40 protein-coding genes and 1 rRNA gene (1 of these 41 cut by a window edge) are annotated in these 57,671 nt (G+C 53.0%); 31 read left to right on the top strand and 10 right to left on the bottom strand.

Going from position 1 to position 57,671, the window contains the following annotated elements; genetic code table 11:
• The 3 genes from PSTEL_RS23600 to PSTEL_RS23590 all read right to left on the bottom strand — a co-directional run.
• Nucleotides 1–635: the start of an IS4 family transposase gene (locus PSTEL_RS23600; protein ID WP_038693644.1), read on the bottom strand. The gene continues 718 nt to the left of window position 1, outside the view; 635 of the gene's 1,353 nt are visible here — the first part of the coding sequence; the start codon lies at nucleotides 633–635; the stop codon falls past the left edge of the window.
• Between the two features lie 119 nt (nucleotides 636–754).
• On the bottom strand, nucleotides 755–1,618 hold the full coding sequence (locus PSTEL_RS23595; RefSeq protein WP_052098908.1) for an acyltransferase family protein: 864 nt from the start codon (nucleotides 1,616–1,618) through the stop codon (nucleotides 755–757).
• A 52-nt stretch (nucleotides 1,619–1,670) separates the two neighbouring features.
• Nucleotides 1,671–3,401: a hypothetical protein gene (locus tag PSTEL_RS23590; RefSeq protein WP_169744623.1), complete on the bottom strand. Its 1,731-nt coding sequence runs from the start codon at nucleotides 3,399–3,401 to the stop codon at nucleotides 1,671–1,673.
• 928 nt (nucleotides 3,402–4,329) lie between these two features.
• Between PSTEL_RS23590 and PSTEL_RS23585 the strand changes: the two genes are divergently transcribed.
• From PSTEL_RS23585 to rfbD, 4 genes are all read left to right on the top strand, one after another.
• Entirely contained in the window at nucleotides 4,330–5,247 is a 918-nt protein-coding gene (locus tag PSTEL_RS23585; protein ID WP_084065289.1) for an NAD-dependent epimerase/dehydratase family protein, read from the top strand.
• A 7-nt stretch (nucleotides 5,248–5,254) separates the two neighbouring features.
• Nucleotides 5,255–6,178 carry a glycosyltransferase family 2 protein gene (locus PSTEL_RS23580; RefSeq protein WP_038699130.1) on the top strand — a complete coding sequence of 308 codons (924 nt, stop codon included), beginning with the start codon at nucleotides 5,255–5,257 and terminating at the stop codon, nucleotides 6,176–6,178.
• A gap of 283 nt (nucleotides 6,179–6,461) precedes the next feature.
• Nucleotides 6,462–7,484, top strand: a complete 1,023-nt coding sequence (gene rfbB, locus PSTEL_RS23575) for a dTDP-glucose 4,6-dehydratase (RefSeq protein WP_038699128.1) — start codon at nucleotides 6,462–6,464, stop codon at nucleotides 7,482–7,484.
• A gap of 5 nt (nucleotides 7,485–7,489) precedes the next feature.
• Nucleotides 7,490–8,356: a dTDP-4-dehydrorhamnose reductase gene (gene rfbD / locus PSTEL_RS23570; protein WP_038701573.1), complete on the top strand. Its 867-nt coding sequence runs from the start codon at nucleotides 7,490–7,492 to the stop codon at nucleotides 8,354–8,356.
• A 45-nt stretch (nucleotides 8,357–8,401) separates the two neighbouring features.
• On the opposite strand, the gene PSTEL_RS23565 is transcribed toward rfbD, so the two are convergent.
• On the bottom strand, nucleotides 8,402–9,415 hold the full coding sequence (locus PSTEL_RS23565) for a glycosyltransferase family 2 protein (RefSeq protein WP_245625017.1): 1,014 nt from the start codon (nucleotides 9,413–9,415) through the stop codon (nucleotides 8,402–8,404).
• A gap of 106 nt (nucleotides 9,416–9,521) precedes the next feature.
• Here PSTEL_RS23565 and PSTEL_RS23560 point away from each other — a divergent pair, with 106 nt between their 5' ends.
• Nucleotides 9,522–10,457, top strand: a complete 936-nt coding sequence (locus PSTEL_RS23560; protein ID WP_038699126.1) for a glycosyltransferase family 2 protein — start codon at nucleotides 9,522–9,524, stop codon at nucleotides 10,455–10,457.
• A 463-nt stretch (nucleotides 10,458–10,920) separates the two neighbouring features.
• Nucleotides 10,921–11,991, top strand: a complete 1,071-nt coding sequence (locus PSTEL_RS23555) for a FecCD family ABC transporter permease (RefSeq protein WP_218917567.1) — start codon at nucleotides 10,921–10,923, stop codon at nucleotides 11,989–11,991.
• Between the two features lie 251 nt (nucleotides 11,992–12,242).
• Here PSTEL_RS23555 and PSTEL_RS23550 read toward each other — a convergent pair whose 3' ends face one another.
• Nucleotides 12,243–13,223, bottom strand: coding sequence for a hypothetical protein (locus PSTEL_RS23550; RefSeq protein WP_038699124.1), 981 nt, complete (start codon nucleotides 13,221–13,223; stop codon nucleotides 12,243–12,245).
• A 327-nt stretch (nucleotides 13,224–13,550) separates the two neighbouring features.
• On the opposite strand from PSTEL_RS23550, the gene PSTEL_RS23545 reads away from it, so the two are divergent.
• From PSTEL_RS23545 to PSTEL_RS23450, 20 genes are all read left to right on the top strand, one after another.
• Nucleotides 13,551–17,489: an S-layer homology domain-containing protein gene (locus PSTEL_RS23545; RefSeq protein ID WP_038699122.1), complete on the top strand. Its 3,939-nt coding sequence runs from the start codon at nucleotides 13,551–13,553 to the stop codon at nucleotides 17,487–17,489.
• Between the two features lie 45 nt (nucleotides 17,490–17,534).
• A complete protein-coding gene (locus tag PSTEL_RS26510; RefSeq protein ID WP_052098906.1) occupies nucleotides 17,535–22,223 on the top strand; it encodes an InlB B-repeat-containing protein in 4,689 nt (1,562 codons plus the stop codon).
• 85 nt (nucleotides 22,224–22,308) lie between these two features.
• Nucleotides 22,309–24,339, top strand: coding sequence for a hypothetical protein (locus PSTEL_RS23535; RefSeq protein WP_038699119.1), 2,031 nt, complete (start codon nucleotides 22,309–22,311; stop codon nucleotides 24,337–24,339).
• 108 nt (nucleotides 24,340–24,447) lie between these two features.
• Nucleotides 24,448–25,344 (top strand): ABC transporter ATP-binding protein, encoded by an 897-nt coding sequence (locus PSTEL_RS23530; protein ID WP_038699117.1) that lies wholly within the window; start codon nucleotides 24,448–24,450, stop codon nucleotides 25,342–25,344.
• Entirely contained in the window at nucleotides 25,322–27,631 is a 2,310-nt protein-coding gene (locus tag PSTEL_RS23525) for a hypothetical protein (RefSeq protein ID WP_038699115.1), read from the top strand. The genes PSTEL_RS23530 and PSTEL_RS23525 overlap by 23 nt, the downstream gene beginning before the upstream one ends.
• Before the next feature lie 4 nt (nucleotides 27,632–27,635).
• Entirely contained in the window at nucleotides 27,636–28,703 is a 1,068-nt protein-coding gene (locus PSTEL_RS23520) for a FecCD family ABC transporter permease (protein ID WP_084065284.1), read from the top strand.
• A gap of 65 nt (nucleotides 28,704–28,768) precedes the next feature.
• On the top strand, nucleotides 28,769–29,833 hold the full coding sequence (locus PSTEL_RS23515) for an ABC transporter substrate-binding protein (RefSeq protein ID WP_038699113.1): 1,065 nt from the start codon (nucleotides 28,769–28,771) through the stop codon (nucleotides 29,831–29,833).
• A 41-nt stretch (nucleotides 29,834–29,874) separates the two neighbouring features.
• Nucleotides 29,875–30,129: a heavy-metal-associated domain-containing protein gene (locus PSTEL_RS23510; RefSeq protein ID WP_038699111.1), complete on the top strand. Its 255-nt coding sequence runs from the start codon at nucleotides 29,875–29,877 to the stop codon at nucleotides 30,127–30,129.
• A 9-nt stretch (nucleotides 30,130–30,138) separates the two neighbouring features.
• Nucleotides 30,139–30,936 carry a cytochrome c biogenesis CcdA family protein gene (locus PSTEL_RS23505; RefSeq protein WP_052098905.1) on the top strand — a complete coding sequence of 266 codons (798 nt, stop codon included), beginning with the start codon at nucleotides 30,139–30,141 and terminating at the stop codon, nucleotides 30,934–30,936.
• A 21-nt stretch (nucleotides 30,937–30,957) separates the two neighbouring features.
• Nucleotides 30,958–31,530 carry a TlpA family protein disulfide reductase gene (locus PSTEL_RS23500; protein WP_038699109.1) on the top strand — a complete coding sequence of 191 codons (573 nt, stop codon included), beginning with the start codon at nucleotides 30,958–30,960 and terminating at the stop codon, nucleotides 31,528–31,530.
• 263 nt (nucleotides 31,531–31,793) lie between these two features.
• Complete coding sequence (locus PSTEL_RS23495; protein ID WP_038699107.1) at nucleotides 31,794–32,747, top strand: glycosyltransferase family 2 protein; 954 nt, start codon at nucleotides 31,794–31,796, stop codon at nucleotides 32,745–32,747.
• Nucleotides 32,744–34,150, top strand: coding sequence for an undecaprenyl-phosphate glucose phosphotransferase (locus tag PSTEL_RS23490; RefSeq protein WP_038699105.1), 1,407 nt, complete (start codon nucleotides 32,744–32,746; stop codon nucleotides 34,148–34,150). The genes PSTEL_RS23495 and PSTEL_RS23490 overlap by 4 nt, the downstream gene beginning before the upstream one ends.
• A gap of 94 nt (nucleotides 34,151–34,244) precedes the next feature.
• The gene (locus PSTEL_RS23485; RefSeq protein WP_038701561.1) at nucleotides 34,245–35,135 is read left to right on the top strand and encodes a phosphatidylinositol-specific phospholipase C/glycerophosphodiester phosphodiesterase family protein; all 891 of its coding nucleotides are present in this window, start codon (nucleotides 34,245–34,247) and stop codon (nucleotides 35,133–35,135) included.
• A gap of 221 nt (nucleotides 35,136–35,356) precedes the next feature.
• Nucleotides 35,357–36,064: a heptaprenylglyceryl phosphate synthase gene (gene pcrB, locus PSTEL_RS23480; protein ID WP_038699103.1), complete on the top strand. Its 708-nt coding sequence runs from the start codon at nucleotides 35,357–35,359 to the stop codon at nucleotides 36,062–36,064.
• Nucleotides 36,065–36,118: 54 nt separating this feature from the next.
• Nucleotides 36,119–38,467, top strand: coding sequence for a DNA helicase PcrA (gene pcrA, locus PSTEL_RS23475; RefSeq protein ID WP_038699101.1), 2,349 nt, complete (start codon nucleotides 36,119–36,121; stop codon nucleotides 38,465–38,467).
• A 160-nt stretch (nucleotides 38,468–38,627) separates the two neighbouring features.
• Nucleotides 38,628–40,652 carry an NAD-dependent DNA ligase LigA gene (gene ligA / locus PSTEL_RS23470; protein ID WP_038699099.1) on the top strand — a complete coding sequence of 675 codons (2,025 nt, stop codon included), beginning with the start codon at nucleotides 38,628–38,630 and terminating at the stop codon, nucleotides 40,650–40,652.
• A 132-nt stretch (nucleotides 40,653–40,784) separates the two neighbouring features.
• On the top strand, nucleotides 40,785–41,492 hold the full coding sequence (locus tag PSTEL_RS23465; protein WP_038699097.1) for a response regulator transcription factor: 708 nt from the start codon (nucleotides 40,785–40,787) through the stop codon (nucleotides 41,490–41,492).
• A 19-nt stretch (nucleotides 41,493–41,511) separates the two neighbouring features.
• Complete coding sequence (locus PSTEL_RS23460; protein ID WP_245625016.1) at nucleotides 41,512–42,636, top strand: sensor histidine kinase; 1,125 nt, start codon at nucleotides 41,512–41,514, stop codon at nucleotides 42,634–42,636.
• A 119-nt stretch (nucleotides 42,637–42,755) separates the two neighbouring features.
• Complete coding sequence (locus PSTEL_RS23455; RefSeq protein ID WP_038699095.1) at nucleotides 42,756–43,712, top strand: HAMP domain-containing protein; 957 nt, start codon at nucleotides 42,756–42,758, stop codon at nucleotides 43,710–43,712.
• Nucleotides 43,709–45,661, top strand: a complete 1,953-nt coding sequence (locus PSTEL_RS23450) for a transglycosylase domain-containing protein (protein WP_245625015.1) — start codon at nucleotides 43,709–43,711, stop codon at nucleotides 45,659–45,661. Before PSTEL_RS23455 ends, PSTEL_RS23450 begins: the two co-directional genes overlap by 4 nt.
• A 169-nt stretch (nucleotides 45,662–45,830) precedes the next feature.
• On the opposite strand, the gene PSTEL_RS23445 is transcribed toward PSTEL_RS23450, so the two are convergent.
• Nucleotides 45,831–46,586: a helix-turn-helix transcriptional regulator gene (locus tag PSTEL_RS23445; protein WP_038699093.1), complete on the bottom strand. Its 756-nt coding sequence runs from the start codon at nucleotides 46,584–46,586 to the stop codon at nucleotides 45,831–45,833.
• 217 nt (nucleotides 46,587–46,803) lie between these two features.
• Here PSTEL_RS23445 and PSTEL_RS23440 point away from each other — a divergent pair, with 217 nt between their 5' ends.
• From PSTEL_RS23440 to PSTEL_RS23425, 4 genes are all read left to right on the top strand, one after another.
• On the top strand, nucleotides 46,804–48,159 hold the full coding sequence (locus PSTEL_RS23440; protein ID WP_038699091.1) for an ABC transporter substrate-binding protein: 1,356 nt from the start codon (nucleotides 46,804–46,806) through the stop codon (nucleotides 48,157–48,159).
• A gap of 94 nt (nucleotides 48,160–48,253) precedes the next feature.
• A complete protein-coding gene (locus PSTEL_RS23435) occupies nucleotides 48,254–49,135 on the top strand; it encodes a carbohydrate ABC transporter permease (RefSeq protein ID WP_038699089.1) in 882 nt (293 codons plus the stop codon).
• Nucleotides 49,132–49,965 (top strand): carbohydrate ABC transporter permease, encoded by an 834-nt coding sequence (locus PSTEL_RS23430; RefSeq protein ID WP_038699087.1) that lies wholly within the window; start codon nucleotides 49,132–49,134, stop codon nucleotides 49,963–49,965. The genes PSTEL_RS23435 and PSTEL_RS23430 overlap by 4 nt, the downstream gene beginning before the upstream one ends.
• A 36-nt stretch (nucleotides 49,966–50,001) precedes the next feature.
• Complete coding sequence (locus tag PSTEL_RS23425; protein WP_038699085.1) at nucleotides 50,002–50,949, top strand: nucleoside hydrolase; 948 nt, start codon at nucleotides 50,002–50,004, stop codon at nucleotides 50,947–50,949.
• A gap of 62 nt (nucleotides 50,950–51,011) precedes the next feature.
• Here the strand turns inward: PSTEL_RS23425 and PSTEL_RS23420 are convergent, their stop codons facing one another.
• From PSTEL_RS23420 to PSTEL_RS23405, 4 genes are all read right to left on the bottom strand, one after another.
• Complete coding sequence (locus PSTEL_RS23420; RefSeq protein ID WP_038699083.1) at nucleotides 51,012–51,458, bottom strand: hypothetical protein; 447 nt, start codon at nucleotides 51,456–51,458, stop codon at nucleotides 51,012–51,014.
• 175 nt (nucleotides 51,459–51,633) lie between these two features.
• Nucleotides 51,634–52,902: a molybdopterin-dependent oxidoreductase gene (locus tag PSTEL_RS23415; protein ID WP_038701555.1), complete on the bottom strand. Its 1,269-nt coding sequence runs from the start codon at nucleotides 52,900–52,902 to the stop codon at nucleotides 51,634–51,636.
• Nucleotides 52,903–53,196: 294 nt separating this feature from the next.
• Nucleotides 53,197–54,453: an MFS transporter gene (locus PSTEL_RS23410; protein WP_038699081.1), complete on the bottom strand. Its 1,257-nt coding sequence runs from the start codon at nucleotides 54,451–54,453 to the stop codon at nucleotides 53,197–53,199.
• 92 nt (nucleotides 54,454–54,545) lie between these two features.
• Nucleotides 54,546–55,682 (bottom strand): IS4 family transposase, encoded by a 1,137-nt coding sequence (locus tag PSTEL_RS23405; protein WP_052098794.1) that lies wholly within the window; start codon nucleotides 55,680–55,682, stop codon nucleotides 54,546–54,548.
• A 378-nt stretch (nucleotides 55,683–56,060) separates the two neighbouring features.
• Here PSTEL_RS23405 and PSTEL_RS23400 point away from each other — a divergent pair.
• Nucleotides 56,061–57,615 (top strand): 16S ribosomal RNA (locus PSTEL_RS23400).
• The last annotated feature ends 56 nt before the right edge of the window (nucleotides 57,616–57,671 follow it).

The raw sequence follows: 57,671 nt of genomic DNA, 5'->3' as shown, positions 1-57,671 counted from the left end.
CGTAAAGCTCGTTCCAACAAGGCTACGACAGCATCCGGCTTCCGAAATAAGGCCTCCATCCGGCGCTTGTAGCCGTTACTGCGTTTGGAGAGAGTCGAAGCCATTTCGCACAGACGGTTGGCTAATTTGGCTGAAGACAGCATGACAAAGTCAATCGGAGCAAAGCTAAAACCGTCAGACCAACCTAGAGTCAGCATGGTGTAGCCTTTGGTGAATTTGCCCGTAGAGTGGTCAAAAACTCGTGCCAATAACTCTGCTTTTTTGCTCCGGTTTCGACTCAAAACAGAATCGTCGATAATGAACACACGTATTCGATGTGACGAAATAAGCGATTCAAAATGGCGCACGATGCGAAGACTTAAAGCCTGCAAAAAGCGTCGCCACGCAAAAGAAGCTTGATTTAAGAACCGATAAACAACATCTTTGCCAGGAAGATCTGCTCCTCGGTCACTTTCCAAAAGCCGAAACCAGTTCTTCCCTTCGAAAACCAAAGAGAATATGATTTGAAAAATGGCTAGACTGGAAAGACCGAAAGATTTAGAAATGCCCGCTTGCCGTAAGGTTTTTCCAATGTGAAGAGTGGCAAAAAGTTTGGAAAAGCGAGACTGTTCAGACAGGGAATGTTGTTGTAACATAGGGTTACGCACCTTTCTTGTTGGCATGGTAAGCTCGACACTTCCATGATACCAAACAAGCGAGGTGTTTTTTGTCAATACGAGTAAATCTATTGAATTCTCCTTACGCGCTCAAGGGTTTAAGCCATTTTTCCAGGTGCGAAAGTTGAGTTACTAATGATTATAAATGGCTTCTTAATTTTTTCTATTTTAATAAGTTGTCCAATATAGGCTAACAGGAAGAAGAGAGAGATTCCAGTAATGGTGATTATATACATGTACGGAATGTTAATCTCTTTAGTAAACAAAAGTACAACAATCAAAGTACTTATAATGAATTGGTATATATTAACTTTTTTTATATATTGCACGAAGCACATTCCAAAGATGAATTCTGGCAATCTTGTTAAGATATTATAGTCGATTTGAATGTTGAAAAAGTAAAATTGCACAACTACAAAGTAAATGGAAACACTACAGAATATTAGTGTTTTGGGAAACTTCATTAAAAGAATTCTTAGAAAAGGAAAACAGATGTACAAGAGAATTATGCAGCCTAAAAACCATTCACCGATCATATAATAATTCGGTATTAAAGCAACTAAATATCCATCCATTCCAAGGATGCTTAATACAAAAGTCCATTTAGGGACTTGCGGACTGAAAGGATTGAGGGCGTAATACTTATAAAAGTAATACAATAATACAAGGGCATAAGCAGTCCAGAATATTGGATAAATGGAAAGGAATCTCTTTTTAATATACTTTTTAATTGCAAAGTCATTTTTATAGGTGTACATCAATGCCGCACCAGAGATTATGAAAAATAATGATACACCGATTCTCCCCAAGTTTCCATTAGGATAAGTATCAAAGAATATTTTGATAATACCAATAGTGCGCGTTCCTAAAGAAGCATTGAAATGGAAAATGACTATCGACAATACAGAAAGAGCTCTAATAAAATCCAAATAAAATAATCGTTCTTTTTTTTCATTTATCACTGTGTTTTTCGCTCCTATGTAATAATTCAATATTTTTTTGTTTCATAAACTATCAAGATGGGGGTGAAGATAGGATTCTATTTTTAAATAAATCGGGGAAATCAGAGTAGTAATAATCGAATTTGTCGCTTAAATATTGCAATTCATCTTTGGTGAACGGAGTCTTTTTTTGAAAGATTTTAACCTTAATGTTCTGCTCTATTGTGTAATCTTTTACAAAATCGAAGTTATCTCCAATAATCCCATTGTTCAGGAACTCGTTTGCCAAAATACCGACTACCTGTTGATCGGAGGGCGTAAGATGATACTGGATAGGGTCAGCTACAACCACAATATCAGCTGTTAAAAAATCACTTGGAAACCCATCTCTTAGGTCTACGTTCGAAGATGCATCCAATGTCAAAATATAGTTTAAGGTGTCAGGTAGATACAGCTTTCTAAGGATATCATCATTAAGCAGAGAAGAACTAGCTACTACGTAAATGTGAGCACCACTTGAATCGGACATGGCCTTTAGATCATTATCCAGCAGTTGAAGCTGGGCAATATCATTTCTGATTTTTGGTCGATATGATTCATTGGAGTACAATATAGAACCTATTTTAGATATCGGAACAAATCCGAAAGAATACGAAGAGTTAATTAAAAACAATAAAACAATAGCGCCTATATATAGGTTTCTTCTTTTCGGGAAAAAGCGGTTATAAAACCAACCAGTGCAAATTAATACTAAGAGGAGTATTTGTGAAAATAATAAATACCTATGATGGATCCCCATGTTTTGTATTCTGAAAAATAAAATTTGAGTTATTCCAAATGAAGAAAAGAACATTGCTGCATATGGGCGTAATTCTTTTTTTGTAGCACCGATGATAACTCCTAATGCTAGCAACAAACAAATAAATAAGCCCATTGATTTTCCGGTGATTACAAAGTTGTCGGTATAATTACCAATACTATAAGCTGAGTAGGCAATAGAAAAATTACCAAATAAGCTTTGTTTTAAAAAACCTTTGAAGAATACTAATAAAACTCCAAGGGATACTATTGCGGGTAATGAGATGTTGATTATGAAATATTTTAATATTTGGAATCTTCGATCTTTTTCCTGAATCATTTTGAATAGAATGAAAATTATCATTGCTGCTACAAAACCAACTGCGAAAAATGCAAAGTATCTTCTTTGCAAAATCAGCAACATTAACATTACAGCAATAACAAAGTATTTTTTAAAATCAAGCTTATACCAGTTTATTTCAAGTGTTGTTAACCAAAGAATTGCAATAGCTAATAAACAAACACCATCCAAATATCCGAAGAATAAAGGCAAATATAGCATGGGGAGACTAAGAATAATTAACAAAATCACAGAGAAAGGAAGCTTAATTGTTTCGTCAATTTTTGCGAGTTTGCAGAAACAGTAGGAAAGGATGAGTGCCATTGGGAAAACGAACATTATTAGAATTAATAGAACATAGCTGACAAAGCTTTCCCCCATGATTTTCATAGGAAGGGCTAACAAGGTGGGAATAATGTTGTTATATTCTGATTCATTAATACTTATGTACAGAGAATGGAGCATTTGACTTGGAAATAAAAAAAAGTTCCGACTATGCTCAATTGTTACTCCCCAGTATCCTCCAAAATCCCAAAAGTATACGAATCGATCTCTACTGACTTCAGCAAAAACAAAAGCTGTGATTAGTATAAAAACAAAAAAAGAACAAATGATATCTAGTTTGTTAAGTCTTTTTAAGAAAGCGAAAAATCCGTTCACTTCCAATGACCAGCATATTATGCTGAAATAGAAAAATAAGATAGAAGAGCATATCAAGAGACCAGATATTTTAGGGGTATTGTTGAATATAAAAACACCAGACATGAATATAAGAACAAAAAAAATACAAGAAATCAACCATTTACTATCTAAAGACCTAGTTAATGTACGCTTTAGCATCTAAATAACCTCTTTGAAATTTATTGGGTAACGTTTATTAACATTAGTTTTATTACAAATTAACATATTAATTATAGGTAATTGCGATTTCTTTAATCGTGTCACACTGGGACTTGGAATATGAGAAAGTATCTTTTATTAGCCTCTATTAGATTATCAGTATAATAGTAAGGCGCCTGATAGTTTCAGGTAAGACCATTTCTTCATTATAACAAGGTATAACTATCCTCGTATTTGGTGCAGTAATTGGATTGTTCAAACAACTATCTCTCCTCATTAGTTAATTTATCTAATTTTACATTACCTATATCGAAATTAAAATTGTTTCTTTGCCAAACTGCAAATGAATTTGAATATATATTTGTATGGTGTAATTTAATAGCTGGACAATAAAAAAGTTCTAGAACTCTTAGGAGCTTACGAATCCTCGTCAATATTTAGACGTATTCTGCTTGGATTAATTTTTTCGTTATGAATAAATTCGGATTTTGAGCCAGGCGAAAATAGGCTTGAGTAAATAAGCGGCAACCGTAGCCTTGAACACTACGGCATGAGAAGGCGTATCCCACGACGGTAGCTTGAATCTGATAGCCCCACGAGACCTTGCCGAGCAGATGCGAATGATGAAACCCGGTCACTCCATCGGAGCCAAGCGGAGAAGTAATTCTTCATGGTCGCTTTATTGTAATGCCATGTATTCTATTTAATGATACAATGGAATTGCTGACTATGAATTTGAATTACGGGGGATAAGATGAATAGTATACTCATTCTTGGCTGTGGTTATTTAGGATCACATCTAGCCAATTATTTTAATCAGCAAGGCTGGTCGGTGAAGGTTTTGGGCATGCGATCAATGCACACTGATTATTTAAGTGAGAGTATTAAATTTGTGGAACTTGATGTTAATGATATTGAAAGTGTAAAACATTTTATAATTCCAGGGGATTTTGTCTTATGCGCAACAGGATCTATAAATGCAACCAATCCCTTTAATGATATATCTCGGGATATCACAGATTACTATCTGCCATATATAAATCTGTTGAATGAGTGTGCATCCAAAAATATTGGAAAGTTCATATTCCTGTCATCAGCGGGAACTGTCTATGGAAATGCTTCCAATTTCGCGAAAGAAGATGATCGGCTGAATCCCTTGAATATTTATGGTGTTCAGAAGGCTTTTTTTGAGCAATTGATTCAAATTAAACATAATGAATCCAAACAATTGCCGCATGTCATACTCAGAGTTTCTAATCCGTATGGAGGAATCCAAAACCCGCTAAAAAACCAAGGAATAATACCTGTCTTGATAAATAAGGCGCTAAATGGAGAGAAATTTGAATTCTGGGGCGATATAAATGCTACTAGGGACTTTATTTATATCGATGATTTCCTTAAGGCAACTTATCTTGCCTCCAAATGTGCGATTAATGAAGTGATTAATGTTGCGAGTGGAACTTGCAGTACGATTGGAGAAGTTATTGATGTGGTACAGCATCGAGTAGACTGTAAGATTGATATCGTGTACAAAACCTCGGCAAATACTGTTGTAAAAAACAATCTTATCGATAACAGTAAATTGAAATCTATTACAGGTTTTTCACCCTCGATCACGCTTGAAGATGGTATTCAACAAATAGTAGGCAAGATGCTTTACGCTAAGGAGTAAGTGGAAGGTGAGTTTACAAGTTCTTTTATCCACTTATAATGGTGAACGCTACATTTCAGCTCAAATTGAAAGTCTGTTATTGCAATCCTGTTCGATTTCTAGCATATTGATTCGCGATGACGGTTCAAACGATGGGACAGTTCAAAAACTGGAGCTTTATCAAAGGAAGCACCCTCATATAATCCATATTATTCGTGGAACGAACATTGGAGCCAAGGCGAGCTTCTTTGAATTATTACAGAATGCTGATCCAGAGTGTGCTTTCTTTGCTTTTTGTGATCAGGATGACTGGTGGCTGGAGGATAAGGTGAAGAACTCAATCCATGCTCTGAAAGGTGTGAGTGATGGGGATAGGCCACTTCTGTACTTCACCCCGACCATTCTGGCCGATTCGGATTTGGCTCCCCTAAAAAAGTGGCCACATCTTTCAAATGTGAAACCTTCTTTCAATAATGCACTTGTTGAAAACATTGTTGTTGGAGCTACCGCGACATTTAATAAAAGGGCTAAAGATCTTCTGCTTCTACATACTCCTGATTTGCGAAATATAATTATGCATGATTGGTGGGCATATTTATGCATTTCGGCTTTTGGTAATGTAGTTTTTGGTGATAATGCCCAAATTTTATATCGACAGCATAATGATAATCTGATTGGAGGGGACAAAACTCGTGTTGAATTGATACAAAAAAAAATTGCAAGTTATAAAATAAATCGAGTGAAGAAAGTGCTCTATAATCAGGCCCTAGAGTTTAATAAATGCTATGGAGGAGATTTAGAGGTAGAGCATAAGGAAGAACTTGAGCTTTTCCTTGCTTCGAGAACTAGCTTGCGTTCACGATTTTTGTATTTGACTAAATGCAAGGTGTTTAGACAGTCATTTCTAAATGATTGTTTCATGAGATTTTTAGTTTTAATAGGTTATATTTAATGTAATCGATGTAAGCTTAAGCAAGATCGCTCTTGTTCAAACCTTCTTACTTTTGAGTTCGCTTTTTATATAATTTTGAATAACTGAGTTTTTTGTTCCATTATTAGCTGCGGATGAATAATATTATCATATTGAATACTTTATTTATTTTTGTCCTAAAATTTATGAGTCAATGCGTTGTTTGATTGTCTTTAGTTGGATTGCATTGCATAGAAAGCATTCATTATAAGCGTTCTAAAGTTTATTTTTGGTAATAGGCTAAAAAAGATAAAGGTGGTCTCTCATGAAACTCCTCATAACCGGCGGAGCCGGATTCATCGGCAGCAACTTTGTAATCTATATGCTGGAGCAGCATCCGAACTACAAGATCGTTAACGTAGATGCCCTGACGTATGCAGGGAACCTGGAAAACCTGAAATTGGTGGAAAACCATCCGAACTACAGTTTTGTTAAAGCGGATATTACGGATGTTCAGGCGATGGATGCTTTGATTGGCGATGGTGTGGATGTGGTTGTCAACTTTGCGGCGGAGTCGCATGTGGACCGGAGTATTTTGGAGCCGGATGTGTTTGTGAAGACGAATGTGCTTGGCACTCAAGTGCTGCTGGATGCGGCCAAGAAGCATAAGGTCACGAAATTCGTGCAAGTATCAACTGATGAGGTATATGGAACGCTGGGAGCAACCGGGCTTTTCACGGAAGAAACTCCGCTTACGCCAAACAGCCCGTACTCCGCAAGTAAAGCAGGCGGTGACTTGTTGGTGCGTGCGTACCACGAGACCTTCGGCCTGCCGGTCAATATTACCCGTTGCTCGAATAACTACGGTCCGTATCAATTCCCGGAGAAGCTGATCCCGCTGATGATCTCCCGCGCACTTGCGGATGGAGCGCTTCCAGTGTACGGTGACGGGATGAATATTCGTGACTGGCTCTATGTCGAAGACCACTGCAGCGCGATTGATCTGGTCATTCACGAGGGCGTGTTGGGAGAAGTGTACAACATCGGCGGCAACAATGAGCGGACGAATGTGCATATCGTCAAAACGATTCTGCAGGAGCTGGGCAAGCCGGAATCGCTGATTACGTATGTCCAGGACCGTCCCGGTCATGACAGACGCTACGGTATCGATCCGACCAAAATCATGACGGAGCTCGGCTGGAAGCCGAAGCATACGTTTGAGACGGGTATCAAGGAAACGATTCAATGGTATCTGAACAACAAGGAATGGTGGACCCGCATCCAGTCCGGAGAGTACCAGAAATATGCCGAGCTGCAATATGGCTCCCGTCTGGGAGATGCTCTCTAATGGCGATGAAAGTGTTGGTTACCGGTGCAGCGGGACAGCTGGGCCAGGATGTGGTAAAGCTTCTTCACAAGGGTGGATATGAGGTGCTGGCGAGCGATCGTCAGGAGATGGATATTACCAACCCGGATCAATGCGTCGAGGTAATCGGAAAATTCGCTCCCGATGCGGTTATCCATTGCGCCGCCCATACAGCTGTTGATGCTGCGGAGACGGATGTCGATGCTGCGTACCTCCTCAATGCGGTAGGAACGCGGAATGTAGCGCTTGCGGCAGAGAAGGCTGGAGCGAAGATTGTCTACATTAGCACGGATTATGTTTTTAATGGACGGGGCGAACAGCCTTATCATGAATATGATAATACAGATCCTCAGAGCATTTACGGCAAGTCCAAGCGGGCAGGTGAGGTTCTTGTCCAGACGCTGTCGTCCAAGTATTTCATTGTGCGAACGTCCTGGGTCTATGGCAAGTACGGCAATAACTTCGTCAAGACGATGCTGAAGCTGGGTCAAGAGAAGCCGCTGATTCAGGTGGTGGACGATCAGAAGGGATGCCCGACCTACACCGTAGATTTGGCCCGTTTTCTCCTGGAATTGATCCAGACCGAGAAATACGGCATCTACCATGCCTCCAACACGGAGTCCTGCACATGGTATGAGTTCACTCAAGCTATTTTTGAAGAAGCTGAACAGCTACTGGGTCTTAAATTTACAGCCAAGCTGGAGCCCTGCACGACAGAGCAGTTTGTCCGTCCGGCTCCGCGTCCGCACAACTCGGTACTGGAGCATCTGTCCATCCGCACCAATGGATTTCAGGATATCCGGTCTTGGCGGGAAGGGTTAAGAGAATTTTTAAAGCAAATTCCGTTTGAATAAAAAAATCTCCCGATCTAATCAAATTAGAAAGGGAGATTTTAATTTTTAGTATGTGCCCACAAGTTCTCTATGCTGAGTTTCTTTATTTTCACCTAGCTTAACAGTACTTTTTTCAATAATATATTTTGGCCGAGCTTTTACTTCTTTATAAATTTTTCCGATATATTCACCGATTAGTCCTAGCGCAACCAATTGAATTCCGCCGATAAACCAAATAGAGATCATAAGGGAGGACCAGCCGGAAGTAGTATTACCCATAAATTTGTTAATAACAATATAAACAGCAATCAACAAGCTGAAGGCAAACATTAAAAACCCAACTGCTGATATTAAGCGGATTGGTGTAACACTAAAAGAGGTTATTCCGTCAAAAGCAAAAGCCAGCATTTTCTTCAAAGGATATTTAGATTCCCCGGCAAATCGTTCGTTTCGGTCATAATAAACTTCCGTTGATTTGTAGCCGATTAACGGGACAAGACCACGAAGGAACAAATTAACCTCTTTAAACTCGCTTAAATGATCAAGCACACGTTTGCTCATCAGACGATAATCCGCATGATTATAGATCACCTTAACACCCATTGTATTCATAAGCCGATAAAAACCCTGTGCCGTTGAGCGCTTGAAGAAGGTATCTGTTGCCCTGCTTTTTCTAACACCGTAAACGACATCGTAGCCTTCATTAAATTTGGATATAAATTCCTCGAGAACGTTTAGATCATCCTGGAGGTCTGCATCCACTGAAATTACACAATCGGAGTATTCTTTTGCATGATTTAACCCTGCCAAGAGAGCATTTTGATGTCCAGCATTTTTAGCCAACTTCAAGCCATGCACATACTTGTTTGTTTCATTGTGGCTTTCGATAATCTCCCAAGTACGGTCACGGCTGCCATCATCAACAAGAAGCATTTTACTGTGGGCGGATATCTTATGTTCATCTATTAAATCATTGATTATAATAGTAAGGCGCTTGATCGTTTCTGGTAAAACTGCTTCTTCATTATAACAGGGGATTACAAGTGACAAGACAGGATTGTTTACTATGTTGCTGGTCAAAACCTAATCGACTCCCTCTAACTTAACATAATGATTATATTCTAACATTGTTTTGTTTTCAGTAAAACAATAATTATACTGTAAAATCACATATAAAGGACTAAATATGAAAACACACAAAACTGTTAGTATACATATTGTCACCTTTAATAGCGAAACTGACATATTAGACTGCCTGGATGCTGTACATGCCCAGACCTATGAAGTGAATGGTATTGTGGTCGTCGATAACGCCTCTTCAGATGAAACTGTTTCGAGAATAATGAGCAAATATAAGAATTCTGTAACCCTGATCTCTAACCCCCTCAACACCGGCTTCGCCCCCGCCCATAATCAGGCCATTGCCGCCAGCGATGCCGATTATATGCTCGTGCTGAATCCGGATGTCGTCCTTGCGCCTGATTATGTGTCCCGGCTGGTGGCACGGATGGAGGCCGATCCGCAGATCGGGAGCGCTACGGGGAAGCTGCTGTTCAAGGGCGATCCGACGATTGTGGACAGTACGGGCCTGCGGATGAACCGCATACGCCGGGCATTCGACAGGGGGATGGGGGAGCCGGCGGAGAACTGGAAGAAGTCGGGCGAGGTGTTCGGCGTGTCCGGGGCGGCGGCGATGTACTCGCGGAGAATGATCGAGGATATTAGTGTGGACGGGGAGTTTTTTGACGGCAGTTTTTTTGCATATAAGGAAGATGTCGATGTTGCCTGGCGGGCACAGCTGCTCGGGTGGAAGGCCTGGTATGACGCGGAAGCGATCGGTTATCATGAGCGGGGCTGGAAGACGTCGGGGCGCGGCAGCAAACCCCTGTTCATCCGGAGAAAATCCTATCTCAACCGCTACAAAATGCTCGTGAATAACGAGCCGGCCCGCACACTGCTGAAGACCCTGATCTTCGCCCTGCCGTATGAGATCGCCGTTCACGGATACATGTTGCTGAAAGAGCCTGGCGTGCTTCGGGCATGGGGAAGCTGGGGGGCGGAATGGAAGACGCTGAAGCGGAAACGGAAGGCCATTCAGGAGATGATCAGGTCAAAACTGTAAAGAGGCAGCAGAGTACCACTCTTTGCTGTCATCCTTGATGCCGCTTCGCTCGTCGGTCACGAACCATTAATTCACCAGGAGCGGGCTATATGGAGATTTGCGTCGGGTCACCTCGGGATTACTCTGTAGAGATCATAGTTCCGAACTGGCCGATAGAACGGGGATTTAACGGAAGCCGGAGGCCGGCGAAGACAGCCATTTTGACGGCTACTGGTTAAAAAAGAACAAGTATGCAGGCCGATGCCCGATTGGGTATCGGCTTTTTTGGGCTTGGCGGATGCGCGCTGTGTTTCGGAAGAGTCCTGACGGGAGAGGTGAGCCTGGAAATGAACTGCAGAGGATTTGAGAGCTTGATATAAAGTTCCCCGAATTGACCATTGATGTTTGTGTCGGGTGATTATATTATATTTAATTGTATTCAGATATATTTGGTTATAATGAAAAATGTTCGGGGGGACAAAAATTGCAGTATCATTCTATGGGTCATGGCTCTGCGGAGGGCGGGGGGATTGGCAGTAGAACTGTTATTCGCGGCAGGACGATGGCCGTTGTTCTGATTCTTTGCGCCTGCGCGGTGTTCCTGGGCTCGTTCACCTGGGGCAGATACGGGATTTCGCTGGAGCAGATGGCAGAAATCCTGGCAGGCCGATTGCGGGGACAGGCGGCGGATTGGTCGAATCCGGTGGAGACAGTGCTGCTTAAGGTGCGGGTTCCCCGTATTTTTGCAGCGATGCTGATCGGTTCGGCACTTGCGGTATCGGGTGTCGCTTATCAGGGATTGTTCCGGAATCCTATGGTGTCCTCGGATATTTTGGGGGCGTCGGCGGGGGCGGGCTTCGGAGCGGCAGTGGGCATTTTGCTGTCTGCGGGGACATTCGGGGTGCAAGCCCTGGCTTTTGTCTTCGGACTGGCGGCTGTTCTAATCACTTATGTCATAGGAGCCTTAATTGGACGCAGGGGAGGCATGGTGACGGTTCTGGGACTCCTGCTTACCGGCATGGTCGTATCGGCGCTCTTCGGCTCTCTGACCTCTCTGATCAAATATGCGGCTGATCCGTACAGCAAGCTGCCGGCGATCACATTCTGGATGATGGGCGGCTTGTCCGCCGTCACGGGCCGGGATCTGCTTATACTGCTGATTCCTGGCCTGCTGGGGAGTGTGCCGCTTCTGTGCATTCGCTGGCAGATGAATGTGATGTGCTTCGGGGAGGAGGAAGCGGAGGCGCTTGGTGTCAATGTGCGCAGAATTCGTATGGTGGTCATTCTCTGCTCCACGCTGCTCACGGCCTCGGCGGTGGCTGTGGGCGGCATGATCGGCTGGGTCGGCCTGGTCGTTCCCCATATGGCCCGCCTCTTGGTCGGACCGGATCACAAGACGCTGCTGCCGGTGTCGATGGGGCTGGGGGCCGTCTATTTGCTGGCCGTCGACGATCTGGCGCGCAGCATGTTCGCCCAGGAAATCCCGCTCGGTATTCTGACTGCGGTGATCGGCGCGCCGTTCTTCCTGTATTTGCTGGTTAAGGGGAGAGGTTAAGCAAAGGCAAGGTGCGTATCGGCAGGTTAGGACGAAAAAGATAAAGAAATGCAGACAGGCCCTGTTCAGTTATGTGCTGAACAGGGCTTGTCTTATTGCATGAAGCTTATTCTTGAAGATGTATACCTAACAGGCTGGACATTGGACCAGGGCGAATGGTGGAAGTCCGGCCGATCAAGCGAATGCTTGTACGGCAGTCGGTGCAATTACGGGAAGACAGTCGATACAAGTCAGAAGTTCAACAGATCATCTTACTGGTTCGTGTAGTTGATGACACGCAGCGAGATGGTTTCGCCGTCGTCATAAACCCCGGTATTCTTGGTGATCGTCAGCGTACCGCCGGAGACAGTTGCAGTGTAACCGGTAGTGTTACCTGGATAGTTGATCGCCGATGCGATGGTGTTGGCGTAGTCGTTGGCGGTCAGCGTGACGAACATATGCGAGTGCAGCGGAATCGTACCTGTCAGGGATGATACTGCCGATGGCCAGGAGAAGGGCAACCCGGAGCTGTCGTAGGTTGCGTTAACCTTGTGGAACCCTGTATCGTCCGTATAGCCAAGTTCCACGTAGCTTACTCCGCGAACCTGTGGCAGGGAACTGATCGGAATTGACAGAGATGGTGCAGTGCTAGTTGCATTGTCTCCCGGAGTCGAGGTAGCCGATCCAAATCCAAGTCCAGTTGCGATGATCTGATTCGAGAAGGCCGTGTTGGGCCACAGGGCAACATCGGAGGTGCCGGTCTTCGTCACGCTATTCAGCACCTTGCCCAGAGTAGCGTCGGTCGAAGAGGAGGTGATGGAGAGTGCAGCGCCCATAATGGCGAACATTCCGCTGGCAGGTGGAGGATTGGGAGTATAGATCTTCACAGTGAAGTAATTGGTGCCGATCGTGCCGACATCGAAGATCATGTAAGGGTCAGGTGACACTTCACCGACGGCAGGAATGTTGGTGCCGTTGAGGCTGACATCCAGTTCGGCCCGCAGAGCTGAAGCGGAGCTGACCGTAATGTTCTGGTCAAAGGTGATGGTAGCAGTAACGACCTGAAGCGGGTTCGCGGCAGCCTGGGTCGCTCCTGTATGGGAAGACACGATGCTGATGCTGGATTTCTCCGGGTTAGTTGCATTAGCGTGAGCCGTAAGCGGAGAAAGGAGCAGTGCGCTCAGCGAGAGGATAGCGACGGCAAGAAGGGCAAGCCAACGCATGGCCAGCGGTTGTCTTGAATACGTTGTCATTGTGGTAAAAGTCTCCTTTTCATCAGAAATTTGAAATACTGGTGCAGTCTTCGCCCTTATGTCCGAACCTGATGCAACTGGAAGGGATGACATTTAAGATTCACCAGAAGAATAGCAAAATGGCAACTAAATATCAATAAATATCATCAAATATAATTGAATATAATTAAAAACGTGAAAAAATGACAAAATTCGATGAACTTTTTTGAAAAGGATATCGATATGTGTATATTTAGTTATATTTGATATTGATTAATGAAAAGCGGTATGATTATATATTCTGTAAATTTACTGAAACTGTATGTCGGGGGGAGAGAATTGAGAGAAATGAACACCAAACCGTGCAAGAGCCGCGTGATGCTGCGAGCTATGCTGGCGTTGACCTTGCTTATGCCGATCTTGGGGCAAGCTGGACTGACGGAGAAGGCTGCAGCGGCCGAGTATGACGACAGCATGGATTTTCCGATGGCCAGAAGCTCGTGGGCAGCAGCCAAATACCAGACAACTATGGTCAGTGGGATCACAGAATATGACAATACCAGTGTAATTGTCGATTCCGCCGGAGACTATGTGTCCACGTTATCGTTGTCGCTCCAGGATACAGACGAACTGGGACTGAACCCCGACGAGCTGTCAGGCGATGCCGCAGCTGAAATTACCGGGTTGGTGGTCAAGACTTCCGACGCGGATGGTGTAATGAAGAAGGTATGGGCTAACGGGTTATATGCGGTATCGGGCAGCAGCTCTTGCACGATAGATTTTCAGAACGTTGCCGAACTGAAAGACGGAACGTTTGTAGCGGTCGGCGAAATCCTCACGAAAAATAGCGGCGCTGCTGATCCACATCCGGTCGTTTTGAAAGATTACATAGGTGGCTCGTGGAATGTGAATGTATATCCTGGCACAAGCGGATTGTCAGAGATAGGCGATGCTCTGATCATGCGCATGGATGCTTCGGGTCATGTTCTCGGGGTTACAGCCTTAGGCGGCAGCGGAGACGAAATATTGCGGAGCGTTAAGGCGACCGCTGACGGGGGCTTTATAGCTGTCGGTACAAGCAGCTCGCAGGATGGGGATTTCGAGGTGAATAGCAGGGGGAAGACAGACGGAATTGTGGTCAAATACACAGCTGATGGAACCCGGGAATGGTTGCAAAATCTTGGAGGCTCCCAAGACGACAGCCTGAACAGCATTGTTGAACTACCTAACGGAGGAGGTTATGCAGTTGTCGGCAGCTCATCCTCTGCTTCGCTCAATACGAAGCCGGAGGCTTCCGATTATGGGCCAGCCTCACTGGCACCAGCAAATGCAACCATTGTGGAAAGAGGGCTTACCGCTCGTCTGGATGCCGAAGGGAAATTGATTTGGGGGAAGAGCTATATTCCAGTCATTTATTCTACGGTACTTAACGACGCGGCGATATCTGAGGATGGAAGTGTAATGACGGTGGCGGGAGTAGCCTTATATCCAAGATATACATCAACCGCTCTTCAGTACGATCTGGGCACAGGGGAACTGCTAAGAGTCAAAACTTATTCGAGACCGGAGGATAGCGTGTTCGCCGGCAGCAGCGAACAATGGCAGGATACGCTGTCTGCGGTTGTACCTGCACCGGGCGGCGGCTACCTGTTTATGGGGCAAGCTCTTGGTTTGACTGGTGATTTCGCAGGAAAGGTTGCGGATAGTCCGACAGGAGCTGCGGACCCCAAGGGCGGCGAACCGCTCGACTTCGTTGTCATTAAGACCGATGATCAGCTGAATATGGAGTGGCTTGGTTTCTACGGGGGAACTGGGCATGAAGAAATCAGAAACTGGGGCGGCACCTTTAGCTTCCTTCACACGCTGGCCGCAACACCGGACGGGTTCGTGCTGGCCGGATACAGCATTACTGCACCCGGAGAGCAGTTGGACGGGGACTTCGCTCAGGCTGGAGCAGCTCCCGCGGGGATATCAAAGCCTTTTTATAATGACACTGGGCAATTGCTTAGCGGCGGAACCTACTCTGTAATTGCCCGCTTCACCTTCGATTGGGACAACGACGGTGTTATCAATTCCCGGGACTTGTACCCTGACGACACCGATTACAGCATTCCCTTCGGAGCCGATGCGAACAAGCTGAATTTGAATGCAGCGCCTGCAAGAGAATTCAGGGCGGAGGGCATCACTCAATCGGATCTTGAGGATTTGCCGCCGACGGTCAATGTTGATGTATACACTGATCGCGCCAACATAACTATGCCAGTCGCTGCGCTTGACCGCATTCTGGGAAGCAGGGGAAGAACGGTTGTGATAGACAGCACTTATCTGGACTCTCCCTGGAACGGACTCTCCTCACTTCTGCCAGCCGGACAGCAGATTGAAGCGGCAGTTGATGTCAGCGCCAATCTGGACGGAGCGGCGATCCGGGATTTTGGAACGGAAGCTAGGGTAACCTTGTCTGTATACCTTCCCGGGGATTATTCCCGGCTAAGGGTATATTCCTACAATTCGGATGGTTCAAGCAGTACGGCCTTGTCGCGGATTTCCACAGCGGATTTCTCCGGGACTTCCGGGGTTGCGTTTCTGACGGCCAAGCCAGGTGTGTACCTTATAACGGGACCAAACGCCGATCAGTTGGCTGCCGATTCTGTAATTGCGCAGATCGCGGCGCTTCCATCACAGGTGTCGATTGCCCAGACTGAGTTGGTAACGAACGCCCGCGCGGCCTATGAGGGGCTTGCCCCGTCGCAACAGTCGCTGGTCACGAATTACCCGCTGCTGGTAAATGCGGAGCAGCAGCTTGCGGATATGGCTGATCTGCGGGAGCAATTGATCGCAATCAATCCGGTGATCGCCAAGTTCTCTAACCTGCCGGATGCAGGTGCGGTTACGCTGGATGATCAAGCGATGATCGAAGAAGCGCGCGCAGCGTATGAAGCATTGACCGACCGGCAGAAGGAACTGGTGCAGTCGGGAGATAATCTTGCCATGTATAACCGTCTTCTGGAAGCGGAAGCTGCGCTGCAGGAGCTGCAGCTGGAACACGATACTGAAATCGCGAATGTAGTGGTATCGGCGATTGCGGCGCTGCCTTCTCTGGTATCTCTGGCGGACCAGAACGCCGTCGCAGCTGTTCGCGCACAGTACGATGCTCTTACTCCATCGCAGCAGACGCTGGTAACGAATTATGTGAAGCTGCAATCGGCAGAGGCACAGATCAACATACAGCTGACACAGAATTCCGCGTTGAAATCCCAGGTGAACGATCTGACGTCTTCTCTCGTTCAGGTAATGAATCGCAACAGGGACCTGATTGCTTCCGGTGGCCCGGCCGCATCTACCAGCGGTTCGGCTTCGGTTACTCCCGCGCTTGGAGGCTCAATCTCGCTTGGTTCAGGGGCGGCGGTGGAGATTCCGCCCGGAGCTCTGAACGGAAGCGCGAAGGTGAAGGTAGGCATATCCGAGGTTGCGAGTCCGCCGATGGCTCCTTTTACGCTGACCGCAGTCAGTGCTACGTTCGAATTCACCGTTGGCAGCGGGTCTTCCTATACATTCGCCAAGCCGGTGATGATCACGCTGCCTTTCGATTCTTCCAAGGTTGCCAAAGGCAGAGAAGCGGCGATTTACTACTATGATACCAGCACATCCAAATGGGTACGGGTAGGAGGAACGGTGAACGGCAATCAAATCACGGCATCCGTGTATCACTTCACCAAGTTTGCCGTATTTGCTGAAATTTCCGCAGACCTGCTGGGTACGGGAGAACTGGCGCCGCTGAACGATATTGAAGGACACTGGGCGAACCGCTACATTCAGGAGCTGCGTCAGCGCGGCACGATCAGCGGTTATCCGGACGGTACATTCAAGCCGAACAAGAGCATATCGCGGGCGGAATTCGCCGCGCTGGTGGTCAAATCGCTTAGTCTTGCCGGTACAGGCACAGCAGATTTCAATGATATCGGGCAGCATTGGGCGCGCGAAATGATCCGGACTGCGGCGAATTATCAGATTGTCAACGGCTACCCGGACGGACGGTTCTTGCCCGACCAGCCTGTAAGCCGGGAGGAAATGGTAGCTATGGCGGTGTATGCGTTCCAATTGACCGGCGGCAATGAGCTTCAATTTGCAGATAACGCAGAAATATCGGATTGGGCGAAGTCGGCGGTCGGAGCGGCCGTCAAGGCCGGTATTGTCTCCGGTCAGCAAGGGAATAAATTTGCCCCCAAATCGGCGGCAACCCGGGCGGAAGCAGTGACGCTGCTGGCTAAGGCAATGCAACTAAGATAATTGTCATATAACTATCCGTATTCATCGAAGGAGGATTAGTGCTCAATGAGATGCAGTAAACCAGCAACGATTGCCAAAGGGAAGCGTACGCTATGGAAGACAATGACCAGAATGCTGTTAGCCTTTATGCTGCTGCTGACGAGCTTGCTGCCGGAAATGTATGGCGGCCGGTCTGGCGTGGCCGCCGCAGAGAATGAGGAGAGTTATACGATCAGCCGGTATGTCGGTACGGGGGAGGTGGGTTCAGGGAACCCCGTGGCAGCAGCCTTGGATTTCAGCAATGCCGGGGACAACGGTCCGGCGACATCCGCGAAGATAAGGGCGGCAAAGTCATTAAGTCTGGACAGCGACGGCAACCTCTTTTTTATTGATACTTCCAATAAAAGAATCCGCAAGGTCGATGTAGACACCGGGATTGTCACTACGGTCGCGGGTAATGGCACCGCTTTGCAAATCTCGACGATTGGCGAAGCTCCGGCAACAGAGGTCGGGATTGGAGCTCTCACCTATTTGGCGATCGACAGGAATAATAATATATATTTTCTTAGCGGCTTCTACCTTTTAAAACTGAATGCTGCCACCCAAAGAATTTCGGTTATCGCAGGTTCCGGGATACAGAGAAGCTCCAACACCCCTCCTATTCCTGATGGGGATGCATCTGGAGTTACATTTGGAGCTATTACTGGGATGGTATGTGACCGGGATAATAATCTCTATTTATCCGAATCGAATGGATATGGCTTTATTTATAAAATATCACCAGATAGGCAAATAAGCAGATTTGCAGGGATTTCCCAGGCTTTTTATTCAGCGGATAGTGAATTGGCCAAGGAGAATATTCCCGCAACAGAAGCAATTCTCTCATCTCCAGCCGGACTGGCTGTGGATGCTGCCAATAATCTGTACTATACGGAGTCTACGGCAAGCGCTAATTCACCTTTAGGTAATAAGGTCCGAAAAATACTTGCCGGTGACCATACGGTTCATACTGTTGCGGGAGCTGGCCTTCAAGTGGGAATCGTTCCGACTGCTACCAACGGCGACGGCGGTCCGGCAACGGAGGCTTATTTATATGGGCCATCAGCGGTCACCGTCGATAATAGCGGTAATGTGTATATTGCGGACAGTAGCAACAATAAGATCCGCAAGATTACTGCAGGGACTGGTATTATCACGACGATTGCCGGAAATGGTTCCTCTTCTGCGACTGACGAAGTTGTCGCACCTAAAGCGATTGTCGCTGACAGTCTTGGGAATCTCTATGTAGGATACAATGCGAAGTACTATATTTCCAAGCTCGCCCTTAATTACACCGTGTCCTACAACGGAAATGGCAGTGATACGGGCAGTGTTCCTGCTCCGGTAATCGCCACCGGCGATTCGGCAGTTGCATCTGCAGAGAATAGCGGAAGTCTTACGAAGACGGGATATACCTTTGCGGGATGGAATACGCAGGCCGATGGAGCGGGAGTGACCTATGCTTCCGGCGAGTCGTTCACAATGACGTATGGGAACCTCACGCTCTATGCGAAATGGGTGCCGGGTACGTTATATACCCTAAGCTATAATGGCAACGGCAACGATGGAGGGACAGCCCCGGCCTCTAATGCGTTCCCGTCTGGCATCCAGCTTACTGTAGCGGATGGTTCCGGCTTAATCCGGCAGGGCTATGCCTTCACAGGTTGGAATACTCTGCCTGACGGCTCGGGCATCAGCTATCCCGCTGGTTCAACATTGACCCTGAGTGCGGGAGATGTGACACTGCACGCTCAATGGGCGGAGAATCCGAAATACTCGATTGTCTATAACGGGAACGGCAATACTGGCGGCGTTGCACCGGCAAGCGTGACTGATTTACCCGGCACCGAGACGGCTATTGCCGAACCGGGCAGCCTGATTCGCACCGGTTATTCATTTAACGGGTGGGGAACCGCTCAGACTGCCACCTCGGCTACTTATCATCCGGGCGACCCCGTTACAATCGGCGGCAGCAATTTGCTGTTGTATGCCGTATGGAGCATTGATACGTACCGGCTGACCTTTGAAACGAACGGAGGCGGCGTAACTAACAGCCAGACGGCGGTCTATAACACGCTCTTCACACGTCCGGCCGATCCGGTCCGCACCGGCTATCAGTTCGACGGTTGGTACACAGACCCCGGGTTAACGAAGGCATATGCATTTGGGACCCCGGTTATAGGTGATGTTACTTTGTATGCCAAGTGGACGGCGATTAAATATACTGTGCTTTTTTTAGGCGGTTCGACTCAATATGTCGAATATAACGGAAAAGCGACAAGACCGGCAGATCCGGTACGAGAAGGACAAAGAATTCTTGGCTGGTACTATGGCGGAACGAATGTGATATTTGATTTCAATACTCCGATTACCGCGAATATCCAGTTGGAAGCAAAATGGGAATCTGTCGCATTTAACGTCACCTTTAACACCGACGGTGGTACGACTGTTGAGTCCCAAAAGGTCGATAATGGCAGTACTGCGGTTCGTCCAGACGACGATCCCGGCAAGTACGGGTACGCATTCGCCGGCTGGTACTCCGACAGCGAACTGACGCATGAATATAACTTCGCCAGCACAGTGAGCAGCGATCTGACGATCTACGCGAAGTGGGTGCCGCGCACCTATACGGTCAGCTTTAACACGAACGGGGGAACGGCGGTTCAGGCGCAGAGCATCACCTACAACGAGAAGGTGGCGCAGCCGGAAGCTCCGGTGAAGGACGGATACGGATTCGGCGGCTGGTACAGCAACGCAGCGTTGACCACGGCCTACAACTTCAATGCACCGGTTACGAAAAATGTGACGCTGTACGCCAAATGGGTCAAGGACAGCTACACGGTCAGCTTCAACTCCAACGGAGGCACGGCGATAAGCGCTGTGGCAGTGCCATACGGAACACCTGTAGCTCAGCCGGAAGCGCCGACGAAAGCCGGCTATACCTTCGGCGGCTGGTATGTGAATGCAGCTCTGACAACGAAATATATTTTCAGCGCTGCCGTTGAGGACGACTTGACGCTGTATGCGAAGTGGACGCCAATTGTCCACACCATCTCATTTAACACAGGAGGAGGTTCGTCGGTAGCAGTGCAGAAAGTGAATGATGGTGGAACCGCGACACTGCCGAGAGCGCCGACGAAGGAAGGCTATGGCTTCGATGGCTGGTACACCGATGAAGCGTTGATAATGCCATACGACTTCAGCGCGCCTGTGACGGATGACCTTACGCTCTATGCCAAATGGAAGGCGAACAGCTACACGGTTAGCTTCAACTCGAATGGTGGCACGGCTGTCAGCAGCCAGGCGGTGGCGTATGGAGCTCCTGCCCAGCAGCCGGCTGCTCCGGTGAAGACCGGCTATACGTTCGGCGGCTGGTACAGCGACAGCGCACTGACAACCGTCTACGACTTCGGTGCTCCGGTCCAGGGAAATGTCACGCTGTATGCCAAATGGACAGTGAACAGCTATACCATCACCTTTGAACCGAACGGGGGTACAGCTGTGAGCATACAGACGATTGCTTACGGTCAGACTGCGGCACTGCCAACTGCTCCGGCCAAGACCGGCTATGCGTTCGGCGGCTGGTATCTGGATGAAGAGCTGACTGTAGCGTACAGCTTCCAATCGCCGGTTATTGGTGATCTGACCCTGTATGCCAAATGGAACACAGCGGACACATCCGGAGGATCAGGCAGCGGCGGATCGGGCGGTGGCGGAGGAGGCGCTACAGCAGCAACGGCCTCTCCAGCGCCTTCAGCTTCTCCGACTCCGCAGCCGACAGTCTCCACAACCGGATCGGCGTCGGTAAATCCGCAATCAGGCGCCAGAGTCAGTCAGGGCGATTTGGCAGCGGTGGACATTCCGGCCGGCGCGCTCGCAGGCAGCCGAGCGGTTGAAGTGAGGGTAGATGAGGTTGCGGCGCCTCCGGCCGCTTCCGGAGATTTGACGCCGATTGCCAAGACTTATGAATTCACTGTCGGCGGTGCCGGCTATACATTCACCCGCTCGGTCAAGATTACGCTGAAGTTCGATCCGGCATTGATTCCAGCAGGGGCAACACCGAGTATCTACTATTACGATGAAACTGCCGGTGAATGGAAACGCATTGGCGGCACGGCAGACGGCGGGACGATTACGGCGGAGACAACCCATTTCACGAAATACTCTGTGTTCGCCGAGGGGTCAACCGCTCAAGGGTCAACACCGAGCGATATTTCCGGCCACTGGGCCGAGGCTTATATCGTGAAGCTTCTTGGAAATGGAGTCGTTCAAGGCTATCCGGACGGCACTTTTCAGCCTGGCAAAGCGGTGACCCGTGCGGAATTCGCGTCAATGCTCGTTAAAGCTCTGAATCTGCAGGCAACGGGACAATCCGCGTTCTCCGATATGGACAGCCATTGGGCCAAGAATACTGTGGCAATCGCAGCCGATCACGGCATTGTCACCGGCTACGAGGACGGAACCTTCCGTCCGAACCAGCAGGTGACCCGGCAAGAAATGGTTGCTATGGCCGTGCGGGCGTTCGGACTTGCCGGCGGCTCCGCTCCGAGCTTTGCCGACAGCGGAGACATTGCGGTCTGGGCAAAATCCTCGGTGGGTGCCGCGGTACAGGCGGGCATCGTCTCCGGACAGACAGGCAACCGGTTCGCTCCGGCAGTTACGGCTACCCGGGCTGAAGCAGTCACATTGATCGCCAAAGCACTTGAGTTGAATTAATTGCATAGGCAGGCGGAGGGGATCTCCGCTTGTCTTGTCTTTTCCATTGAAATCCAACTATCCAAACAAAAGGAGGGACAAAAGAGTGAAAGGTAGAGTGATTCGTCAGGCCCTGCTGACTCTGTTCGCTCTGGTCATCGTCACGGCCGCAGCAGGCAGCCAGACCGTGTATGGCTACTATAATCGGGGGACCGTCCAGTTGTCCCTGGGAGGCAGCTCGGCGACGCTTAATGTCGGAGAGACCACTACGATCTCGGCGACCATGAGTCCGGCATCGTACTCGGGAGTTATCGGCTGTGGACAAGCTATATGTCCGCAGCAATGCAACGGCAAATGCGGCGATGAGGTTACCGGCGCCTGCGCTTGCGCTGGGCCCGACCGCAAGACGGAGAATGCCCGCGCTTCGGTCAGCGTAGCCGATCCGTTCGTCGCGTCGGCATCCTATTCGAACGGAACGATTACGATCAAGGGCAAGAAAGCCGGCAGCACCACCGTCACGGTGGTCGGAACACTGTGGCAGCATAGCGAATCGTCACCGGAGACCATTTCGGTGACGGTGGAGAATCCGAATTCGGGCGGCGGTGATTCGGAAGGAGGAGGCACCAGCGGTGGAGGCAGTGGAGGTGGCTCTGGCGGTGGAAATCCGGGAACAGAGAATCCGCCGGCCGCGAGTCCCGTGACCAATCAGCCTTCGCCGATCACGAATAATCCGCCGGCCGTCGTCCCAAGTCCTGTTCCGGTGGCGACACCGTATGTGCCGGTGCCTAATGCAACGTCGCCTAAAGTATCATCCGCACCGCAGCCGGAATATTCCGCTTCATCGGGACAGGACTCCTCACAGCAAAATGCCTCCGGGCCGTCTCCCGCGCCGGTGGTGAACAGCGGAACGACGCCCTATGTTCCGCAGTATTCGCAGAATCCTGCTCCGCTAGCTTCGGCCGCCGCGGGCAATTCGGGCATTCCGGACAAGGCTCAGCCGACCCCATATCGGCCTGAATATGTGCAGAATGTGCCGCAGCCGTCGCCGGTATCGGCGATTCCGCTTCCCTCGGCCGATATGAGCGCGGCGTTCCCGGGAAGAACCGGCAGCGGCAGCGGAGGATCGGGAACGACGGGCGGCGGAGGCTCATCGGCGGGAGGAGGAACAGTCTCTTCCTCCGGCGGCTCCGGAAACACTGCGGCTTCCGGCGGCGGGACCGGAGCTTCCGGCAAAGGCATTTCTTCCGGCACGCTTGGCAGCCTCACAGGCTCCGCCGGAGCGGGCGGCAAGCCCTACGTAAGCGCGGCGAAGCCGTATGTTGCGGTAATCGCGCCCTATGTGCCGCTCGTGGCGGCGCAGGGAACGAACATTAGCGAGAAGGAGCAGCAGGAGGTCATCGCCAAAATGCAGGCGCTGGCGCCCGTCACGCCGAAGACGCTTGCCGGTGAAGGCGGGGAGCAGCTTCAGCCGGAGGCGCTGTCGTCGGAGCCGAGTGCTTCGCCCGGAGCGGATACGCCCGAGACGAAGGAAATGCAGACGATGCGCGGCGCCATGAAGATGATTACCTTGACCGATACCGGTATTCTGACCGGCAAGGCGGCGATGGAGGAAGCCAAGGAGAAGAAGGAACGGCTCACCTTCCAGAAGCTGAATGACAGCGGGAATGTGCTGTACTCCTGGAACTTCGACGGCGATACGCTGGGAACGCCTGAGGACATCAGCTTCCAGATCGATTTCCCGGAGCAGGCCCCCGTTCTCAAGAAGGCGGCGTCCTCGCTTGTCAAGCCGTTCTATATTTCTTTCGTCCATGACGGGGACCTCCCGGGTCCGGCCGAGATCTATGTCAATACCGGCAGCCGGTTCAGCGAATCGGACAATCTGACCCTGTATCTGCTCGATACGCAGAAGGGGCGGCTCGTGCCGGCGGCAACGAATTTAAGCGTGAGTGCGGGCTATGTCTCGTTCACGATCAGCCATAATTCCGATTATGTTCTGGCCGTAGGAGCGCCTTCCTACTCTTCCGGCGGCAGAATTATCGTTGTAGCAGTCGCGGTGCTGCTGGTCATAGCAGCCGGGGCGTCGGCGCTGATTCTGAGCGGTGTGAGACGGCGGCGTCAGTTCCGCGATGCGGCCTGACAGCAGACAATGCTATGGGACAGGTTCCGTTTCTCCTAAGCGGATTCATTCGCTAGCCGAGGGGCGGGCCGCTGTCCACAGAGACAGATGCAAAGGATGGTGGAGAACTTGATATCCATAGAAGGAGTAGGCAAAACCTTCGGCCGGTTCACGGCGCTGGAAGACATCACGTTTGAGATTGCGGATGGGCGGATCTGCGGACTGGTCGGATACAACGGAGCGGGAAAGACGACGCTGCTCAAGATGATCGCGGGAATTTACCGGCCCGAGAGCGGCAGAATTACAATTGACGGCATTCCGGTATACGAGAATGAGGGGATCAAGCGCAGACTGTTCATGGCGCAGGATGATCCGTTCTTCCTCCCGCAGGGCTCGCTGCGTTCGATGGCCCTGTTCTTCAGTGGATTTTATCCGAATTGGAGCCAGAAGACGTTCAAGGATCTCGTTGATTTCTTCGAGCTGGACCCGGATGCCCGGATCAGTGGCTTCTCCAAGGGGATGCAGCGGCAGGCGGCGCTTATTCTTGCGTTCGCGACGATGCCCAAATACCTGCTGATGGATGAATCCTTCGATGGCCTGGACTTGTCCAAGCGCAATCAATTGAAGAGCATCATGTTCGAATATATGAAAAAGCACGGGACGAACATCGTGATCTCGTCCCATAATCTGCGGGAATTGGAAGGGCTGTGCGACTTCATCGCGATTATCCGCGACAAACGCCTCTCCTTCGCGGAGACGGTAGATGAGATGCGGAAGCGGCGGACCAAATACCGGATCGCCTTTCCGCGCAATGACGGGGCGGAGCGGCTTGAGGCCATCGCGGCCCGGAATATTACGCGCGACGGGGACGGCTTTATTTTCACCTGGGACGGCGGAGAGGGTGAGCTGCGCAAGATGCTGGAATCTTCCTCCCCGCTCTGGATCGCCAGCGAGCCGATGACGCTCGAAGAAATCTTCTTGGATGAGATGGAGGATAAGGAATATGACATCGCAACCTTCTTTTGAGCGTATCGAGACAGAGCTGCAGCCGGAATCTTCGCCTACTCCGCCTGCGAAGGCGGACGATTCTTCGCGGGGACGCGCCTTTCCGGTCTATCTTCACGCCTTCACCCGCGCGCTGACCAAGAGCCTCGGCGTCTCCGCTCTCGGTCTGGCGGTGCTGCTGCTCCTGATACCGGTATCTACCGCCTTCATACCCGGAAAGTCGATCTTCGACGAGAACTATACGCATAACCAGATGCAGTACCGGTTCTACTACGAGAGCCTGACCGGGGTTATTCTTGCCGCCGTCATCGCCTTCGGGGCCGCTCTGGCGGTCGTTCTGTTCCGGTTCATGCTGGTGAAGCGCTCGTCGGATACGTATTTTGCCCAGGGCATCACGCGGGTCAAGCAGTTCGGCTTGCGCCTGCTGATCGGCGTTCTCATGCTGGCGATTGTCTTGTTTATCCCGATCATGGTCTCGCTCATGATGAATGTCTCGGCTTTCAGCGGCCTCGGCTATGCGAACATCGCCATTTCGGGAGCTGGGTACATGTATTCCGGATTCCTGATTATGGGCATTGCCGCTTTCTGTATAACGGCGTTGATCTGCTGCATGGTCGGCACGATCACGGAGGCCGTATTCTTCTCCCTTCTTGCGCTGGGCGCGCCTTCCATTGTGCTGTACGGCGCCAACTCGCTGATGAAGCAGCTGCTCTTCGGCAATTCCTTCGGCTTCTCGGCCAGTACGGGGACAGTAGAAGTAGGCGCGAGCCTGCTGGACAAGCTGTCCGGCTTCAATCCGGTGCTGTTCTTCTATCAGGCAGCTAAGGATTACTGCGCCCAATACACCCGCTTTGACGGTTTCGTCCAGCCGCCGATGCATATCCCGCTTCTACTGGCCTGGGTGGCCGCAAGCGCGGCCATAGCCGCGCTGGGGATATGGGCCCTGTCGAAGCGCAAGGCCGAGATCGCCGGTGTCTCAGGGACGAACCGGATTCTGGGCACAGCATCGACCTTTCTGCTGCCGCTCTTCGGCTTCGCCGTCGTGCTGGAATACGGAACCGATATGGGAACGGGCTATTCCATTCTGGCGGCATCGCTGACCTTTATCGTCTTCTTCCTCATTACCGAACTGATTCAGAAGAACGGCTCGCGCGGACTCAGCCGGGGCATTCTGAAGCTGCCCTTCGGACTTGGCGTCGTTCTGGTCGCTGTCGTGATTCTCGTTACCGGGGGCTTCGGCTACTCAACCCGGATTCCGAAGATTGACCGGATCGCCAGCGTCCAGATGTCCTATGCCGGTTCGCCGAACTACCTGGACGGCCAGGTCGGCGGCGTCAGCACGGGCGGAAGCTATTACGTCATGAGCAACTACACTTTTACAACGCAGAGCGATCTCAAGACCATCACGGAGCTCCATCAGAAGCTGATCGACGGCGGAAAGGGCAAGCTGGCGCTGGACCGGGAGAATTTTACCGACACGACAGTTCCCTACGATATTATCGTGAACTATACGCTGACGAATGGCTCCCATCTTACCCGTTACTATGACCGGACCAAGTTCAGCGTCCTCTCGGACTTCCTGGCGCTGGACAAGACGGAGGCTGTGGAGAAGCAGACGCGGCGCACCATTACCGGAACGACCGAATCACAGTATTGGGCGGCGGGCGCGTTCCGGAACGGTCTCGTATATTTGGCGAACAGCAATTATACGAACCCGAGACAGGTCATCCTGTCGGACAGCCAGCGCAAGGAGCTGCTTGGACATATTGCCGACGATGTTGAGGCGCAGAGCCTGGAAGACCGCTATTTCCCGAAGGATCAGGCGCTCGGCATTATCATGTTCACCCAGGACGGCGGTCAGGAGAGCCTGAAATTCGGCTACCGGCTGGAGAACAGCATCATCTATCTGACACCGTCTTTTAAGGATACGCTGAAATATTTACAGGACACAGGCTTGTATCCTTATCTGGAAAATACAGAGGAAATCGAGAGCATCACCCTCCAGGCGTATGATCCCTATGTTGGCATGAACAAGAGCAAAGATCCGAAGTCGCCGTTCTTCCTCGGATACATCGCCGACAACGACCGGGAATTCATCCAGACGAAGGATTTCGGCGCCAATCCCATCGTCAGCGATCCGTCCAAAATGGACGAGTTGGCTCCGCTGCTGAAGAATGACTACTACATGAGCGGGGGCGGCTATCTGGCCTGCGTGAAGCTGAAGAACAAAAATCTGTATGTCTACAAGTTCCTCCCGGCGGCAGATGCCCCAGCCTATCTGGCGGATGCCGGGGAGCATCAGCATTAGAGAGATGAACAGGAATCTTCCGGCACTGTCCGGCAAACGCGGAATCCGCAATGGCCAATCGGTGAAGGCAAGCCTTCGGGCTGTCTTCTCCGAGCCATCCCGCTGTCTTGCGGCATTGGGAGCATTGCTTGTGCTGACGGTTTTAGGTTCCCTGCTTGTGGGAAGGTACAGCATCTCCCTCTCCGACTTGCCGGGATTGATCCTGGGAAGCGGCGATGCGGCGGCGGCCCAGGTGCTGCTGCAGGTCCGGCTGACGCGGATCGGTGCGGCGGTGCTGACGGGCGGCGCCCTGTCCATATCCGGGTCGGCCTATCAGGGGATGCTGCGCAATCCGCTCGTCTCGCCGGATATTCTTGGCGCGGCGGCAGGGGCAAGCTGCGGCGCGGCCCTGGCGATTCTTCTGGGCCTGGACGGCCTGGCCGTTCAGGCGGTTGCTTTTGCCGCTGGACTTACGGCGGTGCTGCTGACGTTCGCCGTCAGCAGAGCCGTGGCGGGAAGCGCGGCCAGCGGCCCCATGCCGCTGATCCTGACCGGCATGATCGTCGGCGCGCTGTTCAGCGCCGGGATTTCCGTGATCAAGTTCACCGCTGATCCGTACAACACACTCCCGGCGATTACGTTCTGGCTGATGGGAGGGCTCAGCTATGTCACGGCAACCGACCTGCTGCTTCAGCTGATGCCGATGGCATTGGGCGCAGTTCCGCTGCTGCTGCTCTCCTGGCGGCTGAACGTTCTGTCTTTCGGAGATGAGGAGGCGTCCTCGCTTGGCGTCAATGTGGGACGGCTGCGGATGATCTTCATCGTTGGCGCCACGCTGCTGACCTCGACGGCGGTCGCTGTTGCGGGAATGATCGGCTGGGTGGGCCTGCTCATTCCGCATCTGACCCGGATGCTGACCGGGATGAACCACCGGCTGCTTCTGCCGGCCTCGGCGCTTCTTGGCGCGAGCTTTCTGCTGATCGCCGACGATCTGGCCCGGGGGCTGTTCGACCAGGAAATCCCCCTCGGGATATTGACTTCCATCGTGGGGGCACCTGCTTTTTTATATCTACTATTAATGAAGGAAAAATAACGGCCGCCCGTTCGGAGCGTGGGAAAGGTCCCGCTGGAAGCGGGCGGCGAAGAGGGAGGGACCCTATGATCAGACACCGCCGCATAATGCTAATGCTCGCAGCCTGTCTCTTGCTCGCGGTAAGCGCCGGTTGCGGCGGCTCCCGAGCGGAGCAGCGGACCATTACGAACATCAAGGGCCAGGAGCTGAAGGTTCCGGTAGAGGCCAAGCGAATCACCGCCGTATACGGACCTTCCTATGAAATATTGGTTATGCTTGGCGCGGAGGACCGGATTGTGGCTTGCTCCGACGTGCAGGTGGACAATTTCCCGTGGGCACAGCTCATTTTCAAAAGGATGAATACTCTGCCCAAGCTGAAGAACGTGCACACCGCCGTGAACATCGAAGCGCTGCTGTCGTACAAGCCCGATCTGGTGCTCGGATTTCCTCGGCCGAACGAGAGCAACAAGCTGGACGAGTTGAAGATAGACAATGTGCCGGGAGTGGTGACCGCCAATCTGGAAAGCTCGCTGAAGCAGCTGGAGGTGTACGCCAACGCCGTTGGAGGCGAAGCACCGGAGCGGGTGCGGGAATACGAGGACTATTTCCGCGCGAAGCTGAAGCGGGTGACGGATGTTACAAGCAAGCTGCCGGACGCCGATCGCCCTGCCGTGTATTATTCAGCTATCGATCTGCTGTCCACCTACGGCAAATATTCCGATCTGACAGAGGTAATCTCTGCTGCCGGAGGCCGGTCCGTTACCGCCGATTTCGAGGCGGGCAATCATTCGCAGATTACGTTCGAGCAACTGGTGCAATACAACCCGGCCTATATTTTTATCGACCATGGCGGAATCAATGACCTGGAGACGGCGGAGAAAATCCGTTCGAACGCCTACAGCGACGGCCGGTACGGACTGATCAAGGCTGTGGCGGACAAGCAGGTCTATTTGACGCCAAGCGGCGCTTTTTACTGGGATATGGGTCTGCAGAAAATTTTGCTGGTCATGGAGATGGCCAAAATACTTCATCCCGACGCATTCGCCGATCTGGACATGAACGCAGAGCTGCGGGAATTCTACTCGAAGTTCTATCATTACGAGCTCACGCAAGAGCAAGCGGACAAAATCCTGAACAGGGAGAACCCCTGATCGTCTTGCAAGACTAGCGGGAACCGGAGGAGGGTATTCAAATGGAACAATCACAGAATACGGTTGCGACGAGGTTTATTGTGGAAGGCATGCATTGTCCCAAATGCGAAGCGAAAATCACGGAAGCTGCCTTGCAGGTGCCCGGCGCCCTGCATGTCAGCGTTGACCGGGAAGGCAAGCGTGTGACGGTTACGCATCTGGACGAGAGCGGGCTTGCCCAAGCCATACGCAGCCGGATCGAAAGTCTGAACGACGGGAAATTCACCGTAACGGGCATTGCCTCTGGCGAGGCATAAGGGCGGGGCATGACCGTCAATTACGGACTCAGCTTTCTGGAGGGCGTGCTGACCTTCATCTCGCCTTGCATGCTGCCGATGCTGCCGGTTTACCTGTTCTATCTGGCGGGTGTGGCTGGTCAGGAGGAGGATCGGGAAGAGTACGCCGCCTCCCGGATCGCCGATTTTCGAGCTGCCACCCCCGGGGCCGGCGCCCCGGAGCCGCAGCAGGCGGAATCCCGTGTGCGAACCGGGATATCCGGTTCCCCGCAGCCCCGCCGAAGAGGCGGGAGGCTCTTTCGCAACGCCGCGGCCTTTGTCGCCGGGTTCACGCTGGTGTTCATCTCCATGGGTGCGGCGGCAACCGCAGTCGGCGCTTTTCTGAACGGGCATCTGGCTCTCTTCCGTCTTCTTGGCGGAATGCTGATGATTCTGTTCGGACTGAGCTTCGCCGGGGTGTTCAGGCTGGGCTTCCTCCAGAAAGAGCGGCGTCTGCCCTTTCAGCCGGGCAAGCTGACGGTTCTTCGCTCCCTGGCTTTCGGTGCGGTCTTCGCGTTCGGCTGGACGCCATGCGTCGGCTATTTGCTGTCATCGTCGCTGCTCATGGCGAGCACCTCCGGCTCCGTGCCGCAGGGGATGGCCATGCTATTGCTGTACTCGCTCGGCCTCGGCCTGCCGTTCCTGTTCTCATCGCTCATCTACCATGAGCTTAAGGAGACGTTCCGCTTTCTGCAGCGGCATAACAGGCTGATCGGCATCCTCTCCGGAATCGTGATGATTGCGGCCGGGGTGATGACTTTGACGGGCCGGGTGCCGACGAACTGGTAAACAGAGAGGAGAATGTGCCATATGAAAAAGCTGCTGTGGCTCTGGCTCGCCCTGCTGGTCTTCCTGCTCGCGAGCAGCGCCTTCATCTACAGCCGCGCCCAGGCGGGTCCGCAGACTCCGCTGTCGGGCAAGGCTCCCATCGAATTGCTTAAGGCTGCATCGGGCGCGAAGGAACCGGCGGAGTCCGGGAAGCTCCGGGCGCCGGATTTCAGTCTGAAGAATCTGAACGGCAGGCAAGTATCGCTTGCGGATTACAAGGGCAAGATTGTTGTGCTTAATTTCTGGACAACCTGGTGCACTATCTGCAAGAAAGAGATGCCGGAGCTGGATCAGGCTTCGTCTATTCTGCAGAAGCGCGACGATGTAGTGCTGCTCGCCGTCAATACCGGAGAAGACCCGGAGACGGTGAAGCAGTATATGAAGGACAATGCCTATACGCTGCCGGTTCTGCTGGACCCTGATTCCACACTGTTCAAAGCATTCGGTCTAAGGGCATACCCCACGACCATTGTCATTCTGCGGGATGGTACCGTATATGGGGGAGTGGAGGGCGCCATTACGGCGGAATCCCTGCTCGAGCTGGATAAGCTGTGATGCTCTTCTATCATTGCGATTGCGCAATCGCCTGTTTTTCCGCCTGAGCGGGAGAACAGGTTTTTTTATTTCCAGGTAAGCGCTCGTTATCTTGAAGATGATTCCAGACGATTGTCCTTGGTATCACCTTTTACAAGAATCGCGCCATCAGAAGGAAACTTGCAAAACAGATGAAACTTGCGAAAACCGCACCGTTAATCTATGTCAATCTATGCTATAATATTGTCGATAGATTACTAATTTTGTATGGAGCGTAACAACCTGTGAAACCTGATGTCAGTATTCTGATCCTTAATTACAAAACGCAGCGTCTGACTTTGGACTGTATACAGTCGGTATATGACTCGGAGACGAACTACTCCTACGAGATTATTGTGGTCGACAATCATTCCTCCGACGGGTCGGTGGAAGCGGTCCGGGAGCGGTTCCCGGAAGCGAAGCTGATTGCCAATTCGGAGAATGTCGGATTTGCCAAAGGAAATAACCAGGCGATGGAGATCGCAGACGGGCGCTATGTGCTGTTGCTGAACTCGGATACGGTAGTCCGCCGGGATACGCTGGAGACGATGATCGCCTTCATGGACAGCCGGCCGGATATCGGGGCATCGGGCTGTAAGGTGATTTTGCCGGATGGAAGTCTCGACAAGGCCTGCAAGCGCGGGTTTCCGACGCCTTCGGCGTCTTTCTACTATGCGTTCGGCTTCAGCAAGCTGTTCCCTGACAATCCCCGGTTCAACGGCTATCAGCTCGGGTATCTTGATCCGAATGATGAGTATGAGGTGGACTGCCTGGTCGGCGCCTTCATGCTGGTCCGCCAGGAGACGATCCGGCAGGTCGGCGGGCTGGACGAGACTTTCTTCATGTATGGCGAGGATTTGGACTGGTGCTACCGCATCAAGGAAGCCGGCTGGAAGATTTACTACTACCCGAGAACGCTGATCATCCATTTGAAAGGCGGAAGCGCGCGCCGCAGACCGCTCAAAATTATTTATGAATTCCATCGCGCTATGATCCTCTTCCATCATAAACATTACCGTAGGAAGTATTTCTTCGCGGTTAATGGCGCCGTATATGCGGGGGTGGGCGTCAAGTTTGCCACAGCGCTGCTGCGCAATGCCTTGACGGCTGGCAGAGGGAAGCCCGCACCGGCCCCCGATCTTACTGCTCTGGGGCAGACAGCGAACCCGTCCGACAACAATTCCGAGGTGAGATTATGATCCGCCGCAACCAGCGGTTTTTGACCCAACTGTATATGGTGGCCGACTTTATCGTCATCCAGATCGCGTTCCTGTTCTCCTGGTGGCTGAAATTCAAGAGCGGCTGGATGCCTTACGAGAACCATATGCCGGTAGAATCGTATGCCTACTGGAGCATGGTGTACGGGGCGATTGCCGTATTGATGGGGATTCTATTGTCCCTGTATCTTCCCAAGCGCAAGAAGCGCTTCGCGGATGAATTTCTGAAGATCTTCCAGGTGAATGGACTGAGCCTTCTGATTCTGCTCGGCCTGATGTACTTTCTGCGCGAGATCGATATTTCACGTCAGTATCTGACCGTATATATCAGCACCATTATGCTCTCCACCATGCTCTACCGCTACGTGCTGAAGAAGATGCTGAAATCGTTCCGGGAAAAAGGCTTCAACCGCCAGTTCGTCCTCATTCTCGGGGCGGGTACGCTGGGTAGACGAATTTATGATAATCTCGCCAATTACCCTGAACTCGGCTATGAGATTATCGGCTTTCTGGATGATTACCAGACCTGGGACCCTCTTGAAGCGAAGAGATATAAGCCGATTCTCGGAAAAATTGACGAGCTGCCGGGTCTGCTGGATACGATGCTGATCGACGAGGTGGTGCTTGCGCTTCCTCTGGATGTGCACCACAAGTTCCCTACCATTATCGCAACCTGTGAAAAAGCTGGCGTCCGCACCCTGATCATCCCCGACTTCTTCGATTATTTGCCGGCGCGTCCGTACTTCGATAACTTTGCAGGCATGCCGATGATCAACGTCCGCGACATCCCGCTGGATCTGACCGGGAACCGGATGGCCAAGCGGGCATTCGACATCATATTCTCGCTGTTCGCCATTCTGGTGACAAGCCCAGTGATGCTGGCTGTTGCGGTAGGTGTGAAGCTCACATCACCAGGTCCGGTGATTTTTTGCCAGGAGCGGGTGGGGCTGAACCGCAGAAACTTCACCATGTACAAATTCCGTTCCATGCGCATGCAGCAGGACGAGGAAGAGGATACCGGCTGGAGCACACCGGTGGACCCCCGCCGGACCCGGTTCGGAACCTTTATCCGGAGAACGAGCCTGGATGAGCTGCCCCAATTCTTCAATGTGCTGATGGGCCATATGAGCGTCGTTGGTCCCCGGCCGGAGCGGCCGTATTATGTCGAGCAGTTCAAGGGCGAAATCCCGAAGTATATGGTCAAGCATCATGTGCGGCCCGGCATTACGGGCTGGGCGCAGAGCAACGGATTGCGCGGGGACACCTCCATCGAGGACCGCATCAAGCATGATATTTTCTACATCGAGAACTGGTCGCTGCTGTTCGATATCCGGATTATCTTCAAGACGATCCGCAACGGCTTTGTGAACAAGAACGCCTATTGAGTGAGCTATCATACTTGATCTTCCCCGTCTCGCCGGGCAACGGCGGAGCGGGGAATTGTTTTTTTACAAGACATTAGGCAAAGGAATCCTGTATATGAAGAACAAAGCAGTCCTGACATTTGCGATTTTTCTCTCATTGATCATCCTTCCGGTGGCGATATGGCCGCACGGCTCCAAGAAGCAGGCCGGCACCGGTTACGCCGCATACCGTATTGTCGCCCATGCGATGGGCGGGATTGACGGTCACCCGTATACGAACGCTTTTGAAGCATTCGTCGCTAACTATGAGAAGGGCACCCGGCTGTTCGAGACGGATCTGCTGCTGACCAGCGACGAAAGGCTGGTGGCGAGGCATGAATGGACGCAAAATATGAGCAAGCTGCTGAACCAGTGGGATACGCTGCCTGCCGACAAGCGGGAGGGAGTTCCGGCATATGCGGACTTCATGGACACGCCGATCCTCGATATTTATTCCGCCATGGATTGGGACACGGTCCTTGATCTGCTTGAGCATTATCCGGATGCCTATATAGTGACGGATATCAAGAAATCAGGCTCTAAATCCATAATGGATGAGTTTGAAATGCTGGTCGACGCCACGCAAAAGCGTGATCCGGCCCTGCTGAACCGGATTATCCCCCAAATCTACAATCGGCCAATGCTGGAGCAATTGAATCAGATCTATGCTTTCCCGGAGGTCATTTATACGCTGTATGAGTCGCCGGACAGCGATGAACAGGTGATCGATTTCGTGGAGCAGACCGGCGTGAACATTACGATGCCCGTCAGCCGGGCGAATAAGAACTTTATCTCGAAGCTGAAGGATGCCGGGGCACGCGTCTACGTGCATACTCTCAACGAGCCGGACGACATCGGGAAGCTGTACCGGTTGGGCGCGGACGGGTTCTACTCGGATTTCATATCGGAGGACGAGCTTGAGAAATCGGGCGCGCTGCGCCGTATCTCCTGGGGATTTGGCGGATAACCTGATCTATAGGGGCATTGATGTGACGCGGCGGTCTTATCCGCCTTCGTGGACGCAGAACCTGCTGATTCAAAAGGCGAAAAAATGTTCGCCTTTTTGGGCTGAATTAAATTGACAGGCCTATCCTGCTATTTTAACATAGACTGTACAAGACGGGTGGCAGACGCCCTGTTAGGGCTTCAGCATTTTGTATAAGCTCACTTAAAGAAGGTTGGTATTCCATGAATACGGCGCGTCAAATGATAGAAACGTGGCAGCATGTCTTCAAGCTCGATCCCGACCGGACGATCGGAGAACGGGAGCTGGAGGCGGTATGCCAATCCGGAACCAATGCCATCCTTGTCGGAGGCTCATCCGGCCTGACGTATGACAATACGGCGGAACTGCTGGAGCGAATTTCCCGCTATAAGATAACATGCGCCCTGGAAGTGTCCGATCTGGCAGCCGTTGTTCCCGGTTTCGATCTGTATCTGATTCCGATGGTGCTGAACACGCCCGATCCAGCATGGATTGTGGGGCAGCACCGGGCAGCCATCGAACGTTATGCCGACTTTATTCCCTGGGAGAGTCTGATTGCCGAGGGATACATTGTGCTGAATGAGCATTCGACCGTCGCGCGCGTAACACATGCGGAGACGTCTTTGACTCCGGAAGCGGCCGCGGCCTGCGGCCATATCGCCGACAAGCTGATGTCGCTTCCGGTTGTCTATCTGGAGTACAGCGGCCGGTTCGGCGACCTGGAGACGATGGCTGCCGTACGCGAAGCGGTGGGACATGCCCGTCTGTTCTACGGAGGCGGGATCGCCGGAGCGGAGGATGCTGCCCGGGCGGCAGGATTGGCCGATACCATTATAGTAGGAAATATTGTCTATCAAGACTTAGATCGCGCGCTATCCACGGTTGGCGCAGTTAAGGCGCGAAGCGTATAGTGCTTGTATTTGAACGAAGCCTTTTCAGGCATTGCAGAAAGGGGCATGCTATTCATGCAATCCGTTAACATAATTGATGCTGTAAGCCGGTTGAATCCGCCGCAGCGGCAGGCGGTCGAGGCGACCGAGGGACCGCTGCTCATCATGGCCGGGGCCGGGAGCGGCAAGACCCGGGTGCTGACGCACCGGATCGCCTGGCTCATCTCGAACCGGAAGGCCCCGCCATGGGCGATTCTGGCTATTACTTTTACCAATAAGGCCGCCCGCGAGATGCAGGAGCGTGTATCCCGGCTTGTCGGACCGGATGGACGGGATATTTGGGTGTCCACGTTCCACTCCATGTGCGTCCGCATTCTGCGCAAGGATATCGAACGGATCGGATTTACCTCCAACTTCTCGATCCTCGATTCCACGGACCAGCTGTCCGTCATCCGCGCCTGCATGAAGGAGCTGAACATCGATACGAAGAAATTCGAGCCGAAGGCGGTTCAGTCTATGATCAGCACGGCCAAGAACGAGCTCGTTACGCCGCAGCAGTACGAGATGAAGATCGGGGACTATCTCGAAGGGCTTGTCTCCAAGATCTATAAGCTGTATCAGAAGAAGCTCAAGAGCAACAACTCGCTTGATTTCGATGACCTGATCATGACGACGATTCAGCTCTTCAAGGAAGTGCCGGAGGTGCTGGATTTCTACCAGCGCAAGTTCCGCTATATCCATGTCGATGAATACCAGGATACGAACCGGGCGCAGTATATGCTCTGCCGCATGCTGGCTGACAGCCATCACAACATTTGCGTTGTAGGCGACAGCGACCAGTCGATCTACCGCTGGCGCGGCGCGGATATTACGAATATTTTGAACTTTGAAGAGGATTACCCCGAAGCCAAGGTCATTATGCTGGAGCAGAATTACCGCTCGACGAAGAACATCCTGAACGCCGCGAACGGGGTCATTGCGCTGAACAGCGGGCGGAAGCCGAAGAAGCTGTGGACGGACTCCGACGAGGGACCGAAGATCAAGGTTTACCGTGCCGACTCCGAACATGACGAAGGCTATTTCGTCACCGGCGAGATCAGCAAGAATGTGAAGCAGGGCAAGTCCTATCAGGATCACGCCATCCTGTACCGCACGAACGCCCAGTCCCGGGTAATAGAAGAAATTCTGATCAAATCGGATATTCCGTACCAGATCGTCGGCGGCATCAAGTTCTACGACCGCAAAGAAATCAAGGACTTGCTCGCCTACCTGCGGCTGTTGTCCAATCCGGACGACGATATCAGCTTAACCCGAATCATTAACGTGCCTAAGAGAGGGCTGGGCGACACCACGGTGTCCAAGCTGTCCGATGCGGCTGCGGCCCGCGGCGTTTCGATCTTCCAGGTGCTGGAGACGGTGGACGATCTCGGCTTCGCCGGACGGACGCGCAATGCGCTGGTGGAGTTCTACGACATGATTCTGGCGCTTCACCGGATGGTGGAGTTCCTGTCGGTGACGGAGCTGACGGAGAAGGTGCTGGAAATGTCGCAGTACAAGCTGGAGCTCCAGAAGGAGAATACGATCGAGTCCCGGTCCCGGCTTGAGAATATCGAAGAGTTCCTGTCGGTAACGATGGAATTTGAGAAGAATAATGAAGACAAATCGCTCGTCTCCTTCCTGACCGATCTGGCGCTGATTGCCGACATCGACAGCATGAACGACAGCGAGGAAGACCGCTCCGACGCCGTCGTGCTGATGACGATGCACAGCGCCAAGGGGCTGGAGTTCCCGACCGTATTCATCGTCGGCATGGAGGAAGGCGTCTTCCCGCACAGCCGCGCCTTCCAGGACAATGACGAGCTGGAAGAGGAGCGCCGGCTGGCGTATGTAGGCATTACCCGCGCGGAGAAGCAGCTCTTCCTCTCCTGCGCGCGCATGCGCACGCTGTTCGGCCGGACGACGCAGAATCCGCCGTCCCGCTTCCTCGAGGAGATCCCCGAGGAGCTGAAGGAGGACACGGCCGGGGCGGGTCCCGACCGGTTCCGCCGCGGCGGAGATTCCGGCGGCGCTTATGGCGCCCGCGGCTTCGCCGCCGGCGGGCGCAGCAACTTCGGCGGCCGGAGCACAGCGTCTCCGGCCCCGTCAGCCGCCCCGGGCTCCAGGGGCGGCGCGGGCTCGCCCGCTGCGGGACGCAGCAGCGGCGTGACCGTGACGTCCGGCGCTAAGGCGCAGCCGCGGCCGGCCGGGGGAGCGCACGCCGATTACAAGGCGGGCGACAAGGTCTCGCACGGCAAATGGGGCATTGGCACCATCGTAGCCGTGAAGGGAACAGGCAATGACATGGAACTGCAGATTGCCTTCCCGGCCCCGACGGGTGTGAAGAAGCTGCTCGCGAGCTTCGCCCCGATTACGAAGGCGGAGTGAGCGGAAGGCGCGGGTTCCGTTGGAATGCCGCGCCTTTTCTATGCAGCCGTCAGCTTGATGCCCGGACATTGTTCATTGCCGGGGCTCTTCTGGCTGCATATGGAACAATACAAGTAAGTAGCAAGATAAATTAAGTCACCCACGGAGGGATGTTCCCAGCATGGATGCAACTGAACGAATGAAAGAACTGGTAGCGGAGCTGAACAACTACAACTATCATTACTATACGCTGGACGCGCCGCTGGTCAGCGACAAGGAATATGACGCCTTGTACGACAAGCTGACGGCTCTGGAAGCGGAGAGCGGAGTTGTGCTGCCCGATTCCCCAACCCAGCGCGTGGGCGGGGAGCTGCTGAAGGGCTTCGTGCCCCACAGACATCTTGCGCCGCTCTGGAGCCTTGACAAGGCCCAGAACATTGAACAGCTCCGCAGCTGGAACACGCGCGTGCTGAAGCTGGTGAACGACTATAACGCCAAGAATCCGGATCAGCCTCTTCCGGAGCCTTGTTATGCCGTAGAGCTGAAGTTCGACGGGCTCACCTTGAATCTGACCTACCGGGACGGACGGCTCGTTCAGGCATCAACCCGGGGCAACGGGGTGACGGGCGAAGGCATCCTGGCCCAGGTCAAGACGATCAAGTCGATCCCGCTGACGATTCCCTTCACGGATGGGGTGATTGAGGTTCAGGGCGAAGGCATTATGAACCTGTCCGCGCTTGCCGAGTACAACAAGACGGCGGCCGAGCCGCTGAAGAACGCCCGGAACGGAGCGGCAGGGGCGCTGCGCAACCTGAATCCGAAGGTGACGGCCGGGCGGAAGCTGAGCGCTTTTTTCTATAACGTGGGATACAGCGAAGGGGTCCAGTTCCAAACTCATCAGGAGATGATGCAGTTTCTGCGGGACAACCGGTTCAAGGTCAATCCATACCTGACCTATTTCGAGAACTTCGATGACGTGACGGAGCAGTTGGCGGAGATTGAGGACGGGCGCTCGAAGCTCGATTATTTGATCGACGGCGCGGTTATCAAGGTCACTGATTTCCGCACCCGCGAAGTGCTGGGCTATACGGACAAATTCCCGCGCTGGGCGGTCGCCTACAAGTTCGAGGCCGAAGAGACGACGACGGTGCTGGAAGCGGTCGTATGGAATGTGGGCCGCACCGGCAAGATCACGCCGCTCGCGAAGGTGGAGCCTGTTGAGCTGGCGGGCGTAACCGTGCAGAACTGCACGCTGAACAATGTCGGCGACATCGAACGCAAAAATCTGAAGCATGCGCTCGGCACCCGCGTCTTTATCCGCCGCTCCAACGATGTCATCCCGGAAATACTGGGCAAGGTGACCGAGGAGAGCGACGGCGGTGAAATTGTGTTCCCGGATCATTGCCCGGCCTGCGGCTTCCCGCTGGAGATGCGGGGCGCGCATCTGTTCTGCAACAACAAGCTGAACTGCAAGCCGCAGATTGTGGCCCGAATTTCCCATTTTGCATCCAGAGATGCCATGGACATTGAGACATTCAGCGAGAAGACGGCTTCGCAGCTATACGATGAGCTGAGCGTCCGGGAGCCGGCCGATCTCTACGAGCTTACCCTGGAGCAGCTGGTGAAGCTGGAGCGGTTCGGCGAGAAGAAGGCGGCCAATCTGCTTCAGGCGCTTGAAGACAGCAAAGGCAGAGACTTGGCGTCCTTCCTGTTCGCGCTCGGCATTCCGAATACCGGGAAGGCGACAACCCGTATGCTGGCGGACCATTTCCGCAGTCTGGACGCGGTAATGCAGGCGAACGCGGAGGAATTGGCCGAGCTGCCGGATATCGGCGGCATTGTGGCGGAGAGCATCGTCGGCTATTTTGCCGATCCATTCATCGTGACAGGGATAAGTCGGCTGCTGGAGCTAGGCGTGAATCCGACAGCGCCGGAGGCCCCGTCCGCGCCGGTGGAGAATTCCTTCTTCAGCGGCAAGACGGTCGTGCTGACCGGCTCGCTGCAGCTGCTTACCCGTGACGAAGCGGCCGAGCGGCTGGAGGCGCTTGGAGCCAAGGTAACCGGCAGCGTCTCGAAGAAGACCGATCTCGTCATTGCTGGCGAGAAGGCGGGCAGCAAGCTGGCCAAAGCGCAGTCGCTCGGCATTCCCGTGATCGAGGATGAAGAGGAGCTGCTGCGGCTGCTGAACGGCGGAGCGGCTGAATAAGAAGCGCTCATTCGGGGGATGCACAGGAACGAATCAACGGCGTGTTGGGAACAGGCTGTGCATTTTTTTTCGAATAACGAATGCTCCCTCCGGAAAATCGGATGGCACATAAGGAAAGGAACCGAATGTGACATGGAACGGGATACAATTCTGCTGGTGGATGATGAGAAGGAAATTGTGGAGCTGCTGGAAATCTACTTCCGGAATGAAGGATACCGTCTGCTTAAGGCGTTCGATGGCCGGGAGGCGCTGGATCTGCTGCGCCGGGAGAAGGTCGATCTAATCATTCTGGATGTGATGATGCCGCGCATGGACGGACTGGAAGCTTGTATGAAGATCCGGGAGGAACGGCGCATGCCGATCATCATGCTGTCGGCCAAAGGCGGAGACCTCGACAAAATTGGCGGACTAAGCATCGGAGCGGACGATTATGTGGCCAAGCCGTTCAATCCACTGGAGGTGCTGGCGCGGGTGAAGTCGCAGCTTCGCCGCTATCATGTGCTGGGCGGGGAGCTGCGGGAGAAGGTTGCGGAGGGCGAATTGGTGTGTGATGATCTGATCGTGTCTCCGGTCAATCATGAAGTGACCGTTCAGGGACGGCCGGTCAAGCTAACTCCACGCGAATTCGCGATTGTCGAGCTGCTGGCTCGCCATCCGGGACAGGTGTTCAACGTCGAGCAGATTTACACCCGGGTCTGGGGAGAGCCGCCGATGGACAACGGGAACACCGTTATGGTGCATATCCGCAATATTCGGGAGAAAATCGAAGTCGATTCCAGAAAGCCCCGCTATCTTCATACGGTATGGGGAGTCGGGTACAAGCTTGACCGGATGAACTGACGGTAAGGAGAGAGAGCCGGTGAACTTTAAAATGGGCGGGACCAAATTCATATATACCGTGCGCTGGAAGTTTATTTACGCATTTGCGCTGAGTGTGCTCTCGGGCGGATTGCTGCTCTATGCCGGTTACCGGATGGTTCAATCCCTTCTCTATACGAATCCGTGGCCTTCCAACTCGCCTTATACTAGAGCGCTTCGCTGGATAATCAATCATTTCGGTTCGACGTCCGTGATGACGGCGGTGGGTATTTTTAGCTTTCTGCTGTTCTTCTTTATCTACTCCCGAAAAATCATTCTTTATCTGGAGGAGATCACAAGAGGCATCACCGAGCTTGCTTCGGAAGGCATGTCCCGCCGGATCGAGGTCCGGACCGGGGATGAACTGGGCGTGGTCGCCCTAACGATCAATTCGCTAGCCGAGCGGCTGGAGCGTTCCTGGGAAGAGGAGCGAAGCGCCGTGCGGGCGAAGAACGATCTGATCACCGGAGTGTCGCATGACCTGCGGACTCCGCTGACGTCGATTCTCGGTTTTTTGGAGTACATTGAACAGGACCGCTGCCAGGATGAGGTCGAGATGCGTTATTACACCGGGATTGCTTATGAGAAATCGCTCGTCCTTCAAAAGCTCATCGACGATTTGTTCGAATATACGCGGGTCAGCGGCGGCGGGCCGCAGCGGATTATGGAGCGAATCGACCTATCTGCGCTAGTACGACAGTTGGCCGTCGAATCCGGGCCGCTTCTGGAGCGCGCCGGGATGAAAATGGTGCTGGCCGGTGACGAAGGCCCCTGTTGGATCAAAGCGGCGCCGCTGGATTTGGTTCGGACGTTTGAGAACTTGATCGCCAATGCGGCCAAATACGGCAGCGCCGGAGGGCGGCTGGAAATTGGAATCATCCGAGAGCCCGCCAACGTGTCGGTGAGGGTCAGCAATTTCGGCGAGATGATTGCCGCCGCCGACCTGCCGCATGTATTTGAGCGGTTCTACCGCGCGGACAAATCCCGTTCCCGGCAGGAGGGCGGCTCCGGTCTTGGACTTGCGATTGCCAAGAGTATCACCGAAATGCACGGCGGCACCATTTCCGCTGTCAGCAATCCGGAGCGGACGGATTTCATCGTTACGCTTCCGTTGCTCTCCGACTGAACCATCTTAAGAAAGAGTTAAGAAAGATGGAAGGGGAATCTTAAAAACTTGCCGCTATACTGGTGCAAAGGGGACGCGAGCCAGACATGCCGCCGTCCCCCTTACCCGGAGGTGGCAGTATGCATCGCTTCAGAACCGTATCTTATGGCTATCTTTATATTTGTCTGGGAAGCGCCCTGCTAAGCGGCGCTTTTCTTGTTGCAGCCCGGCAGGTGCTGGGGTTCCTGTTCCGTACCCAGAGCGCCGATTCGTCCGCGGCTTGGTTTCATCTGGCGAAGTGGACGATCAATCACCTGGGCAGGACGCCGGTGGCTGCTGCTGCATTTACCCTGCTGTTCACCCTCTGCTTTGCGCTTCGCTCCAGGCAGTATGCCGCCGATCTGCGCGAGATTGCCCGGGGCGCGCGGGAACTGGCCGGGGGGAATGTGACCGGCAAGGTAAGGGTGATGTCCGGCGGCGAGCTGCGCGACATCGCCGTTAGTCTGAACCGTGCGATGACGCGGGATGGCCAGGATGGCCGGTCCGAGAAGCCCGGTGATGGGCACGGGGAGACCGACGATGACGCCGCTGCCGCTCCGCTGTCCGAACCGGCGGCAAGCGGGTCAGCAGGGGCCGGAGCGTTCGCCCGGACTGCTGCGATTGAGCCGGGTATGGGCGAGCGTAACCGGCCAGGGTCGGCCCCATCGGCTGCTCCGCTGCCCGCAAGCGGCGACTGGCTGGCGCTGGGTCTTCGCAGCCGCGCCCTTCGGCGCGGGCTGGAAGAGGCGGAGCTCGAAACGGATGCCATGGTAAGGCCCGGACGATTCCCTGAGCTTATAGAGGAAGCTCGGATATTGGAACGCATCCTCGAGGATCTGGCGGACCGAAGTCTGCCGCCCGCTATGGCAGAGCGCCTCGGTCTCTCTCGAAGGGGCGGCACGGGAGGCGGTCCCGATCCGAACGGCGGGATTGCCTATTCATCTGAAAGGGGCGCCGACCCTGCCGCCAGCCGCACAGCCGCAAGGAACGGCGCGGCGGACGCGGCACCCTTGGACGACGCATCAGCGGCTCTGCTCCACAGGGAGGAGCAGCCATGATGTCCATGCGCCAGCTTCTCCTTCGCCGGCGCTTTAGGCGCCAGGGCTATTCTCCGCGCGCCCATCGTCTTCCGAAGGCCTCCGGAACGGCTGCCGGGCCGCTGCGCCGGCTGCCGTACGCGGCCTTCGATCTCGCCGTAGTGCTTACAGGCGCATGCGTGTTGCTCTTATTCGGGCTGCGCCTGTATGGCGAGCAGACGCTCGCGCAGCAAGCCGACAAGCTGCTGCTGCCCCAATCGACCGTCCTGTTGGCGGCGGACGGCTCCGTAATGTCACGTATCCCGATCCCGGGCGGGGGCTACCGGGAGAATGCCGAGTCTGGCGAGCTCCCGCCTCTGCTGCTGGAGACGGTGATGGCGGTGGAGGACCGGCGGTTCTATGAGCATAAGGGCCTGGATTATCGCGGCCTCGCCCGGGCGCTGGCCAGCAACGTGTCCGCGATGCGGGTCGAGCAGGGAGGCAGCGGAATCACGCAGCAATTGGCGCGGAGCCTGTTCCTCAGCAGGAAGCAGACCGTTGCCAGAAAGCTGAAGGAGGCGGCAATCGCTATGGCGCTCGAACGCCATTTGTCCAAAGCCGAAATTCTCCGTCTCTATCTCAACGAGACGTATCTGGGGCGGGGTCAATATGGAGTCAAAAGGGCGGCGTTTTATTATTTCGGCGTCCGGGATTTAAAGGAACTGACACCCGCACAGGTTGCCCTTCTGGCGGGTATCCCGAAGGGACCCTCCATTTATAATCCGGTGGATCGCCCGGAGTTGGCCGTGAAGCGAATGCAGGAGGTGCTGGGCATTATGAAGAGCAACGGCCTCATCACCGCCGCCGAGGAACGGCGGGCGCTTCAGATCGGCCTGCACGGTGCTGCACTCTCCCCCGGAAGTGCCGCGGAGTACAGCGCGGCGGGTTATGTGGACGCGGCGCTCCAAGAGGCTTCCGCGCGGACCGGAATCCCGCTCGCGAAGCTTCGAGAGGGCGGCTACACCGTGACGACCGGATTGAACCCCTCGGCGCAGCGCGCTGCGGAAGCGGCCTTTCGGAACCCGGCCAACTTCCCGCCGGATGCGGGCGGCGAGCGGGTGCAGGGGGCGGTCGTCATCCTCGATTCCCGCACCGGTGAGGTCAAGGCTATGGTCGGCGGCCGTGACGAGACCGGCGGCGGCCTGAATCGGGCCGTTTCCGCCGCCCGGCAGCCCGGCTCCGCGATTAAGCCGATCCTCGTCTACGGACCGGCTTTGGAGAGCGGCAGGTTCACGCCGGATAGCCTGCTGCCCGACCGGCCGGCTTCCTACGGTGGATATTCGCCAGGGAATATCAAAGGCGTCTATCGCGGAACAGTGACGATGAACACCGCGGTCGAGCGTTCGATCAATGCGCCGGCGGTCTGGCTGTTGAATGAGGTGGGGGTGACGCCGGCCCTTGCTTTTGCGGCCAAGCTCGGGATTGAACTGCCTGCGGAAGACCGGCAGCTCGCCATCGCGCTGGGTGGCACGCACGGTGGAGTGTCGCCGCTTCAAATGGCGCAGGCGTACGGCGTGTTCGCTTCAGGCGGCCGCTTTAGCACTGGCCACCTCGTACGCGAGGTGCGGGATGGGTCCGGTCATCTGCTATACCAATGTACACCGGAGAGTCAGCAGGTCATCTCGGCGCGGACCGCCGAAATGATGACTGCCATGCTGGTTGGCGCCGTGAATGAGGGAACCGGCCGCAAGGCGCGGCTCAGCGGAAGAATGGTTGCCGGCAAAACCGGCACCACCCAGTTGGATATCCAGGGTGTACCAAGTGCGGCCAATCGGGACGCCTGGTTCGCTGGTTATACGAAGGGGTGGTCGGCGGCGGTCTGGATCGGATTTGATCGGACAGACCGGAATCATTACATGACGGATGGCGGCGGGACGGCGGCGGCTCTTTTTGCCGCGATCATGGGACCGGCCTTGAACGCCCTTCCCTAAACAAAAAATCAAATGCAAGAGCCGTTTCCGAATTTCGCCGGGAACGGCTCTTTGTTGTGGAACGAAACATCTCAGAAGTTTCATTCTTCAGCGCCCCGCCATTCTGCGCGGGAGACAGCCCGCTTTCCGTGCAGCCTGAAATGGCTGCCGGTATGCAATATGCATGAGGCTACCCCGCCGGGGTTTTCCGAAATTTCAGCGGAGTAAGCCCCGTCTCCCGTTTAAAAATAGTGCAGAACTGGGAATCCTTCGAGAACCCGGATTTTTGCGAGATGACGGAGATCGGAAGCTGGGAATGAAGCAGCAGCGATTTGGCATATTCGAGCCGCTTATTTTGCAAATACTGCTGGGGAGAGACGCCGGCCGTCTCTTTGAATAAATGCCTGAAGCGGTCATAGCTGTACCCGGACATCCGGGCGAGAGTCTCGATGGAAACACGCTGCCGGAAATGCTCGTCCATGAAGTTCATCGCATATTTGAGGCGGCCTCCGCCCGGCCGGATATGCTTGTTCAGTCCGACCAGACGGTGGATCTGGGTGGTCAGTTCGGTGACCAGAAGGTTCAGCATTTCGAAGAAATTCTCCTGCTGCTCGGTAAATTCATGCTCCATGCGGAACATCAGCTGCCGGATCGTATGCTTCTCATCATCCTCAAACACCTGGTTCAGATGGCGGATCGCTCCGTCCTGCCCGCAGTGGAAGCCGATGAACAGCAGCTCGGAGCCAATTAAGTGCCTCTCGTCATGCAGCGTCCGCGGCGCAATGAAAGCGAAAGTGTTCGGTTTGAAGCTGTACTGTGTGGAGCCGATCATGGTCGTTCCGTTTCCGTTCAGATAATAGACCAGCTCGTAGCATTCATGCTGATGAAGCTGGATATAGGTGTCCTTCGGATGATCAGTATGGAAAAGAAACAACAGACGACCCACTTTTTACCCTCCATTCTGGGATAGTTAGCCGAATCATAGAAAAAACTGACCGAATAAGGGTGATCTTCATCACTAATTATTGATATTATCCTAACAACAAATACATGGGACCGCAATGGAAAGAGGTTCTTATGTGAGGTTAACTGACGGAATGACGGACATGGGGCGGTAAGTGGAGAAAGGTATTTTTATTCATACTGAAGGAGTGAACCATACGGTGAGTACAAAGAGAAAAGCATTGTTGTTGTCGCTCGTCCTTAGTGTTGCAGCCATTCTGGGGGCCTGTTCGAAGCAGACGGAACAAGGCGCGGCCGAGTCCGCAGCCTCTTCTTCTCCGGCGGCAGGGGGAGGAACGCTGACGATTATGGCGGAGACCAGCTCTCATGCCGATGCGTTCAAGAGCATCATTCCGGATTTCGAAGCAAAGTATGGGGTGAAGGTAAAGGTCGTGGAGCTTCCTTACGATCAGTATCACCAGCAGTTGACGCTCAAATTCACCTCCGGCTCCGCCGACTTTGATCTGGCCTATGTGCCAATCGGCTGGGTTCCGGAGCTTCAGGTTCCGAACTACATCGTTCCGATCTCGACCGATCAGGCGGAGCTGGACAAGCTGAAGCTGGACGACTTCCCGGGAATCGGGAACGCCTACTTTGGCGACAAGAAGGAACTGTATTTTGTCCCCTATATGAATGAAACGCAGGGGATTCTGTACCGGACCGACCTGTTCAACGATGAGAAGGAGAAGGCCGCTTTCAAAGCCAAGTACGGGTATGATCTCGCTCCTCCGAAGACGATGCAGCAGTACAAGGAGATCGCCGAGTTCTTCAATCGCCCCGACCAGAATCTCAGCGGCGTGACGCTGATGGGTGAGAAGAGCATCCTGCTCGGCTTCGCTTTTTACAATCGGCTGTTCAACTACGGGGGCGATCTCTACGACGACCAGTACAAGCAGCAGTTCGACAATGAAGCGGGCGTGAAGGCGCTGAACGATTTGAAGGACTTGTTCCAGTACACCTCTGCTGCCGCGAAGCAGTACGGCTGGTCCGATGCGTCTGGCGAGTTCCTGCAGGGCCGCAGCGCGATGGCGGAAATGGCGACGACGATCGCCCAGGTCGCACAGGACCCGGCGCAGTCCAAGGTTGTCGGCAAGGTCGGCTTCAGCGCCATTCCGGCCAATGACGAGAATACGAAGGACATCAAGCGCTTCTATCTGCCTTACGGATTTGTCATGACCAAGGATTCCAAGCTGAAGCAAGAGGCGCTGGAATGGATCGAGTTCGCCACCAGTCAGGAAATGATGGAAAAAGCCGCTCCGGTCGGCAACATCCCGGCTCGCACATCGGCGTTGACCGGCACACTGTCCTCCGAGTACAGCTTCTACGCTCCGCATGCTGAAATTATGAATTCCTTCAAGCTTAAGCCGCTGCCGCTGATTCCCGAAGGAGCGACCATTACCGGCGATATTTTGCCAAGCGCGGTATCCCGGTTCCTGAACGGCGAGCAGACGGCGCAGGAAGCGCTGGACCAGGCCGCGTCGGAGTATGACGAATTGATGAGCTCGCGCGGATATTGAGACAAGGCCGGGCACAGCATAAGCGAAAAAGTGTGATGCATGGAGGGGCGCTCTCGCCCCTTCTCCAATTTTTCAGGTAAGGCGGTTAGTCTATATGTCTTCCGATTTGCGAGAGAAATGGTGGTTTGCCCTTCCGGGCGTGTTGATTATCGTGGTCGTGCTGCTCATCCCGATTGTGGCTGCTCTTGGCCTAAGTTTCTTTTCCTATCCGCTGCAGCGGCCCGATTTGGGCATCAGGTTCACAGGGCTGGATAACTTCTCCAGATTGCTGTCGGACAAAAACTTCTTCACCTCGCTGTGGAGAAGCGTGCTGTTCACGCTGGGGGCGGTGGCGGCCGAGCTTGTGCTTGGAATGATCCTTGCGCTCCTGTTAAAAGGAGAGGTCTGGGGGAAGACGCTGTTCAAGGTCGCTTTTATGATCCCGATGATGATGGTGCCTGTTGTAGTCGGCGTTGCCTGGCGTCTGTTCCTGCTGCCCGATTTCACTCCGCTCCAGACCATTTTCGGGTTCCTGCACATTCCGTTCAACCCGTCCAAGCTGCTGACCGAGCCGGGGTGGGCGATGTTCTCGGTCATTCTTGCCGATGTGTGGCAGTGGACGCCGTTTGTCATGCTCCTGATTTTGGCGAATCTCCAGGGGATTTCCCCTGAAATCTATGAGGCTGCCCAAATGGACGGAGCTTCGAAGTGGAGGGAATTCTGGAGGATAACGCTTCCGCTCGTCTTTCCATCGCTGCTGTCGGTCGGCATTCTGCGGGCCATGGACGCCATGCGGACCTTTGACCTTGTGTATATCCTGACCAGCGGCGGTCCGGGAACGGCTACCGAACTGCTGTCCATCTACAATTATAAAATCGCCTTCGGCCGGTACGATATGGGATACGCTTCGGCTGTATCCGTCGGTGTCATGCTGGTGTTGGGCGTCTGCATTTTCGGTCTGCTGGCTTACGTGAATCGGGGAGGGAAGCGAAGATGAGTGCAAGACGAGTGCGACGGAACCTGTTTAAAAGCCTCAAGACAGCCGTCTTGTGTCTGTTCCTGATTTTCTTCATGCTGCCGATTCTATGGGTCGTTCTCACCTCGATCAAGCTCCCGGTGGACCAGCTGGCGATTCCGCCTGTCTGGATTCCGGAGCATCCGGCATTCTCGAATTACGTGCAGCTGTTTCAGCATCCGGATTTCATGACCAGTCTGATCAACAGCCTGCTGATCGCAGGCGCGGCGACGCTGATTACGACCGTGCTGGGCGCTTTGGCAGCTTATTCAATCGAACGCTTCAGCACAGGCGGAAGCCTTCTGCCGAATGTACTGCTGCTCACGCGGATGATTCCGCCAGTGGTCGTCATCGTGCCCGTCTTTCTGTTCGCCTTTCGGGTACATCTGCTGGATACGCACATCCTGCTGATCCTGACGTACTCTGCGCTGAACATGGCGCTTGTGATCTGGCTGCTGCGCGCCTTTTTCGCCTCACTGGCGGTTGATATGGAGGAGGCTGCGCTGATCGACGGCTGTTCCCGGCTGAAGGCGTTCATCCGGATCGTATTGCCTGTGATCATGCCCGGAATCGCGGCAACCGCGCTGATCTGTTTTATTTTCTGCTGGAATGAATTTCTGTTCGCGGTCACACTGACGGGGGCGCATACGAAGACGATGCCGGTTTTGACGAGCACCTTTGTCAGCCAGAAAGGGCTGGACCGGGGGTTGATGTCCGCGAGCGGCATCATATCCAGCCTGCCTGTCATTCTGCTGACCGTATTTTTCCAGCGGTATCTCGTGAGCGGGCTTACGCAGGGCAGCGTGAAGTAAGCTTGTGGAATAGAACTCGAAGAAAGGGTGAATGGTTTGAAGAAAGTCATCATTGATTGCGACCCGGGAATGGACGACTCCCTGGCGCTAATTCTTGCAATTAAATCGCCGGAGCTTCAGGTGGAAGCCATTACGGCGGTTGCCGGTAATTATCCGGTTGATATAACGAGCGTTAACGCGTTGAAGGTACTGGAGTTGCTGGAGCGTACCGATATTCCCGTAGCAAAAGGGATGGGCAAGCCGCTTGTGCGTGACCTGCCCAACGATCCCTTCTCGCACGGCTCGGACGGGCAGGCGGAGGTCCATCTGCCTGCCCCCACAACTCCGCTTCACGACAGTCACGCGGTCGACGTTATCATCGAGACGGTGAAGCGGAACGCCGGGGAGATTTATATTGTGGCGCTGGCCCCTTTGACCAACATTGCGATGGCTATCATGAAGGCGCCGGAGATTATTCCGATGATCAGCGGGATTACCGCAATTGCCGGCCAGTACGGACTGAATCGCTATTCCACGGCGAACGCCACGGGGGACAATCCCCAGAGCGAATGGAATGTGTATGTCGATCCCGAAGCCGCAGACATGGTGTTTAAATCGGGAATTCCGCTGCAGGCCATCGGGCTGGATGTGTCCACCCATTTTGATGTCAATTTCACCGAGGCGGAGCTGGCGGAGCTCAAGAGTTCGCCCAAGCCCGAGGCGGCCGTGCTGTATCAAATGATTCAATTCGTGCTCGGCCGCGGCTTCGAGTCATATTGTGTCCTGATTGATTCTATGGCGGTCGCGGCTGTTATCGATCCTTCGCTCACTCAGTATTTGAAGGCCAAAGTAGGCGTTGAAACTAAAGGCGAGCTTACCCTCGGCATGACGATCATGGATTCGCGTCATCATCATGTATGGGGAGATTTGCCGGAAGTAGCAGTGGCCTATGAGGCCGATTACCGGCGCTTCCTCCGGCTGGTAATGGATACGGTGCTGGCTTAGTTTGAGCGAACCTGGCGAACCTGGCGGATCGGGGAACCCCAATTCAACCTGTCTCCAGTCGTTCAATCGCTAAGCGCATCATCCTGTATTCCATATTTTTTGAGATAAGCCTTGACCTCTTGCAGATGCACGGTAAAGTATTTGTTGCTTTCTTTTATCTTATTGTTGGCAGAAACAAAGCTGAATTTGGCGGGCGATGACGGGGCCAGCGCCTTCTTGAACAGAATAACGGCTTCCAGTTTAGCTTTCATTCCTTTAATGTAATCTTGGTGAAGGACGGCCAATTCCGGATTATCGGTTTTGATTTTCTTGGATTGGGCAAGGGCTTGCGTCACGTTCGGCACAATGACCTTATCGTAGGCGTAATAAGCCTGCTTCCGGGTCGAAGTTGTAGCGAGCTGATACTTGGCATAATACGTCTGGGCGACATCGTCATATTGCTCCACTTTCTCGAACTGCCGCTTATATGCCCAGTAGTCTTTCTCTTCTTGACTGGATGTATTTAGCAATCCTTTTTAACAAATCTAACTTCTCCTTTTTGGGTATTTCCAACAGCTTGTCCTATTTCTGAACAGGCGGCAATGAAGTATGAGACTTGTGTCCTATCGCATATAAAAAGCAAAGGCAGCCCCTGATCGTCAGGGACTGCCTCTTTTCGTGCAAGACTTCTCAATCCGATCGCGGTTACAGCGTCTGCTTCTTCCCCGGCAGCCAGGCGTCGATGTCATATCCCCGCTGCTCCCAATAGCCGATATGGTCGCTGTCAATCAGCTCAATCCGGTTTAGCCATTTCACGGACTTATATGCGTACATCTGAGGCACGACGAGCCGGACTGGGCCGCCGAGCTGATTGGAGATCGGCTTGCCGTCATGCAGGACGGCGACGAGCACATCTTCCATTTTCGCCTGATCCAGAGTAAGCGCGTCGGTGTATACGCCGTCCCCCGAGTAGAACTTGACGGTGGTCGCCGTGCTCTTCACACCGGCCATATCCAGCAGACGGGCGAGAGGGATGCCTTCCCAGGTGTTCTTATAGACCGACCAGCCGGTAATGCAGTGAAAATCGCTCACCTGCACCTCCCGCTGAAGCTTGAGGAACTGCTCCCAGTTCCAGGTGAAGGTCTGGTCGACCAGACCGTCGATTGTGAACGACCAGTTGGAATTGTCGAATGCGGGGATATCCGTCACCGTGTAGACGCGGAAATTGCCCTGAGCGCCGCCTCCGATCGGAGGAGAGGACTGGGCCAGCGGTGCGGGATCGGGAATCATCTTGTTGGCGTTGTCTGCCGAAGTGTCCCCGGGGGACAGCTGAAGCGAGCGGCCCATCCAGCGCACGAATGTCGGACCAATCGTCAGAGCAAGCCCGGCTCCTACGGCAACCTTGATGAAGCTGCGCCGGGTGTAGACAGGCTCGGGTCTCTGTCTGTGTGCCTGTGTCCCTCCTCCTGCGGCCGCTTCCGTCTGCTGATCCTCTTCCGGCCGGATGGACCGCTTGCTTGGTTCCTTCAGCCAGCGGGTTCTGGTGATGGAATGATAAATAATGACCGGAAGGCCGATCCAGGTGAACAGATCATGGATCAGGAGCGCTGCATTGGCGGCGCGAGGGCCGGCTGCTCTGTACTGCCACAGCACGATGCCCGACAGAATCCATCCGGCCAGCAGCAGCAGAACGAACAGGACGTTCGCCTTTTGCGCCGTTTTACCCTTGAGTCTCTTCCAATGCTTGGCGGCCAGGAACAGATAATAGATCACCTGAATGAGCAGCAGCAGTCCGATATAAGTATGCGCCCACTTCAGCCAGACCCGCCCTTCGCCCAGCCACTCTCTCCAGAAAGCCCCGATCAGCATAAGGCCGCTTACCGACAGGAACAGCACCAGCCAGGCATTCCACGCATGAATGGACACCAGTTTTTTGCCATAGCCTTTCCGGATGCGAGCCAGCGCCTCTTTGATCATCACTTAAGCCTCCTTCCCGGTTTGGAAAACAGCGGTGTTTTAAATTTTAATTAATTGATTTAATTGTACCGCAAGTGGCGGCGCTTTAAAAATAACTTCGCATTTCCGCGAGGAAGCAGCGCAACAAGGCTCAAGATCTCTCTTCGAGAATCCTGAGCCTTGTTATATACATAATGAGGTAGCTTACCAACGGAAGGTCTGCGTTCACGTTCGCCTCTTGCGTTCCAAAGAAGCAATGATGCAGGCGGTCCAGTATTTTGACCACATCCAATTGAGGGTAAGTCCCTTCTCTTAAGCTTCTGCCCACTCCTCCAATTGGCTGTCTCCGGGAAGCAGCAGCGCCAGAAGGCCGAGAAGCGGCAGGAAGCCGCAGGCGATGAATACCCGGGTGATTCCGATTTCATCGATCATATGGCCGATTAACAGGGAGCCGATTCCGCCGAGACCGAAGGCCAGGCCTGTTACTAATCCGGACACGGTGCCGATATTGCCGGGATACAGCATTTGCGCGTAAATGACCGTAACCGAGAAGCTGGACAGCAGAATGAATCCGCCAATGAGCAGCAGCACGCCGGCCCAGAATTGACTAACAAAGGGCAGAGCCAATGCGAACGGAACGGTTCCTACCATAGAGAGAAGGATCAGGTTTCTCCGTCCGAAGCGGTCTGCCAGCGGCCCGCCGAACAGGGTGCCGACAGCCCCCGCCGCGAGATACATAAAGATGTAATTCTGTGCGCTGTTCAGCGCAAGCCCGTATTTATCCATTAAATAAAACGTGTAGTAGCTGCCTATAGCTTGGCCATACCAGGAACGCACAAAGACGAGCAGAACCAGAATAACTGTTGCGCGAAAAATGCTTTTGCTCCTGGCAGGGTCGATAGCACGCGAAGCGGCTTTTTTGCGGAAGGTATAGCCGGCGTTCAGCATTTCCCGGTACCAGCGGGCTACATAGACCTGAACGGCAACGCCGGCAGCGGCGATAGCGGTAAAGCCCAGTGCGCCTATTTGCCCGAAGGGAATGAAGATCCATTTGGTGAGGAGTGGGCCTAGCGATTGACCGGCATTTCCTCCAACCTGAAAGATGGATTGCGACAGGCCCTTTTTCAGACCGGCCGCCATATGGGCTACCCGCATCCCCTCGGGATGAAAAGCGGCGGAGCCGAATCCGATCAGCACCACGGAGAGCAGAACCAGGACGTAGTTATGAGCATATGCCAGCAAAAGAACGCCCAGAAGCGTGCTTCCCATCCCAAGCGGGAGAAGGATCGGCCGCGGATGACGGTCCGCTGCATAGCCGATAACCGGCTGAATGAGCGACGAGGTGACATTGAGCGCGAACGCGATCCATCCAACTTGAGCGAATGACAGCAGCATATTGTTTTTTAGGATCGGGAAGATCGCCGGAATCACCGCCTGGATCGAGTCGTTAAACAGATGAACGAAGCTGACGGCCAGCAAGATGCGGTATATTGTGGCCTGCTGCAAATTAGGCTGTGCCTCATCCGCCGCCTTGGCAGTGGAGAGAGCGGGGGCAGAATGATTTCTCATAAGGGCTCCTTCCTTTTAATAACACTAAACATACCCGCTAGAATATTAAGGGGCAATGACTTTTATAGAGTTTATATCACGCCTGTTGATTATCAAGTTTCTGGAATTTTAAGACACGACAAATAGACATACCTATCCAAAATCTTAGCGATTGCGATGAGCCACTCCACTTGCCATTGGTTGGTCTGCATACATTCCTTAAAACGAATCAGGGGAATGGATTTGCACGCAATAATATGAGATTTGGAACGAACATAGAGCCACTTCAAGACCACATAGGTCATGAGAGCAGCGAACAACTGATTAAATACGGCATTCTTGGTGGTTCCAAAGAGAATGGGTACATTTAAGTTTTGCTTGATCCACCGAAAGAACACTTCGATGCCCCATCTGGCCTTGTACATGTCAGCGATTTGTTCCGCAGACCGATGCTTAAGATTGGTAGCGACTCTTATTTCATGACCATAATCATCCGTGAAAATGACCACGCGATGTCGAAGCTTCGATTGACATTGCGGCGTCCCCAAATAACAAGTGACGTCCTTGACGACATTTGAGGTTGCTTTCCTTTCTCGTTTTAAGGAACGAGATTGCACTAAGGTCACATTCTCTTTGATCCGAGTGACGAAAAATTGTTGTTCTCGCACATACTGATCAAAGCGCTTGATTTTTCCGTACGCGCGATCATTGACCAGAATGTAGTCTTTGTGGGCAAGCCGTTCTCCAATAGGTCCGTCGTGAGCAGAGCCGATGGTTTCAATCACCTGAACCGGCTGCTCCGTGCTTGCCGCAAATGCCACATGCAGTTTAATTCCTGCGCGTTCTCCATGAAATAAGGCCCAGGGCAGTCTGGTTTTTCCTACCGTGAGGGTCGTAGAGTCCACCAGCAACAGGTTCTTGGGAATACCCAGATGACGTTTCGTGGCCCGATTACATTTTGAGAGAAGTCGATGAAATAATTGCTTGAACAGCTCATACGGCACTTCACTGGCTTTAGAAGAGAAGGTAGAGTAACAAACGGGCATCAAGCCGCATGTCACCGCTTTTCCTACGCCCGAGCGGTAGCTATCCCACTGGCCTAAGGCCGAGTGCATAAAGAAAAGGAGCAGTTGGCTTGCTGTAAACTTGGTCGCTGTGTCCTTATACTTCAATTCTTGCAGAATTTCATGTACATCTTCTTCCGTCAATAACGTTTGAACTAAGGTGGTGAACGTGGTAGACTTTTTCATGAGGTCGCCTCTTTCGAATCGAGTTCTGTGGTGGAATCGATTTTACCGAAAGAGCGGCCTTTTTTCAATTTTGGTATTCCTTATTTTGGGTAATCAACAGGCGTGAGTTTATATGATTAATAAAAAAAGGGTTGCGCTCATCATACAGGCGTGGTATATTATTTCTTGCGGCTCGAAAGGTTATGTTGAAATAAAGCGCATGACTGAAAAAAGAGTTGCAAATGAATAACTAATATGTTATCATAAAATTCCTGTGTGCGATGTTGTAATGATGTCGAGTGCAGGGGCAAGTTCTTTGAAAACTGAACAAATGAACGCGTTAAGAATAGATTCATGCAAATGAATCGTCAGATTCAAAATGAGCAAATCAGCTTTTCATTAATGGAGAGTTTGATCCTGGCTCAGGACGAACGCTGGCGGCGTGCCTAATACATGCAAGTCGAGCGGAGTGGTGAGGGAGCTTGCTCCCGATCCACTTAGCGGCGGACGGGTGAGTAACACGTAGGCAACCTGCCCTTCAGACTGGGATAACTACCGGAAACGGTAGCTAATACCGGATAATTCCTTTCTTCGCCTGAAGGAAGGATGAAAGACGGAGCAATCTGTTACTGAGGGATGGGCCTGCGGCGCATTAGCTAGTTGGTGGGGTAACGGCTCACCAAGGCGACGATGCGTAGCCGACCTGAGAGGGTGAACGGCCACACTGGGACTGAGACACGGCCCAGACTCCTACGGGAGGCAGCAGTAGGGAATCTTCCGCAATGGGCGAAAGCCTGACGGAGCAACGCCGCGTGAGTGATGAAGGTTTTCGGATCGTAAAGCTCTGTTGCCAGGGAAGAACGTTCTCTAGAGTAACTGCTAGAGAAGTGACGGTACCTGAGAAGAAAGCCCCGGCTAACTACGTGCCAGCAGCCGCGGTAATACGTAGGGGGCAAGCGTTGTCCGGAATTATTGGGCGTAAAGCGCGCGCAGGCGGCGATTTAAGTCTGGTGTTTAAACCATGGGCTCAACCTGTGGTCGCATCGGAAACTGGATGGCTTGAGTGCAGAAGAGGAAAGTGGAATTCCACGTGTAGCGGTGAAATGCGTAGAGATGTGGAGGAACACCAGTGGCGAAGGCGACTTTCTGGGCTGTAACTGACGCTGAGGCGCGAAAGCGTGGGGAGCAAACAGGATTAGATACCCTGGTAGTCCACGCCGTAAACGATGAGTGCTAGGTGTTAGGGGTTTCGATACCCTTGGTGCCGAAGTTAACACAGTAAGCACTCCGCCTGGGGAGTACGGTCGCAAGACTGAAACTCAAAGGAATTGACGGGGACCCGCACAAGCAGTGGAGTATGTGGTTTAATTCGAAGCAACGCGAAGAACCTTACCAGGTCTTGACATCCCCCTGAATCGCCTAGAGATAGGCGCGGCCTTCGGGACAGGGGAGACAGGTGGTGCATGGTTGTCGTCAGCTCGTGTCGTGAGATGTTGGGTTAAGTCCCGCAACGAGCGCAACCCTTGACTTTAGTTGCCAGCAGGTCAGGCTGGGCACTCTAGAGTGACTGCCGGTGACAAACCGGAGGAAGGTGGGGATGACGTCAAATCATCATGCCCCTTATGACCTGGGCTACACACGTACTACAATGGCCGGTACAACGGGAAGCGAAACCGCGAGGTGGAGCCAATCTTATAAAGCCGGTCTCAGTTCGGATTGCAGGCTGCAACTCGCCTGCATGAAGTCGGAATTGCTAGTAATCGCGGATCAGCATGCCGCGGTGAATACGTTCCCGGGTCTTGTACACACCGCCCGTCACACCACGAGAGTTTACAACACCCGAAGTCGGTGGGGTAACCCGTAAGGGAGCCAGCCGCCGAAGGTGGGGTAGATGATTGGGGTGAAGTCGTAACAAGGTAGCCGTATCGGAAGGTGCGGCTGGATCACCTCCTTTCTATGGAGTACAAGCTTTCTGCAGGAAAGCGTACATCGAGAGCATATGCTCGTCAT

Origin of the sequence: Paenibacillus stellifer (assembly GCF_000758685.1) — a bacterium.
GTDB lineage: Bacteria > Bacillota > Bacilli > Paenibacillales > Paenibacillaceae > Paenibacillus_AQ > Paenibacillus_AQ stellifer.
The sequence above is the reverse complement of the archived record's forward strand: the minus strand, read 5'-3'. Positions and strand labels throughout refer to the sequence as shown.

Coding starts and splice junctions, on each gene's coding strand:
- PSTEL_RS23585 (WP_084065289.1), top strand. CDS start 4,330: ATGAATAGTATACTCATTCTTGGCTGTGGTTATTTAGGATCACATCTA.
- PSTEL_RS23560 (WP_038699126.1), top strand. CDS start 9,522: ATGAAAACACACAAAACTGTTAGTATACATATTGTCACCTTTAATAGC.
- PSTEL_RS23410 (WP_038699081.1), bottom strand. CDS start 54,453: ATGAGAAATCATTCTGCCCCCGCTCTCTCCACTGCCAAGGCGGCGGAT.
- PSTEL_RS23455 (WP_038699095.1), top strand. CDS start 42,756: ATGCATCGCTTCAGAACCGTATCTTATGGCTATCTTTATATTTGTCTG.
- pcrA (WP_038699101.1), top strand. CDS start 36,119: ATGCAATCCGTTAACATAATTGATGCTGTAAGCCGGTTGAATCCGCCG.
- rfbD (WP_038701573.1), top strand. CDS start 7,490: ATGAAAGTGTTGGTTACCGGTGCAGCGGGACAGCTGGGCCAGGATGTG.
- PSTEL_RS23520 (WP_084065284.1), top strand. CDS start 27,636: ATGAACAGGAATCTTCCGGCACTGTCCGGCAAACGCGGAATCCGCAAT.
- PSTEL_RS23550 (WP_038699124.1), bottom strand. CDS start 13,223: ATGACAACGTATTCAAGACAACCGCTGGCCATGCGTTGGCTTGCCCTT.
- PSTEL_RS23510 (WP_038699111.1), top strand. CDS start 29,875: ATGGAACAATCACAGAATACGGTTGCGACGAGGTTTATTGTGGAAGGC.
- PSTEL_RS23485 (WP_038701561.1), top strand. CDS start 34,245: ATGAAGAACAAAGCAGTCCTGACATTTGCGATTTTTCTCTCATTGATC.
- PSTEL_RS23435 (WP_038699089.1), top strand. CDS start 48,254: ATGTCTTCCGATTTGCGAGAGAAATGGTGGTTTGCCCTTCCGGGCGTG.
- rfbB (WP_038699128.1), top strand. CDS start 6,462: ATGAAACTCCTCATAACCGGCGGAGCCGGATTCATCGGCAGCAACTTT.
- PSTEL_RS23500 (WP_038699109.1), top strand. CDS start 30,958: ATGAAAAAGCTGCTGTGGCTCTGGCTCGCCCTGCTGGTCTTCCTGCTC.
- PSTEL_RS23545 (WP_038699122.1), top strand. CDS start 13,551: ATGAACACCAAACCGTGCAAGAGCCGCGTGATGCTGCGAGCTATGCTG.
- PSTEL_RS23430 (WP_038699087.1), top strand. CDS start 49,132: ATGAGTGCAAGACGAGTGCGACGGAACCTGTTTAAAAGCCTCAAGACA.
- ligA (WP_038699099.1), top strand. CDS start 38,628: ATGGATGCAACTGAACGAATGAAAGAACTGGTAGCGGAGCTGAACAAC.
- pcrB (WP_038699103.1), top strand. CDS start 35,357: ATGAATACGGCGCGTCAAATGATAGAAACGTGGCAGCATGTCTTCAAG.
- PSTEL_RS23490 (WP_038699105.1), top strand. CDS start 32,744: ATGATCCGCCGCAACCAGCGGTTTTTGACCCAACTGTATATGGTGGCC.
- PSTEL_RS23405 (WP_052098794.1), bottom strand. CDS start 55,682: ATGAAAAAGTCTACCACGTTCACCACCTTAGTTCAAACGTTATTGACG.
- PSTEL_RS23505 (WP_052098905.1), top strand. CDS start 30,139: ATGACCGTCAATTACGGACTCAGCTTTCTGGAGGGCGTGCTGACCTTC.
- PSTEL_RS23525 (WP_038699115.1), top strand. CDS start 25,322: ATGACATCGCAACCTTCTTTTGAGCGTATCGAGACAGAGCTGCAGCCG.
- PSTEL_RS23450 (WP_245625015.1), top strand. CDS start 43,709: ATGATGTCCATGCGCCAGCTTCTCCTTCGCCGGCGCTTTAGGCGCCAG.
- PSTEL_RS26510 (WP_052098906.1), top strand. CDS start 17,535: ATGAGATGCAGTAAACCAGCAACGATTGCCAAAGGGAAGCGTACGCTA.
- PSTEL_RS23515 (WP_038699113.1), top strand. CDS start 28,769: ATGATCAGACACCGCCGCATAATGCTAATGCTCGCAGCCTGTCTCTTG.
- PSTEL_RS23465 (WP_038699097.1), top strand. CDS start 40,785: ATGGAACGGGATACAATTCTGCTGGTGGATGATGAGAAGGAAATTGTG.